Origin of the sequence: Oerskovia sp. NPDC060338 (assembly GCF_042726295.1) — a bacterium.
Lineage (GTDB): Bacteria > Actinomycetota > Actinomycetes > Actinomycetales > Cellulomonadaceae > Oerskovia > Oerskovia merdavium.
In genome coordinates this window covers 21,747-78,221 of sequence record NZ_JBHXCQ010000001.1, presented here as the reverse complement: position 1 = coordinate 78,221, position 56,475 = coordinate 21,747, and the positions used below count along the sequence as shown (strand labels likewise).

General features: G+C 72.7%; 51 protein-coding genes, 2 tRNA genes, 1 other RNA gene and 1 riboswitch (1 of these 55 cut by a window edge). Of the genes, 27 read left to right on the top strand and 27 right to left on the bottom strand.

What is annotated here, in order from left to right; all coding sequences use genetic code 11:
• On the bottom strand, positions 1-649 hold the 5' portion of the coding sequence (locus ACFWGN_RS00370) for an NAD-dependent protein deacetylase (protein ID WP_377615185.1). Its footprint begins 194 nt before the window's first position; only the first 649 of its 843 coding nucleotides appear in the window; it begins with the start codon at positions 647-649; the stop codon falls past the left edge of the window.
• Positions 650-871: 222 nt separating this feature from the next.
• On the opposite strand from ACFWGN_RS00370, the gene ACFWGN_RS00365 reads away from it, so the two are divergent.
• Positions 872-2,578: a glycosyl hydrolase family 18 protein gene (locus ACFWGN_RS00365; protein WP_377615184.1), complete on the top strand. Its 1,707-nt coding sequence runs from the start codon at positions 872-874 to the stop codon at positions 2,576-2,578.
• A 174-nt stretch (positions 2,579-2,752) separates the two neighbouring features.
• On the opposite strand, the gene ACFWGN_RS00360 is transcribed toward ACFWGN_RS00365, so the two are convergent.
• The 3 genes from ACFWGN_RS00360 to ACFWGN_RS00350 are packed head-to-tail and all read right to left on the bottom strand — an operon-like array spanning position 2,753 to position 6,365.
• Positions 2,753-4,873, bottom strand: coding sequence for a carbohydrate-binding domain-containing protein (locus tag ACFWGN_RS00360; RefSeq protein WP_377615183.1), 2,121 nt, complete (start codon positions 4,871-4,873; stop codon positions 2,753-2,755).
• Positions 4,873-5,730, bottom strand: coding sequence for a polyphosphate polymerase domain-containing protein (locus ACFWGN_RS00355; protein WP_377615182.1), 858 nt, complete (start codon positions 5,728-5,730; stop codon positions 4,873-4,875). The genes ACFWGN_RS00360 and ACFWGN_RS00355 overlap by 1 nt, the downstream gene beginning before the upstream one ends.
• Positions 5,727-6,365 (bottom strand): DUF4956 domain-containing protein, encoded by a 639-nt coding sequence (locus ACFWGN_RS00350; protein ID WP_377615181.1) that lies wholly within the window; start codon positions 6,363-6,365, stop codon positions 5,727-5,729. Before ACFWGN_RS00350 ends, ACFWGN_RS00355 begins: the two co-directional genes overlap by 4 nt.
• Before the next feature lie 251 nt (positions 6,366-6,616).
• Between ACFWGN_RS00350 and ACFWGN_RS00345 the strand changes: the two genes are divergently transcribed.
• The 4 genes from ACFWGN_RS00345 to ACFWGN_RS00330 all read left to right on the top strand — a co-directional run bounded on the left by ACFWGN_RS00345 (position 6,617) and on the right by ACFWGN_RS00330 (position 9,716).
• Positions 6,617-6,703 (top strand) — tRNA-Ser (locus ACFWGN_RS00345).
• Positions 6,704-7,116: 413 nt separating this feature from the next.
• The gene (gene lepB / locus ACFWGN_RS00340) at positions 7,117-7,950 is read left to right on the top strand and encodes a signal peptidase I (RefSeq protein ID WP_377615180.1); all 834 of its coding nucleotides are present in this window, start codon (positions 7,117-7,119) and stop codon (positions 7,948-7,950) included.
• Positions 7,951-8,032: 82 nt separating this feature from the next.
• Positions 8,033-9,238 carry a polysaccharide deacetylase gene (locus tag ACFWGN_RS00335; protein WP_377615179.1) on the top strand — a complete coding sequence of 402 codons (1,206 nt, stop codon included), beginning with the start codon at positions 8,033-8,035 and terminating at the stop codon, positions 9,236-9,238.
• A 10-nt stretch (positions 9,239-9,248) separates the two neighbouring features.
• On the top strand, positions 9,249-9,716 hold the full coding sequence (locus ACFWGN_RS00330; RefSeq protein WP_377615178.1) for an NUDIX domain-containing protein: 468 nt from the start codon (positions 9,249-9,251) through the stop codon (positions 9,714-9,716).
• A 21-nt stretch (positions 9,717-9,737) separates the two neighbouring features.
• On the opposite strand, the gene ACFWGN_RS00325 is transcribed toward ACFWGN_RS00330, so the two are convergent.
• The 3 genes from ACFWGN_RS00325 to ACFWGN_RS00315 all read right to left on the bottom strand — a co-directional run bounded on the left by ACFWGN_RS00325 (position 9,738) and on the right by ACFWGN_RS00315 (position 13,011).
• Complete coding sequence (locus ACFWGN_RS00325; protein WP_377615177.1) at positions 9,738-11,552, bottom strand: FUSC family protein; 1,815 nt, start codon at positions 11,550-11,552, stop codon at positions 9,738-9,740.
• A 181-nt stretch (positions 11,553-11,733) separates the two neighbouring features.
• Positions 11,734-12,366 (bottom strand): hypothetical protein, encoded by a 633-nt coding sequence (locus ACFWGN_RS00320; RefSeq protein WP_377615176.1) that lies wholly within the window; start codon positions 12,364-12,366, stop codon positions 11,734-11,736.
• Between the two features lie 156 nt (positions 12,367-12,522).
• A complete protein-coding gene (locus ACFWGN_RS00315; RefSeq protein WP_377615175.1) occupies positions 12,523-13,011 on the bottom strand; it encodes a hypothetical protein in 489 nt (162 codons plus the stop codon).
• 275 nt (positions 13,012-13,286) lie between these two features.
• On the opposite strand from ACFWGN_RS00315, the gene ACFWGN_RS00310 reads away from it, so the two are divergent.
• Positions 13,287-14,066 (top strand): hypothetical protein, encoded by a 780-nt coding sequence (locus ACFWGN_RS00310; protein ID WP_377615174.1) that lies wholly within the window; start codon positions 13,287-13,289, stop codon positions 14,064-14,066.
• Here ACFWGN_RS00310 and ACFWGN_RS00305 read toward each other — a convergent pair.
• From ACFWGN_RS00305 to ACFWGN_RS00280, 6 genes are all read right to left on the bottom strand, one after another.
• Positions 14,059-15,351, bottom strand: coding sequence for a glycosyltransferase 87 family protein (locus tag ACFWGN_RS00305; protein ID WP_377615173.1), 1,293 nt, complete (start codon positions 15,349-15,351; stop codon positions 14,059-14,061). The two genes, ACFWGN_RS00310 and ACFWGN_RS00305, sit on opposite strands and share 8 nt — an antisense overlap.
• Before the next feature lie 166 nt (positions 15,352-15,517).
• Positions 15,518-16,708, bottom strand: a complete 1,191-nt coding sequence (locus tag ACFWGN_RS00300) for an acetyl-CoA C-acyltransferase (protein WP_377615172.1) — start codon at positions 16,706-16,708, stop codon at positions 15,518-15,520.
• A gap of 147 nt (positions 16,709-16,855) precedes the next feature.
• The gene (locus ACFWGN_RS00295; protein ID WP_377615171.1) at positions 16,856-18,100 is read right to left on the bottom strand and encodes an acyl-CoA dehydrogenase family protein; all 1,245 of its coding nucleotides are present in this window, start codon (positions 18,098-18,100) and stop codon (positions 16,856-16,858) included.
• A gap of 163 nt (positions 18,101-18,263) precedes the next feature.
• Positions 18,264-18,689 carry a VOC family protein gene (locus tag ACFWGN_RS00290; protein WP_377615170.1) on the bottom strand — a complete coding sequence of 142 codons (426 nt, stop codon included), beginning with the start codon at positions 18,687-18,689 and terminating at the stop codon, positions 18,264-18,266.
• Between the two features lie 110 nt (positions 18,690-18,799).
• Positions 18,800-19,543, bottom strand: coding sequence for a nicotinamide riboside transporter PnuC (gene pnuC, locus ACFWGN_RS00285; RefSeq protein WP_377615169.1), 744 nt, complete (start codon positions 19,541-19,543; stop codon positions 18,800-18,802).
• Between the two features lie 172 nt (positions 19,544-19,715).
• Positions 19,716-19,841, bottom strand: a riboswitch (FMN riboswitch).
• Positions 19,842-19,960: 119 nt separating this feature from the next.
• Positions 19,961-20,770 (bottom strand): helix-turn-helix domain-containing protein, encoded by an 810-nt coding sequence (locus ACFWGN_RS00280; protein ID WP_377615168.1) that lies wholly within the window; start codon positions 20,768-20,770, stop codon positions 19,961-19,963.
• A gap of 237 nt (positions 20,771-21,007) precedes the next feature.
• Between ACFWGN_RS00280 and ACFWGN_RS00275 the strand changes: the two genes are divergently transcribed.
• A complete protein-coding gene (locus tag ACFWGN_RS00275; protein WP_191805327.1) occupies positions 21,008-21,610 on the top strand; it encodes a hypothetical protein in 603 nt (200 codons plus the stop codon).
• Between the two features lie 206 nt (positions 21,611-21,816).
• Here the strand turns inward: ACFWGN_RS00275 and ACFWGN_RS00270 are convergent, their stop codons facing one another.
• The 3 genes from ACFWGN_RS00270 to ACFWGN_RS00260 all read right to left on the bottom strand — a co-directional run bounded on the left by ACFWGN_RS00270 (position 21,817) and on the right by ACFWGN_RS00260 (position 24,099).
• Positions 21,817-22,464, bottom strand: coding sequence for a DUF1684 domain-containing protein (locus ACFWGN_RS00270; RefSeq protein ID WP_377615167.1), 648 nt, complete (start codon positions 22,462-22,464; stop codon positions 21,817-21,819).
• 58 nt (positions 22,465-22,522) lie between these two features.
• Positions 22,523-22,828, bottom strand: a complete 306-nt coding sequence (locus ACFWGN_RS00265) for a hypothetical protein (RefSeq protein WP_377615166.1) — start codon at positions 22,826-22,828, stop codon at positions 22,523-22,525.
• Between the two features lie 86 nt (positions 22,829-22,914).
• The gene (locus ACFWGN_RS00260) at positions 22,915-24,099 is read right to left on the bottom strand and encodes a class I SAM-dependent methyltransferase (protein WP_377615165.1); all 1,185 of its coding nucleotides are present in this window, start codon (positions 24,097-24,099) and stop codon (positions 22,915-22,917) included.
• A 108-nt stretch (positions 24,100-24,207) separates the two neighbouring features.
• Here ACFWGN_RS00260 and ACFWGN_RS00255 point away from each other — a divergent pair, with 108 nt between their 5' ends.
• Together ACFWGN_RS00255 and ACFWGN_RS00250 are read left to right on the top strand one after the other, a co-directional pair.
• Positions 24,208-25,716 (top strand): 3' terminal RNA ribose 2'-O-methyltransferase Hen1, encoded by a 1,509-nt coding sequence (locus ACFWGN_RS00255; protein ID WP_377615164.1) that lies wholly within the window; start codon positions 24,208-24,210, stop codon positions 25,714-25,716.
• Complete coding sequence (locus tag ACFWGN_RS00250; RefSeq protein WP_377615163.1) at positions 25,713-28,421, top strand: polynucleotide kinase-phosphatase; 2,709 nt, start codon at positions 25,713-25,715, stop codon at positions 28,419-28,421. The genes ACFWGN_RS00255 and ACFWGN_RS00250 overlap by 4 nt, the downstream gene beginning before the upstream one ends.
• Before the next feature lie 94 nt (positions 28,422-28,515).
• Here ACFWGN_RS00250 and ACFWGN_RS00245 read toward each other — a convergent pair whose 3' ends face one another.
• The 3 genes from ACFWGN_RS00245 to ACFWGN_RS00235 form a co-directional block, all read right to left on the bottom strand.
• A complete protein-coding gene (locus tag ACFWGN_RS00245; protein WP_377615162.1) occupies positions 28,516-28,788 on the bottom strand; it encodes a hypothetical protein in 273 nt (90 codons plus the stop codon).
• 236 nt (positions 28,789-29,024) lie between these two features.
• Positions 29,025-29,213, bottom strand: a complete 189-nt coding sequence (locus tag ACFWGN_RS00240; RefSeq protein WP_056645005.1) for a hypothetical protein — start codon at positions 29,211-29,213, stop codon at positions 29,025-29,027.
• A gap of 44 nt (positions 29,214-29,257) precedes the next feature.
• The gene (locus ACFWGN_RS00235; RefSeq protein WP_377615161.1) at positions 29,258-29,917 is read right to left on the bottom strand and encodes a TetR/AcrR family transcriptional regulator; all 660 of its coding nucleotides are present in this window, start codon (positions 29,915-29,917) and stop codon (positions 29,258-29,260) included.
• A 336-nt stretch (positions 29,918-30,253) separates the two neighbouring features.
• Between ACFWGN_RS00235 and ACFWGN_RS00230 the strand changes: the two genes are divergently transcribed.
• Entirely contained in the window at positions 30,254-31,954 is a 1,701-nt protein-coding gene (locus ACFWGN_RS00230; protein WP_377615160.1) for an ABC transporter ATP-binding protein, read from the top strand.
• Between the two features lie 57 nt (positions 31,955-32,011).
• Here ACFWGN_RS00230 and ACFWGN_RS00225 read toward each other — a convergent pair whose 3' ends face one another.
• A complete protein-coding gene (locus ACFWGN_RS00225) occupies positions 32,012-32,899 on the bottom strand; it encodes an LLM class flavin-dependent oxidoreductase (RefSeq protein WP_377615159.1) in 888 nt (295 codons plus the stop codon).
• Between the two features lie 103 nt (positions 32,900-33,002).
• Between ACFWGN_RS00225 and ACFWGN_RS00220 the strand changes: the two genes are divergently transcribed.
• From ACFWGN_RS00220 to ACFWGN_RS00210, 3 genes are all read left to right on the top strand, one after another.
• Positions 33,003-33,593 carry a hypothetical protein gene (locus ACFWGN_RS00220; RefSeq protein WP_377615158.1) on the top strand — a complete coding sequence of 197 codons (591 nt, stop codon included), beginning with the start codon at positions 33,003-33,005 and terminating at the stop codon, positions 33,591-33,593.
• A 64-nt stretch (positions 33,594-33,657) separates the two neighbouring features.
• Complete coding sequence (locus ACFWGN_RS00215) at positions 33,658-34,581, top strand: LLM class F420-dependent oxidoreductase (protein WP_377615447.1); 924 nt, start codon at positions 33,658-33,660, stop codon at positions 34,579-34,581.
• A gap of 199 nt (positions 34,582-34,780) precedes the next feature.
• On the top strand, positions 34,781-36,094 hold the full coding sequence (locus ACFWGN_RS00210) for a uracil-xanthine permease family protein (RefSeq protein WP_377615157.1): 1,314 nt from the start codon (positions 34,781-34,783) through the stop codon (positions 36,092-36,094).
• Between the two features lie 181 nt (positions 36,095-36,275).
• Here the strand turns inward: ACFWGN_RS00210 and ACFWGN_RS00205 are convergent, their stop codons facing one another.
• The 6 genes from ACFWGN_RS00205 to ACFWGN_RS00180 form a co-directional block, all read right to left on the bottom strand.
• Complete coding sequence (locus ACFWGN_RS00205) at positions 36,276-36,884, bottom strand: GNAT family N-acetyltransferase (protein WP_377615156.1); 609 nt, start codon at positions 36,882-36,884, stop codon at positions 36,276-36,278.
• A gap of 109 nt (positions 36,885-36,993) precedes the next feature.
• Positions 36,994-37,692 (bottom strand): LytR C-terminal domain-containing protein, encoded by a 699-nt coding sequence (locus ACFWGN_RS00200; protein ID WP_377615155.1) that lies wholly within the window; start codon positions 37,690-37,692, stop codon positions 36,994-36,996.
• A 9-nt stretch (positions 37,693-37,701) separates the two neighbouring features.
• Complete coding sequence (locus tag ACFWGN_RS00195; RefSeq protein ID WP_056645031.1) at positions 37,702-38,013, bottom strand: type II toxin-antitoxin system VapB family antitoxin; 312 nt, start codon at positions 38,011-38,013, stop codon at positions 37,702-37,704.
• 109 nt (positions 38,014-38,122) lie between these two features.
• The gene (locus ACFWGN_RS00190) at positions 38,123-39,784 is read right to left on the bottom strand and encodes an ABC transporter permease (RefSeq protein ID WP_377615154.1); all 1,662 of its coding nucleotides are present in this window, start codon (positions 39,782-39,784) and stop codon (positions 38,123-38,125) included.
• Positions 39,781-40,749: an ATP-binding cassette domain-containing protein gene (locus ACFWGN_RS00185; protein ID WP_377615153.1), complete on the bottom strand. Its 969-nt coding sequence runs from the start codon at positions 40,747-40,749 to the stop codon at positions 39,781-39,783. Before ACFWGN_RS00185 ends, ACFWGN_RS00190 begins: the two co-directional genes overlap by 4 nt.
• Positions 40,750-40,893: 144 nt before the next feature.
• Complete coding sequence (locus tag ACFWGN_RS00180) at positions 40,894-41,622, bottom strand: TetR family transcriptional regulator (RefSeq protein WP_377615152.1); 729 nt, start codon at positions 41,620-41,622, stop codon at positions 40,894-40,896.
• A 188-nt stretch (positions 41,623-41,810) separates the two neighbouring features.
• Here ACFWGN_RS00180 and ACFWGN_RS00175 point away from each other — a divergent pair, with 188 nt between their 5' ends.
• Both ACFWGN_RS00175 and ACFWGN_RS00170 read left to right on the top strand, forming a co-directional pair.
• Positions 41,811-41,999 carry a PspC domain-containing protein gene (locus ACFWGN_RS00175; protein WP_056645039.1) on the top strand — a complete coding sequence of 63 codons (189 nt, stop codon included), beginning with the start codon at positions 41,811-41,813 and terminating at the stop codon, positions 41,997-41,999.
• Positions 42,000-42,093: 94 nt separating this feature from the next.
• A complete protein-coding gene (locus tag ACFWGN_RS00170) occupies positions 42,094-42,663 on the top strand; it encodes a hypothetical protein (RefSeq protein ID WP_377615151.1) in 570 nt (189 codons plus the stop codon).
• A gap of 103 nt (positions 42,664-42,766) precedes the next feature.
• Here the strand turns inward: ACFWGN_RS00170 and ACFWGN_RS00165 are convergent.
• Positions 42,767-42,852 (bottom strand) — tRNA-Ser (locus ACFWGN_RS00165).
• A 196-nt stretch (positions 42,853-43,048) separates the two neighbouring features.
• Between ACFWGN_RS00165 and ffs the strand changes: the two genes are divergently transcribed.
• The 12 genes from ffs (at position 43,049) to ACFWGN_RS00105 (ending at position 56,372) form a co-directional block, all read left to right on the top strand.
• An RNA gene (ffs, locus tag ACFWGN_RS00160) (signal recognition particle sRNA small type) lies at positions 43,049-43,145 on the top strand.
• Between the two features lie 573 nt (positions 43,146-43,718).
• A complete protein-coding gene (locus tag ACFWGN_RS00155) occupies positions 43,719-44,612 on the top strand; it encodes a MetQ/NlpA family ABC transporter substrate-binding protein (RefSeq protein ID WP_377615150.1) in 894 nt (297 codons plus the stop codon).
• 240 nt (positions 44,613-44,852) lie between these two features.
• Positions 44,853-46,136 (top strand): methionine ABC transporter ATP-binding protein, encoded by a 1,284-nt coding sequence (locus ACFWGN_RS00150; RefSeq protein WP_377615149.1) that lies wholly within the window; start codon positions 44,853-44,855, stop codon positions 46,134-46,136.
• Positions 46,133-46,795: a methionine ABC transporter permease gene (locus ACFWGN_RS00145; protein ID WP_377615148.1), complete on the top strand. Its 663-nt coding sequence runs from the start codon at positions 46,133-46,135 to the stop codon at positions 46,793-46,795. Before ACFWGN_RS00150 ends, ACFWGN_RS00145 begins: the two co-directional genes overlap by 4 nt.
• Positions 46,796-46,909: 114 nt before the next feature.
• Complete coding sequence (locus tag ACFWGN_RS00140) at positions 46,910-49,795, top strand: DNA polymerase III subunit gamma and tau (RefSeq protein ID WP_377615147.1); 2,886 nt, start codon at positions 46,910-46,912, stop codon at positions 49,793-49,795.
• A gap of 1 nt (position 49,796) precedes the next feature.
• On the top strand, positions 49,797-50,198 hold the full coding sequence (locus tag ACFWGN_RS00135) for a VOC family protein (RefSeq protein ID WP_191805285.1): 402 nt from the start codon (positions 49,797-49,799) through the stop codon (positions 50,196-50,198).
• Positions 50,199-50,276: 78 nt separating this feature from the next.
• A complete protein-coding gene (recR, locus tag ACFWGN_RS00130; RefSeq protein WP_191805283.1) occupies positions 50,277-50,876 on the top strand; it encodes a recombination mediator RecR in 600 nt (199 codons plus the stop codon).
• On the top strand, positions 50,869-51,444 hold the full coding sequence (locus tag ACFWGN_RS00125; protein ID WP_191805281.1) for a DUF5063 domain-containing protein: 576 nt from the start codon (positions 50,869-50,871) through the stop codon (positions 51,442-51,444). The genes recR and ACFWGN_RS00125 overlap by 8 nt, the downstream gene beginning before the upstream one ends.
• A 134-nt stretch (positions 51,445-51,578) precedes the next feature.
• Positions 51,579-52,376, top strand: coding sequence for a TSUP family transporter (locus ACFWGN_RS00120; RefSeq protein ID WP_377615446.1), 798 nt, complete (start codon positions 51,579-51,581; stop codon positions 52,374-52,376).
• Between the two features lie 270 nt (positions 52,377-52,646).
• The gene (locus ACFWGN_RS00115; RefSeq protein ID WP_191805275.1) at positions 52,647-53,966 is read left to right on the top strand and encodes an aspartate kinase; all 1,320 of its coding nucleotides are present in this window, start codon (positions 52,647-52,649) and stop codon (positions 53,964-53,966) included.
• Between the two features lie 14 nt (positions 53,967-53,980).
• A complete protein-coding gene (locus tag ACFWGN_RS00110) occupies positions 53,981-55,060 on the top strand; it encodes an aspartate-semialdehyde dehydrogenase (protein WP_191805273.1) in 1,080 nt (359 codons plus the stop codon).
• A 292-nt stretch (positions 55,061-55,352) separates the two neighbouring features.
• A complete protein-coding gene (locus tag ACFWGN_RS00105; protein ID WP_377615146.1) occupies positions 55,353-56,372 on the top strand; it encodes a Dyp-type peroxidase in 1,020 nt (339 codons plus the stop codon).
• The last annotated feature ends 103 nt before the right edge of the window (positions 56,373-56,475 follow it).

Sequence of the window (56,475 nt, the reverse complement as noted above, 5' to 3'; positions counted from 1 at the left end):
CGTCGACCATGGCGTAGGCCCGCTCGACCCGCTCGCGCGGCACGTTCTCACCGAAGTACACGATCTCCGGCTTGAGCATGCCGCCGCAGAACTCGCACGCGGCAGGCACGAAGTGCGCGGTCGACTCGATGACCGCGTCCGCGTCGGGGGCGGTCTCGACGTCCTCGAGGTCGCCGATGCTCTCCAGGAAGTGGGGGTTGAGCTCGGTGAGGCGTTCGGCCAGGTGCTCGCGCGAGACGACGCGCGAGCACGACAGGCAGATCACGCGGTCGTAGCGCCCGTGCAGGTCGATCACGTTGCGCGAGCCCGCGTCCTCGTGGAGCAGGTCGACGTTCTGCGTGATGATCCCCTCGAGGATGCCGCGCTCCTCGAGCCGGACGAGGGCCTTGTGCCCGCCGTTGGGGTGCGTTCGGTGCACGCGCTGCCAGCCGACGTGGTTCCGCGCCCAGTAGTGACGGCGGAACGCCTCGTCCCCGACGAACTGCTGGTACGTCATGGGGTTGCGCGGGGGAGAGTCGGGGCCGCGGTAGTCGGGGATGCCCGAGTCGGTCGAGATGCCCGCGCCGGTCAGGGCGGTCAGCCGCTTGCCGCGCAGAAGGCGCAGGACGTCGTCGGTCGTCGGGGTCGTGTCAGGGGTCTCCGATAGCACCGTTCGAGCGTACGACGTGCGCCCGGAGACCGGGTGAATCTCCCGGACGGGCCTCGGTGGCGCGGAGTGTCACACACCTGTTCATAGGGCAAAAAGGACATCTGCGGGACCGATAGGAAACTTATTGGTTAAGAGTCTTGGCAAAGGTTCTCAGCACAGCTACTGTGCGAGGCGTCCGAACAAAGTTCCGGGCGTGCCCGGAGGAGAGCAACGAGGCCCTTCATGCAAGACACACCCACGCGCCGGCTCGCGCCGGTGGCGATCGCCGCAGCAGCGGTGCTCGCGGCATCCGTCCTGGTGGCCCCCGCTGCCCAGGCGGTCGCGCCCCAGTCCGTCGCTTCTGCCAAGCCCGCTGCGACGTCCGCGGGCCCCGACGACATCAACGGCTACCGCAGCGTCGGCTACCTCATGGCCGACAGCCCCGTCACGCGCGACTTCCACGTCGCGAACCTCGTGTCCTCGGGCGCGATCAAGGACCTGACCCACCTCAACTACGCGTTCGGCAACGTCACGACCGACCTCGTGTGCGACATCACGCAGGAGCCCGGCGAGGGCGACGCGCAGAACGACTTCCTGCGGCTCGTCCCCGCCAAGAACTCCGTCGACGGCAAGGCCGACAAGCCCGGCCAGGCGCTCGCGGGCAACTTCAACCAGCTCCGCAAGCTCAAGGCGGTCAGCCCCGACACCAAGATCCTCGTGTCGCTGGGTGGTTGGACCTGGTCGGACAACTTCTCCGAGGCGGCCTCGACGGCCGAGGGGCGCACCAGGCTCGTGAACTCGTGCCTCGACATCTACATCAAGGGCAACCTGCCCCAGATCGGTGACAAGGGCGGCCCGGGCGCCGCGGCCGGCATCTTCGACGGCATCGACATCGACTGGGAGTGGCCCGTCACGGGTGGCGAGACCGCGAACGCACGCCCCGAGGACAAGGAGAACTTCCTGCTCCTCATGGAGGAGTTCCGCTCCTCGCTCGACGCGCTGGGCGACCAGGACGGCGAGGACTACCTGCTCACGGCGTTCGCGCCGGCCGGCGGCTGGAACGCGGGCCAGGGCGGCTGGCTCGACAAGCGCTTCTTCGCGTCGGTCGACTTCCTCAACGTCCAGGGCTACGACTTCCACGGCGGCTGGGTCCCGAACAAGACCGGGCACCAGGGCAACCTGCACCCCGACGGCACCGAGAACTGGGGCCTGGGCCTCGACGGTGCCATGGGCATGTACGTCAACGCCGGGGCGGACCCCCAGCAGCTCAACGCGGGTCTCGCGGCGTACGGCCACGGCTGGTACGGCGTCGAGGACGGCAGCGCGGGCTGGAAGCCGGCCGAGGGCTACGTCGGCACCAAGACGTACGCCGAGCTGCGCACGTTCGGCAAGGCGTTCTTCGACCCGACGATCGGTGCGTCGTGGCGCTACGACGGCGACCAGTGGTGGAGCTTCGACGACCCGGCCTCGGTCAACGCGAAGGCCGAGTGGCTCGCGGTCGAGGGGTACGGCGGGGCCATGTGGTGGGACCTCAGCGGTGACCACAAGAACGAACTCGGTGGGACGCTCGGCTCGACCCTGCGCGCCTCGACGCCCGGACCCGGGGTCGACGCGCAGTGCGCCGCGCCGTGGTTCGCCTCGGGCGTCTACACCTCGGGCGACGTGGTCTCGCACGACGGCGCCGAGTACAAGGCCAGGTGGTGGACCCGCGGCACGGCTCCGGCCGCGACCTCGGGCAGCCCGTGGCAGAAGATCGGCCCGTGCGGCACGGCCCCCGTGGTCGAGGTCGTCACGTGCGCACCGGCGTTCTCGCTCGAGGCGACCTACACAGGCGGCGCAGTCGTGTCCCGTGCGGGCGTCAACCACACCGCCCAGTGGTGGACCCGTGGCGAGGTGCCCGGGAGCAACGTCTGGGGTGCGTGGGACGCGGGTCAGCCCTGCTCGGCATGACCTGCGTGACGGCGGTCTGACCGCCGCGCTGCACCGCAGCACCGTGCCGCGGGCCGTTCCGTGACACGGGAGAGGGGTGCCGCACCTTCGGGTGCGGCACCCCTCTCGCGTCCTGTCGTCCGGCGACCCGGACGTCGTGCGTCTACGGCTCACGGCCGCGCACGCCCGACGGCGTCACGTACCGCTCGTCGTCGCCTCGCCCGTGGTGTCGGTCGAGCCGGTGGCACCGGGCCGGCGGCCTCCGCCACCCATCCCTCCCATGCCGCCGCCCGCGAACTCGCCCGCGGTGGCCGTCGCGACCTGCGTGGCACCGTCGGCGCTGCCGTCCGACGAGAGGCCCGTCGCGTCGGCCGAGCCGAGCGTGCCGCCGGCCTGGAAGACGTACGTCGCGCCCGTCGTGATCTCGGGCGACGAGTAGACGATGTTCTCGGTGTCCTTGGTGACCTCGTAGGACACGAGGGTCGCGCCGTCGTCGGACAGGAGGTGGACAACGGTGCCGGCCGCAGCCGTCTGGTCGAGGTTCGCCGCGACCCAGCCCTGCGACGAGTCGGTGTCCGGGGCGACCGCCATGCCCGAGCTGCCCGCCGCGAGCAGCGTGCCGCCCGAGATCGTGAACGCCCCGGCGGTGTCGAGCGCGCCGTTGCCGGCGTTCGTCGGGCCCTGGACCACGGTCGTGCCGCCTGTGATCTCGATCGTCCCGTTGCTGTCCAGGCCGTCTCCGCCCGCGTCGACCACGAGGGTCCCGCCCGTGATCTTGAGCCAGTAGTCACCGGTGTCGGCGCTCTCGCCTCCGGGGCCACCGCCCTGGCCACCCGCCTGCCCGCCGGGGGCGGTGCCGTCGGGCATCTCGCCGTCGGGCATCGCCGGCGGCTCGCCCGCCGTGCCGTCGCCCGGCGCGGCGCCGTCGGGCATGGCCGGCATCTCGCCGTCGGCCGGGGGAGTGAAGTCGTCGGGCATCTCGCCGTCGCCCGCGGGCGCCCCCTGGGGAGCGGTGCCCTCCTGCGTGGTGCCCGCGGTGTCCGACGTGGTGCTCGTCCCGCCCGCGGCGTTGACGCCGTCGTCGGACGACGTGATGTCGATGTCACCGCCCGCGAGCGTGATGGTCGCCCCTTCGAGGCCCTCGACCGACTCGGTGACCGTGAGCGTGCCGTCCGAGACCGTGAGGTCGCCGTCGGCGTGGACACCGTCGTCGCCCGAGGCGAGCGTGATCTCGCCGCCCGAGACCGACACCGCACCGTTCGAGTGCAGGCCGTCGTCCGCGGCGTCGACGCTCACGTCGGCACTGCTGCCGACCACGACACCCACGTCGCCCTTGATGCCCTTGGCCGAGGCGTCCTCGGCGACCTCGGCGCCCGCGCCCCCGGCGGCGGCGATGGTCACGGACGCGTCGGCGACGATCGCGTCGGTCTCGGCCTGGATGCCGTCGTCGCCCGACGTGATGTCGACCGTCCCGCCGAGGACCGCGACGTAGCCCATGGTCTCGTCGTCGGCGTTGGTCGACTTGAGGCCGTCGGCGACCGCCGTGACCGTGATCGACGCGTCGTCCGTCACGACCAGGTAGTCCTTGCCGCGGATTCCGTCGTCGCCCGCGTCGACCGTGAGGGTCCCGCCGGCGACCACCAGGCCGTCCTTGCTGACGATCCCGTCGGTCGAGGCGCTGACCACGTCGAGCGAACCCGAGCCGCCGATCGTCAGGTCTGCGGTGGAGAACAGGGCGCCGTCGGGCTCGTCGGTGCTGCCGTCACCGTCCGCGTCGGCAGCCGCGCCCGTGGCCTCGAGGTGGTTCGTCGAGCCGTCGGCCAGGACGACGACGGCGCTCGCCGCGTCGTCCACGACCAGGGCCGAGGTCGTCGAGCTCGTGACGCTCGCACCGTCGAGCACGAGGCGCACCACGCCGTCGCCCGACGAGGCCACGACGACCTGCCCGTCGGTCAGCTCGCCCGTCACGCGGTAGGTGCCGGCCTGGGTGATCGTGACGGTCGAGCCGTCCACGGTCACACCGTCGCCGTCGGCCTGGGCCGAGTCACCCTCGAGGGCGATCGCGACCTCCTCGGACTCGTCCCAGGTGAGGTCCTCGTCGTCGGCTCCCGAGGCGTGCGGCTCGGCGTTCGCCGCCATGGCCTCCTCGGGGGTCAGGCCCGCGACGGCGGACGACGCGGTGGTGGCCGACGCGGCGTCGCTCGTGGTGGCGCTCGTGCTCTCGCCGGCGTCGGCCGAGCAGCCGACGAGCGCGGTGGCGGTGAGCGTGGCGGTCAGGACCGCGGTGGTGACGGTGGTCGGTCTGCGAAGTCGCATCAGATGCTCCTGTCGTCGAAGGTGGTGAGGGAGGGCTCGACGTAGCGGCGGATGACGCGCCGCCACGGCGTGGCCGGCAGGTCGGGGCGGAGGACCGCCAGACCCGTGCCGTACTTGGAGATGCGCTGCGGCCGGTGGCCGCTGCGCCAGAGCAGGTGGTCGAGGCACGACGGCGTCGACCCGGTCTTGGTCTCGACGACCACGAGGTCGGGGACCGCCGCGCTGCGACCCGCGGGCGTGCCCTCGTCGAGCAGCCACGTGAGGTCGGTGTCGAGAGTCGCGCGGGCGGCCGGTGCACCCGGTGCGTTCCCGGGGAGGAACAGCGTGGTCCGTCGGTAGCGGGTCACGAGCCCGGCCGAGAGCGGCAGGTCCGCCGCCGCGGGGATCGCGGCGTCGTCGAGCGTCGCGGACACGAAGCGCCGACCGTCGCCGAGCGCGCACCGGGCGTCGGGCTCGTGCTCGACGCGGTCCTTGACGGTCGACCCGCGTGCTGCACGTGTCTTGACCTCGAGCCACGCCTCGCCCGAGTCCAGGTAGGTGCGGGTCCGGACCTTGAACCGGCGCCGGCGCCGGTGCGCCGCCAGGTGGTAGCTCGTGAGGTCGGGGGTGTCGAAGTACACCGACTCGTAGGCGAAGTCGCGACGCCCGTCGATGTCGAGGACCCGCACGCCCGGCTCCCTCACGACCAGGTCGGCGAGCACCGTGCGCGCCTCGGCCCGGTGCAGGACGTACTTGCGGTCGATCCGTGTCTGGAGCGAGGCCGACTCGACGAGCTCGTCGAGCGAGATGGGGGAGAACCCCGCGTGGGGTGCGGCGAGGGTGTCGGGCGTGGCGCCGTCGGGCAGGTACGTGGTCATGCCGACACCTGCCCCGTGCCCGTGGCGCCCGGGAGCGCTGCGGCGACCGGCGCGCCGCCGCTGCTCGCGATGACGCCTCCGCCCGGCGCGACCTCGTAGCGGACGTCGACCAGGGTCGTGTCGTTGACCAGGTCGAGGCGCTGGACCGAGGCCGAGTGGACGTGCGCGCCCAGGAGCTGCTCGAGGTAGGCGACGAGGCCGGCCTCGTCGGGGAACGCGCGGTCGAGCATGATGACCTGGCTGCGGTGGCGGCGCAAGAGGCGCGGGTGGTCCGCGGCTGCCATGACCACCAGGATCAGGGCGCTGCCCGCGACGCCGAGCCAGCCAGCGCTCGCGCCGAGCCCGCCGAGGAGACCCAGGGCGAGGGCGGCGAAGTAGTAGGCGACCTCGTGCTGCGACAGCTCGGTCGAGCGCAGGCGGATGATCGACAGGACACCGAAGAGGCCGAGCCCCAGGCCCGCGCCGACCGTGCTCCTCGCGAGCGTCGCCGCGACCGCCAGGACTCCCACGTTGACGCCCAGGTAGGCGACGACCAGGTCGCGGCGCCGGTGACGCGGGAAGTAGAGGCCGAACGTCAGGACGAGCACGGCGACGAGGTCGACGAGGTACAGCACGAGCTGTGGGGGCTGGGTCACGGGTGACCTCCAGGTGACGGGGAAGTGAACTCCTCCAGTGAGCCGTCCGAACCTGTGAGGTCCCTATGACCCGGGGTAGCCGGGGATATGAGTTCGGGGACGTGGGGCGTCGGCGGCCGCTGAGTGCGGAGTTCTTGCGGGACACGCCCGGCAAGTCGCGCAAGAACTCCGCACTCAGCGAGGCCGCCGCTGCCCGATTCGGTCCTCACGCTCTGAGCGGGTATCCTTCTGCAGCCGGGAGTTCTCGGCTGGGTAGCGTGTCCGAGTGGCCTAAGGAGCACGCCTCGAAAGCGTGTGTGGGTGAAAGTCCACCGTGAGTTCGAATCTCACCGCTACCGCGTTCAGCACGAAGGGTCCCGACCAGTGGTCGGGGCCCTTCGTCGTTGCTCCCCCGCTGGGGCGCTCCCGGCGGTGGAGCGGATCATGCCGCTGGCGTGGCCCGCGATCTCGCGCCAACCGCCTCGGGTTTCGCCTTCGTGCGGGACGCTCGCGCCCTGTCCGTCTCCCGGGGGAGGTTGTGTTGTTCGTGCAGTCACCACAATTGTGGTGACTGCACGAACAACACACCCCCCCCGGCCACCGCCCGGACTCACCCCGTAGGGCGCTCGTCCGGACTCACCCCGGCGGAGCCCGTCTGGACCCGGCGAGTCGTGCGCACCATGCCATCGGGTCGAGGTCCGTCACCGTCCGCGGCGCTGGCCCCGCCGAGACCCGACCGGCCCCCCAGCCCCATTGGTGAAAGAGTGTCCCCGTGACTTCGAACGACGCCGAGCGCCCAGACGACCAGCCGAGACCGTCGGGCGCCTTCCCCGGCGCGCCCGATGTCGAGTCGGTCTTCCCTGAGGGGCAGGTGCCCAGCGGCGAGCCCGGCGACGGCTCGGCGGGAGCCCCGGCGCCCGGCGCAGCCGTGAGGTCCAGGCGGCGCTGGTCGTTCGCGCGCGAGGTCGGCGTGATCGTCGTCGCGGCCCTCGTCATCTCGTTCCTCATCAAGACGTTCGTGGTCCAGCCGTTCGTCATCCCGAGCGAGTCGATGGAGAACACCCTCATCAAGGACGACAGGGTCTTGGCCTCGCGGTTCGTCCCTCGCTTCCTCGACATCCATCGCGGCGACGTCGTGGTCTTCAAGGACCCGGGCGGCTGGCTCGCGAGCCAGCCGCAGCAGGAGTCGACGGGCCTGGTCAAGGCCGGTGAGACGTTCCTGACGTTCATCGGCATCCGTCCGGTGGACGCGGGCGAGCACCTCATCAAGCGGGTCATCGGGCTGCCCGGGGACCACGTGACGTGCTGCGACGCGCAGGGTCGCGTCTCGGTCAACGGGGTCGCGATCGACGAGACCTACATCAAGCCCGGCTCGATCCCCAGCGAGCTCGAGTTCGACGTGGTCGTGCCCGAGGACTCGCTGTTCGTCCTGGGGGACAACCGGCAGAACTCGGGCGACTCGCGCTACAACACGGACAAGCCCGGGGAGGGCTTCGTACCGATCGACAACGTCGTCGGTACTGCGGTCGCCAAGGTGTGGCCGCTCGACCGCGCGTCGCTCATGCGCAACCCGGGGAGCGTCTTCGAGGACGTCCCGGAGCCCTGAGCAGACTCACCCGCTCAGGCCGAGCGCTGCGGCACGTCCTCCCCTAGCGTGGTGGGACGGCCCACGCTCGGAAGGACTCTTCGTGTCACTGCGTTCTGCTCGTCCTGTCGGAACGGTGCGCCGGGCGGCGCTCGGCGCCGGGGCGGTGCTCGCGGCACTTGCGCTGGTCGCCGGGTGCACGGGATCACCGGGGCCCACGGAACCAGGCCCGACGGCGGAGCGCCCCACCGGCGACACGTCACCGTCCGAGGAGCCCACCCCGGAGAAGCCGACCCCCACGCCCACACCCACGCCGACGCGCGCGGCGTCGAACGTCCCGCTGACGAAGCTCGCACCCGGGGAGAACCCGCCGCAGTTCATCATCTTCTCGTTCGACGGTGCGGGGTGGCACGACCGCTGGACCGAGTTCCGTGAGGCGGCGGCACAGGTCGATGCCCGGTTCACGGGCTTCCTCACGGGCATCTACCTGCTCACGGACGAGCACCGCGACGCCTACACGGGACCGGGGCACGCGCAGGGCAAGGCGTCGGTGGGCTTCGGCGGGGACGCGGCCACGGTCACGACGCTCGTGGGCGACCTCAACGCGGCCTACCTCGAGGGGCACGAGATCGGGACGCACTACAACGGGCACTTCTGCGCGGACAACCCGCCCGGTGGCGGGGACTGGACCACGGCCGACTGGAACAGCGAGCTCGACCAGTTCTTCGGGTTCTGGAACGACTGGCAGGAGATCAACGGCCTCCAGGCCTCGCCCCCGCTCGAGATCCCGGCGTCCGAGGTCACGGGCGGTCGGACGCCGTGCCTCGAGGGCAACTGGGACCAGATCGCCCCGGCGTGGGCCGCGCACGGGCAGACGTACGACTCCTCGATCCCGGGCAGCGGCATCGCGTGGCCCAAGCAGGAGTACGGCGTGTGGGAGTTCCGGATGCAGACGACGAACTCTCCGACGCTCGGCAACGTCATGGCCATGGACTACAACTTCTGGTACAAGTTCAACAAGGCGCAGAACCAGCCCGAGCGGGCCCCGGAGATCCGCGCCGCGGTGCTCGAGACGTACCGGCACATGTACGACGTCGCCTTCAACGGCAACCGTGCGCCGGTCCTGGTGGCGAACCACTTCAACCAGTGGAGCGGCAACGCGTTCAACCCGGCGGCCAAGGACTTCATGCTCGAGGCGTGCGGCAAGCCCGAGACCATCTGCGCCACGTACCAGGACGTCATCGAGTGGATGAACGTCCAGGACCCGGCGGTCCTGGCCGAGCTCCAGGCGCGTCCCCCGGTCTCGTAGGGCGTGGGTCGTGGTGAGCAGCGCGGGGCTCCTCCTGCACCGGGTCGGTGACGGGGGAGAGGTCGAGGTGCTCGTCGGGCACATGGGCGGTCCGCTGTGGGCGCGCAAGGACGAGCGCGCCTGGACCATCCCCAAGGGTGAGCACGATCCCGACGAGGACCCGCACGCCGCGGCGGTCCGTGAGTTCACCGAGGAGCTCGGGTCCGCACCGCCCGACGGGCCGGAGATCGACCTGGGACAGATCAGGCAGCGCGCGGGCAAGACCGTGCGTGCCTGGGCGCGCCGCGCCGACTTCGACGCGAGCACCGCGACGAGCAACACGTTCGAGATGGAGTGGCCGCCACGCTCCGGTCGGACGGCGACCTTCCCGGAGCTCGACCGGGTCGCGTGGGTGCCGCTCACGCGAGCGCGCGAGCTCCTGGTCGCGGGACAGGTGGAGCTGCTCGACCGCCTCGCGGATGCGCTCGCCCGGTCCTGAGGCGAGACCGTGCGAGCCGGCTCAGGCGTGGACCGGCAGCGTTCGCAGCAGGTACCGCTCGGCCGAGCCGGCTTGCTGGGCCAGGTCCCACAGGGTCGAGGACGGTGCGTCCGAGTCCTCGGGGGCCGTGCCGTCGGGCTCGTTCCCGCCCGTCGGGTCGTCGGGGCTCAAGGCCTGGAGGACCTGGTCGAGCTCACCGGGGTTCAGCTGCGCCGCGTCGGCCAGGACGGTCAGGTCGCGCAACCCGTTGCGCAGCGCGTCGAGCTCGGCGAGCTGCCTGTCGTCGAGCTGGTCGCGGTCGGGCACCAGCTCGTCCTGCAGGCGCACGGCGTCTCGGAGCAGGGCGACCTCCTCCGGCTGCTGTGGACCGGTCCTTCCCGACGAGGCACGGAGCGCGGTCGCGGTGGCCTGGGTCGCGGTCTCGATACGTCGTCGCAGAGGTGGGGGCCGGAAGCCCGGGATCACGACGAAGCCGAGGACCACCCCGACCAGCACCGCGCTCAGGGTGAGCCACACGTACTGCGCCAGGAGGTCGACCGCGTTCAGGTCACGGGTCACGGAGTTGAAGCCGACGCTGACGACGACCATGAAGGCGCCGCCCAGCGCCGGCCGGGTGACGATGTACCACAGCCCCAGGCACAGGGCGACGACTGCGACCAGCGTGAGGTAGCGCGACGGGACGACCAGCAGGACCACCGCGACCGTGAGCGAGCCGGAGACCAGACCGATGATCTTGTTCCTCGTCTTGGTCACGGTGCCGCTCCAGCTGGCCTGGAGGATGCTGAAGGTGGTCAGGAGCGCGGTGGAGACCAAGGGGTCGCCCCGTTCCAGGCCGGACGTGATCAGCAGCATCAGCAGCACGGCGAGCGCGGTGCGGAACGCGTGCCGGACCTGGATGGACTGCAGCCGGGCCGCGGGGTGCAGCACCGCGTCCTGGAGCTGGTGGCGCCGGTCCCGATCGAGCGTGACCGTGGTGGTGTCGCGCTCCTGGATCGCCTGCTCGACGGAGTCCAGGGCGCGCGAGGCCTCGGTGAAGGGGGCCTCGGTGACCGCCGGCGCCGGCAGCGGTGCCTTGACGGTCTCGTCCCGCCGGGGCTTGGCCTTCATCGCCTCGGCCAGCCCGTGAGCCCGGTCGCGGAGTGCCGGGTCGTCGGGGCTGCCTGCCGCCAGGAGGTCTGCCGTGTGCAGGGCCAGGCGGAAGCGCGAGGCCCCCTCGAGCGCGTCCGCGAGCCAGCGCTGCCTGCCGTCGCTGAGCCAGGTGCTGAACGCGGTGGCTGTGGCGGCGCTCGGATCGTCGGCGACGAGCACCGCGGCGACCTGCTCGCGGGTCTGCTTGGAAGGGTCCGAGATCCCCATCAGGATGCGCAGGACGAGTGCCACGGCGACCCCCGCGACGGCCGCCGCGATCACCTGCCGATGATCGGCCCCACCCATCGGTGCGTAGCCGTAGCCGAACACCGTGGTCATCCCGAGCCCCATCCCCGCGTTGCCGAAGCGTGGGCCGAGCAGGGGGAGGAGCGCGGCCACGAACACGAGCACCACGACGAGAGCGATCGCCGCGGGGCGCGAGGTCTCGGCCACCAGTCGTGGGACGGCTGCGGCGAAGATCAGCAGCGGGCCCATCACGGCAGCGATGCGAAGGTCGGCACGGAGCGGACCGCCCATGAAGGCCACCAGTGCGAACATGCCCGTCAGGCCGCCGATGATCCCCACCGGTCCGGCCCCCCAGGCGTCGGCGAGCAGCACGGAGGGGAGGACCACGATGATCATCAGCACGATCAGCATCGGGCTGCCCGGGGGGCGCTTGGGCGCCTCGGCCTTGCCTGAGCTCTTCACGGGCACTCCTCGACGGTCGGCTGGGTCGGGCATGCCTCGACGGTACGGCCGAAGGGCAGGGGGTGCCACGCATGGAGGTTCTCGCTCGCCCCGGAGATGCCCGACGGCGCAGCGCGCCCCGGGCGACCGCCTCGCGAGGTGAGGTGGTCGCCCGGGGCGCGTGACGCCGTCGGGCAGGAGATCACTCGGGGAGGCCCGAGACTCCCGTCAGCTCGTTGGGGACCACGTCGAGCGCGGCGCTCGCGTAGACCTCGCCCGACTCGATGTCGACCGCGTGCACGGCCTTCGTGGCGGGGTCGGTCACGTAGGCCGTGTGGTCGAGCACGAACAGCGTGGGGCGCGGGGCCTGCCAGTCGTCGGGCTCGGTCCACGCGTCGATCACGGCGATCGTGCTGGTGATCGCCCCCGAGGCGGGGTCGATGACGCGCAGCGACCCGTCCGTCCCCAGGACGAGGGCCTCGCCGTGCGGGCCGCGGCCGAGCGAGCGGAACGTGTAGCTCGCGCCCGTGTCGACCAGGGTGATCTGCTTGCTCGCGGTGTCGACGAGCGAGATGCGGGTGGGGCGCTCGAGCTCGGCGTCGGGGTCGGACTTGTAGTCGCCCAGGACCACGGGGGACTCGTCGGAGCCGGCCTGGTTGCCGATGCGGCCGTAGGCGTCGGGCGACGCGACCTTGGTCAGCTCGCCGCCCGCGTAGACGACCACGCCGTCCTCGCAGCCCACGACCACGGCCTCGTCGGCCGCGACTGCCTCGCCGTGCACGCCCGGGCACGCGTCGGTGCGGGCGATCTCGTGGCGGGCGCTGTCGAGGACCACGACGCTCGACCGCGAGTCCTCGGTGCCGTCGGTGACCAGCAGGTCGCCGTTCTCGAGCTCGACCGCGACGCCGTGGTGCGGCGAGGGGGTCGTGTACGTCGTGGTCTCGGGCGCGCCGTCCGCGAGGTCGTGCGGGTCGAACGACTCGACGAGTCCTTAGCCGTCGTTGAACAGGACCGTGCGGCCCGCGTGGCGGACCACGTGCCCGGGGTGGTTCGCTGCGAACTCGGTCTTCGTGAAGGCCGGGTCGGACGTGTAGAAGTGCGAGTGGTTGCCGTGCGGCTCGCCCCACGTGCCGAGGTCGAGGACCCGGAACGCGTCGCCCGCGGAGACGATCACGTGGCGCTCGTCCCCGGCGGGGTTGAGGCGCGTGAAGCCGTCGAGCGGGAGGTCGGCGACCTGCTCGAGGCTCGTGCCGTCGAGGACGACGATCCCGCCGTCGTAGGTCAGGGCGATGCGCGGGGTGTCGGTCGCGGCCTCGGTGCCGTGGCCGCCCTCCTCGTGCTCGTCGTGGTCGTGGTCGTGCTCGGACGCGTCGGAGGACGCGGCGGGGGAGGCCTCGCCCGTGGCGCAGCCGGCGAGCACGGCGGCGGGCAGGGCGAGGGCGATCCCCAGGGCGAGGTGGCGGTGTCTGGTGCTGGTCATGGCGTCACGGGACCCCGGCGGGTCCCACCGTCCTTCCGGTAGGTGCGATGCAGCCCGGCGCAGGGAGCACCGAGCTCGCACACCGTAGCAGAGAATGAGAACCGCTCTCATTATCAAGTGGGCCGCCTATGTCGGTGGCAGCCACCTGCCGCAGACGCAGCAGGTGCCCCGGGCGGGTCTGGTCCTCGCGAGCGACGCGCGCGACCGGAGGCCCGCGCACGCTGGAGACGGAAGGCGCCACGGGAGCGCAGGAGCACGGGAGCACAGGAGGAACGATGGGACGCGGAACGAGCGGGGAGGGCGCCGTCGAGCGCCGGACCAGGGCCGACAAGGTGGCGATCGACCTCGTCGAGGCCGCCACGAAGGGGCACCTCGAGTTCATGATCAGCTGGAACCAGGTGCTGCCCCGCGACCGGCCGGCCGTCGTGGACGCCCTCTCGACGAGGGTCGCGGTCGACGCGCTGGTCAACGGCTTCGCCGGAGCGCCCACGTCCCTGCGGTCGCAGGACCTCGGTGCGCAGGCGGCGCGTGCAGCGTTCCAGCTCGCGAGCTCGCTGGTCGCCGCTGCGATCCGACGCGAAGACCCTCACCTCGTGGCCGCCCGGCTGCGCGAGCTGCGCGCCGCGGCCCGGAGCGCCCCGGAGATCCATCGATACGCCTGGCAGATGACGTGCGAACCCGAGGCCCGACAGGTGGGGGCGGCGGTCGCCGCGGCGGCCCGTGACGGTCGGGACGACGACGCGACCTACCTCGTGCGCACCACGAGCGACGACCTCGTCGAGGCCGTGCTGCACGTGACGATCGACCTGCTGGCGAACCTGATGGTCCGCGCCGGGCTCGAGGTCGAGTCCGGGTCCGCCTCGCCTGCCCTGCGTGCCGAGATGTCGATGCTCCGGCCGGACCTCTGGCCTGAGGGCGGAGGGACGCGGACCGCTCGACGGGAGGACGTGCTCGTGGTGGCCGCCTTGTTCGCGGGCGCCTCGCGTCGGGCCCCGCGGGAAGCCGACGCGGTGCTCCGTCGTGTCCGACGGGCCGCGCTGCGTGACGTCAGGTGACGGGCTGTGCGCGGCCGGGCGCTGGATGCCGCGCCCCCCGGCCCAGCCGCACGAGCTGGACCACGGCCCCGACCAGCAGGACCACGAGCGCGAGGTTCCGCACGGCCGCGACCAGGACGATCCAGGGCTCCCCGACCATGAACTCGTCGTACGCGACCGGGTAGAGGAGCTGGGTCAGACCAGCGGTGCCCAGGACCGCGAGAGCCGGCGCCGACCAGACCGAGCGGGCGCCCCGCCCGGCGAGCGCGATCGCGACCGCCACGGGAGGGCCGATCCACGCGACGAACTGCGGCGAACCGACCTTGTTGAAGACGATGAGGCTCAGCAGCAGGGCCGTCACGGACAGGAGGAACGCGTCGGTGCGGACCTCGGGCCGCCGCCGGACGGCCCACCAGGAGAGGGCCGCGATCGCGAGGACGGCGACGGGCAGCAGCACGTCGAGCAGCCGTCCCGTCACCGCGGTGCCGGGGCCGTAGATCTCGAGCGTGCGGATGTCCTGGTTCATCCAGACCCGGAACCGGGGGTCGAACAGCCGCAGGACGCTGAACGGGGTCGCGAACACCGACTCCGACTGGAGGCCGCGCGCGTCCTGGGTCCCGAACACCCCGAGCACCCGCGTGCCCGCTCCGCCCGCGAGAGCGAGCGCGACGACGACCGCGCTGACCGCCGCACCCGGGAGGACGACGGTCCGCCACGGACGTCGGGCGGTCGTGAGAAGCGCCACGACCACGGCCCCGGGGGCGATCTTGACCCAGGCGCCGAACGTCGCGATCGCGGTCGCCACGGCCGGGCGACGCACCGCGACCGCGAGCGTGATCACCAGGAGGGCCGCTGCGACGCCGTCGAGCCGGCCGAGGAAGATGGGGCCGAGCGCGACGAGGAAGGCGAGCCACCACCAGGCAGCGACGCGGCCGCGGCCGGGCAGCCGCGCGAGGAACCACAGCGCGAGCGCGTTGAGCGCGACGATCAGCACGAGGAACTGCGCGTAGTACGCCCCGAACGACGAACCGAAGAATGCGGGGGCGGAGACGGGCACCAACGCTCCGACCGGGTAGACCCAGTCGTAGTCGAGCACCGGCCAGATCCCGCGGTCCCATCCTGCGCGGGCCCAGACCCGGTACAGCTGCACGTCGCCCGAGATCCGGTACCCCCAGGTCAGGGCGTCGAAGACGAGCCAGGCGTGCACGAGCACGAAGCCCGCGACCAGGGCCCACGGCGAGCGCAGCGCCCACGCGAGGAAACGGCGTCCGGTCGAGGAGGGCCGGGCGGCGGAGGTCTCGGGCACGGGCTCATCGTCGCACGACGGCGCCGCTCGCCCGGGCGGCGCGACACGCCCTGGACGCCGCACGCCGTCGGGCACGAAGAAGCGGCCCGGCCGGAGGCGAAGGGGACCTCCGGGCGGGCCGCAGGTCGCGCGGTGAGGCAGCACCGCGCGACGCGAGGGGAAGGGCTCAGGCGCGCAAGATCAGCGCGTCCCCCTGCCCGCCGCCGCCGCACAGCGCAGCGGCGCCCACGCCGCCCCCGCGGCGCTGGAGGGCGAGGGCCAGGTGCAGGGCCAGGCGCGCGCCCGAGGCGCCGACCGGGTGGCCCAGGGCGATCGCGCCGCCGTCGGTGTTGACGAGCCCGGGGTCGATCCCGAGGTCCTCGACCGACTGGAGCGCGACGGCCGCGAAGGCCTCGTTGATCTCGACCAGGTCGAGCTCGTCGGCCTTCATGCCCTCGCGCTCGAGCGCGTGGGTGATCGCGCGGGCGGGCTGGGAGTGCAGCGAGCTGTCGGGGCCGGCGACCTGGCCGGCCGACCGGATCTCGGCCAACCAGGTGAGGCCGTGGGAGAGTGCGAAGGCCTTGCTGACGACCACGACCGCCGCGGCGCCGTCGGACAGCGGTGACGACGAGCCGGCCGTGATGGTGCCGTCCTCGACGAACGCGGGGCGCAGGCGGGCGAGCGCCTCGACCGTGGTGCCGGGACGGATGCCCTCGTCGTCCGCGACGACGACCGGGTCGCCCTTGCGCTGCGGGACGGTGACGGGCGCGATCTCCTCGGCCAGCCGCCCCTCCTCGCGGGCCGCTGCCGCGAGGGTGTGCGAGCGGGCCGCGTACTCGTCCTGCTCCTCGCGGCCGATGCCGCGCGTCGCGCAGCCGCGGTCGGTGGCCTCGCCCATGATCTGACCGTCGAACGGGTCGCGCAGGCCGTCGTGGGTGAGCGAGTCCGCCATGGTCACGTCGCCGAACGGGAAGCCCTTGCGCGAGCCGAGCACGAGGTGCGGCGCGTTCGTCATGGACTCCTGGCCGCCCGCGACGACGACCGAGGCCTCGCCCGTGCGGATCAGGCGTGCGGCGTCGATGATCGCGGTCAGGCCCGACAGGCACAGCTTGTTGATCGTGACAGTCGGGACGTCCCAGCCGATCCCGGCCGCGATCGCTGCCCGGCGCGCCGGGCCCTGGCCACCGCCCGCCTGGATGACCTGGCCCATGATCACGGCGTCGACGTCGGTGGCGGCGACGCCCGCGGCGTCGAGCGCGCCGCGGATCGCGTGCGCGCCCAGCTCGTGCGCCGGCAGCGACGCGAGCGCGCCCTGGAAGCGCGTGAACGGCGTGCGCGCGCCGTGCAGGAGGACGGGGACGTGGGCGTCGTTGCTCATGGGGTGCTCCATCGGAAAGGGCCCGGCGCGGATCGGGGTGTCAGGTGAACGGAGGTCCGCGCCGGGTGGTCTGGGGTGGGGGCGGCCCCGTGGGGCCGCTCGCGTGGGTGCGGCGCTCCCGGTACGGGGGAGCGCCGCCGGTGGGGGCTACACGAACGCCGAGACGCCCGTGATGTCGCGGCCCACGATGAGGGCCTGGACGCTCTCGGTGCCCTCGTAGGTGTGCAGGGCCTCGACGTCCGCGAAGTGCCGCGCGACGCGGTTCGCGAGGAGGATGCCGTTGCCGCCCAGCATGTCGCGCGCGCTCGCCGCGATCTCGCGGGCGCCGCGCGTGCACGTGTACTTGGCGATCGAGGCCTGCGGGCCGGAGAGCTGCCCGGCCTCGTCGAGGCGGGTCATCTGCGCGACCAGGAGCTGCATCTGGGTCAGGGTCGAGAGCATGCGGGTCAGCCGCTCCTGGACCATCTGGTTGGCCGCGAGCGGGCGGCCGAACTGGACGCGCTGCTTGGCGTAGGCGACGGCCGTCTCGTAGCAGGCGGTCGCGTGCCCGACGGCGGACCACGCCACCCCGAGGCGCGTCGCCTGGAGCACGCGGCCCGTGTCCTTGAACGACCGCCCGCCCGGGAGCATGGCCGAGGCCGGGACGAACACGTCGGTCAGGACGATGTGGGCCTGCCAGATCGCGCGGAGCGAGACCTTGCCCTCGATGGTCGTGGCCGCGTAGCCCGGGGTGTCCTGGGGCACGAGGAACCCGTGCACCTGGTTGTCGCCGTCCTCGCCGACCAGTCGCGCCCACAGCACCGTGATGTCGCCGCACGACCCGAAGCCGATCCACTTCTTCTCGCCGTCGATCACGAAGCCCTCGACGCCGTCGCGGGTCTCGCGGCGGGCCGTGGTCTCGAGCGAGACCGAGTCCGAGCCGTGCGTGGGCTCGGTCAGGGCGAACGCGCCGAGCTTCTCGCCGCGTGCGAGCGGGCCGAGCCACTCGGCCTTCTGCTCGTCCGAGCCGAGGAGCTGGATCGAGCGCAGCGCGAGGCCGCCCTGGACGCCGCAGATCGTCGCGACCGAGCCGTCGCCGCGCGACATCTCCATCTCGGCGAGACCGGCGCCCATGAGGCTGATCCGGGGAGAGCCGGGGACGTCGACGCCGTCGCGCAGGAAGTCGAGCTCACCCATGCGCTTGGCGAGGCCGAACGGCACCTCGGCGCGCTCCCAGTACCCGTCGATCACGGGCAGGACCTCGTCCTGGACGAACGTGCGGACCCGCTGCTGCAGGTCGCGGTCGGCGTCGGTCGCGTCCGAGAACGCGCCGGCGTAGTCGATGCCGAGCGGCTGCGAGAGGTCGTAGTCCGGCTCGGTCACGTTCTGGCGGACGGGGTTCTCGATCGTCATGGGGGATGCTCCCGGTGTCGGGCCGGACGTCGGTGTCGGGCGATACACCTCATGGTGCGTGATATCGCGTCTCAGGTCAAGAGACGCGGTATCAGCGGCGATCGCGGAGCCCCGCCCGGGGTGCGCACGACCCCGGGCGACGGGTCTCCCGGTCAGGCCCGGGTCAGGGTTGGGCGGGCCCGGCGATGTTCACGAGCCAGCTCACGCCGAACCCGTCGACGCACATGCCGAACGCGTCGCCCCACGGCGCGACCTCGAGCGGCACGGTCACGCTCCCGCTCGACGACAGCTTGTCCCAGTAGCCGCGCAGCTCGGCGTCGTCCGCCTGCTCGCCGCTCAGCGAGATCGAGAATCCCGCGCCGGTCGGGACCTCCATCGAGCTCGGGGTGTCCGCGGCCATGAGGACCAGTCCGTGGGGGGACTCGAGCTGGGAGTGCATGACCTTGTCGGCGTCGGCCGGGTCCTCGGAGGCCTGGAAGTCGGCGAACGTGCTGATCGTCAGCTCGCCCCCGAACACGTCGCGGTAGAACTCGATCGCCTGTCGTGCGTCGTCGCGGAAGTTCAGGTAGGGGTTGAGTCGCGTGGCCATGGTGGTGCCGCCTTTCCCGTCGCGTCGTCGAGCCGGATGCGGGGGCGCTGCGCGAGCGGCGCACCCTTTCCGAGTATCCGCCCGGGGCGGGGCGAACGGCAGGGGGAGGGTCAGTCCCGTCCGACGACGGCCGCCCCCGCGCTTGCGTCGGGGTGCGAGCCCGCGAGCCGCAGGGCCTTGGCGCGTCGGTCGACGCGCCACCACACGAAGAACCCGACGAGCGTGAACGCCCCGTAGAACACGTACATGAACGCGGACGCGTAGAAGCCGGCGTCGACCAGCAGGGGCACGCCCACGATGTCGACCGCGACCCAGATCAGCCAGAACTCGACCCAGCCCTTGGCCATGCCGTACGTCGCGAGCAGCGAGCCCATGAAGATCCAGGCGTCGGCCCACACGGGCTCGTAGGACTCGAGCATCCGGAAGATCGGGGTCAGGACGAGCGTCCCGCCCACGAGCGCCACGACGAGGAAGAGGCGTTGCCGCCACGTGGCCCACCGCGGTTCGACCGACACCCCGTGGCTGTCCGCGTCGAGGTTCGCCGCGTCCTGGCCGAGGCGCGCGCGGGTGCGCCGCCACTGGACCCAGCCGTACACCGACACGACGACGAACATGACCTGGCGTCCGGCCTGGCCGAGCAGGTTGACGGGGTTGGGCGTCGCGAACACCGCGCCCAGGAACACCGTGAGGAGCAGCAGGTTGCCGACGATCCCCACGGGCCACGCCCAGATCTTGCGGCGCATGCCTCCGAGCGCGGACGCCAGGCCGAACCCGTTGCCGACGATCTCCCGCCACAGCAGGTGCTGGCCGCCGATCGTCAGCTGCGCGTCGAAGAGCGCGTGGATCAGGTCCATCGATGTTCCCTCGTCCTGGGCACGGCGGCTCCGGGGTGAGGGCGGGCGCCTGGTCGGGGATGCCCTGTCCGGGCTGCCCGACGGCGGCGCTCACCACGGCGAGACCGGTCCCGAAGGTCGTGGGCGGGCTCGACGGATCGTCGTGCCCGACCCGGCCGGGGACGGCCGTGCCGCACGTGCTTCCTCCCATCCGGACTTTCACCGTCGGTCCTGGAGTTCCACCAGGTCAACCGCGCGTGGGCGCGGGTCGCGGACTGTCACCGCCGGCTCGGAATTGCACCGACCCCGGAGCACGTTCGTGCGTACTGCTTGTTGTAGTGCTGCAACCGCCGATGGTACCGGTGCATTCCCGGGGCTCGTCGGTGCTGTGCCGAGTGCGTGGTTCGGCTGCGACACGCCCGGCGAGCCGCAGCCGAATCACGCACTCAACGCGTCGCGCACGGCCCGGGCCACCTCGTCGGGGTCGACGTCGCCGTCGAGCACGGTCACGACGACGCGGCGGGTCGGCACGGTACCGACGGTGGTTTCGGCAGCGGGGCCCGCCGTCGGACCGTCGCCCGCCTCGCCCCCGGTGCGCCCGGGTGACGTGGACGACTGGGGTGGCTCCGTCGTCGGGCCTGCGGGGTTGCGGGCCGCGCGGCGCAGGTCCGCGAACGCCTCCTCGAGCTCAGGACGCAGGTCCTGGTCGGGGTCGCGCAACCAGCGGCGCAGGATCGCGTTGTGCACCGCGACGACCGACGCCGCGAACGCGACCGACGCGGTCGAGTTCCGGGTGTCGGCGGGCAGGGTGTCGCGCAGGTAGGACGTGAACGCGCGCTCGTAGCGGTGCGTGGTCACGAGCTCGCGGTCGCGCAGCGCGGGCACGTCCTGCAGGAGGCGGTGCCGCGCGACCGACGTCTCGCGCTGGCCCACGTGGTGGTCGAACACGAGCCGGGCCGCCTTGCACACCTCGACGTACGGGTCGACGTTCTCGAGCTCCTCGGGGGTGACGCCCCGCGCGGCGGGACGGGTCTCGCCGAGGAGGACCACGACGGCGTCCAGGAGCAGCTCGTGGTCCGCGAAGACCACGTCCTCCTTGGAGCGGAACCGTCGGAAGAACGTGGCCCGGCTGATCTGTGCGGCGTCGGCGATGTCCTCGACGGTCGTCTGCTCGTAGCCCTTCCGGGTGAACAGCTCGATCGCCGCGTCGACCGCCTGCGCGTGGGTGTTGCTTCGTGCGGCACTCATGAACGGGACGGTACACCGCGTCCTGCGGGCGGGGCATGCCGCGGTGAGGGCGTGGGCGGGGGCTGCTCGGCAGATGGTCCGTGCGCGGGCGCCGCATGGAGCGCCGTCGGGTCGGCGGCTGGTCGCCGCGCGGGGTGCAGGCAGGTTGGCGGCTGGTCGCCGCGCGCCGTGCCCGACGGCGTCGCTACAGTGACGAGAGAGGCGGCGACAAGCCGACGCGACCCGGAGGCGACGCGGATGACTGACGGTGACGAGACGCGGGCGGCCGGCTCCGACGGGGGAGCCGAGGGCGGCGCGGGCGAGGGGGAGCAGGCGGCGCGCTCCTGGAAGCATGTCGACCACCACGCCCAGCGCGACAGCCTGAGCGACCGGTTCGCGCGGGGAGGCCCTGCCGACTTCCTGTACGGGGCCGTGGTCTCGGGGTTCATGCTCGCGGTCTCGAGCACGCACGACGCGTCGAGCGACTTCGTGATGCTCGCGGTGGCCGGGGTGCTCGTGGGGTACTGGGCGGCGCACGTGTACGTGTCGGCGATCGGCGGGCGGTTCCGCGACGCCGAGCACACCATCACCGAGCGGCTGCGGCTCGCGTCCTCGGACGAGGTGTGGGTGCTGATCGGCGGGGTGCCCGCGCTCGGGGTCTTCCTCGTGGGGCGGGTGCTCGGGCTGGACGTCGTGGATGCCGCGCTGATCGCGCTGTGGTTCACGGTGCTGATGCTCGCGGTCGTCGGCCACCTCGCGGCGCACCGGGCCGGCGTGCGCGGGTGGGCGCTGACCGCAGAGACCGTGGTCGCTGGGGCGTTCGGCCTGCTCATCATCGGGCTGAAGACGTTGCTGCACTGACGGCGGTCGCGCGACCGGTCGTGCACCCGGTTGCCTGGAGGTTTTCACCGGGCCGAGGGGTGACCGAGCCGCTGTCCTCCGGAGGTCGTCGTCCGCACAGCCACCACAATTGTTGTGGCGGCAGAGAAAACACACCCGGGGGTAGGGCCGGGCGTGCCCGACACACCTGCTCGGCGCACCTGCTCGGCGCACCTGCCCGGCGCACGCTACGCCTTGGCCCGCACCAGCTCACCGCACGTCAGCTCGACCGCGAGCGTGTTCCCCGCCGGGGCGAGCGGGCACGCCCACGCCGGGTCGTAGGCGCACGACGGGTTGTACGCGAAGTTGAGGTCGACGACCAGGGGCGCGTCGCCGTCGGGCAGCGGACGGGAGCGTGCGGACCCCAGGTCCGCGCCCTTGATCGTGTCCAGCAGGTACCGCCCGCCGCCGTACGTCGCACGCGACCGGTCCTTGACCGGCACGAACAGACCGCCGCCGTACGAGCGCAGCGCCCACACGTCGAGCGACCCCAGCCCGGGCAGGTCGAGGCTCCCGACGCGCTCGAACGGCACCACACCGTCCGTGCCCGTGGGGACGTCGAGCCGTGCCGCTGCGGGGGTACCACGCGCCGGGTCCGGTACGAGGGGCACCTCGAAACGCATCGCGGCGTCGTACGGACCGACCGGGACCCCGGTGAACGCGGCCCGGTCCTCGGACAGGAGCGGCGAGGCCGGGTGCTCGGCCAGGAGGTCGTCGCGCGACGCGACCCAGTACTCGTGCGCGGCCGCAGGGTCCTCGACGGCCACGTCGCGGACGTGCGCGTACAGGTGCTGGACGCGGCGGCGCCAGTCGACGACGTGCAGCTCGGTGATCATCTGGCCAGCGTGTCAGCCCGGACGCGCACCGGCACCTCGGTCTGACCGCTCGGCGGGTCTAGAAGGTCGGCAAGACCCTCAACCACCCGAACGCGTACCGGAACGGCGAGCTTGCTCCGGCCCACAGCACTCCCCACGCCCCTTCTCGACCGCGGACGGCGCTGACCACGTCGAAGACCGTCGAGGTCACCAGACCCAGGACGAACAGGCCGGCGAACGTCCACACGACTGCGTCCGGGAGATCGAGGAAGAGCGCCACGACGAGCACGACCGCGGTCGGCAGGCCGACCAGCATCCCCACGAAGGACGACGCAGATCCCAGCTTCTCCGTCTCGGTCGGTTCCCGACGGGGCGTCCTGGCCATGGCGTCCTCCCCCTGGCCCCGGGGTGGCGCCGCGGAGCACAGCCTAGGGGGAGCAGCTGCTCCCGGGGGCAGCGCCGGGTGGGTGCTCAGTGGTGCAGCCGGTAGAACCGGAAGAGGCTGAACCCCTCGATCGGCAGGACCTCGACGCGCTCGAACCCGGCGTCGAGCGCGTACCGTTCGAGCGTCGCGGGCCGCATGACCGTCCCCGTACCGACCGACGGCGACGACGACAACCCGTCCGGCAGGCACACGAACTGGCTGAACCCGTACATGAGCCGGTCCACCTCGTCGCCCGGGGCCGTGAACGTCTCGGCGACGGCCTCGTCCATGACGACCACGGCGCCGTCGGGCACCACGGCCCGACGCACCGCGGACAGCACCTCGACCGGGCGCGGCATGTCGTGCGTGCACTCGAACGCGAAGGCCGCGTCGAGCGCGATCGAGTCGGTGAGCGTCGCCGCGTCCGCGACCCGGAACGTCACACGGTCCGCGACCCCCGCGGCCTCGGCGTTCGCACGGGCCATGTCGACCGACGGGGCGTCCACGTCGTACCCGTCGAACCGGGCCTGCGGGTACGCGCGCGCGAGCGCGACGGTCGACCACCCGGCGCCGCAGCCCACGTCCGCGACGCGCGCCGCCGGGCGCGACAGGATCGCGTGCAGGTCCGGTACCTGACCGAGCGCACCCGCGAGCTCGTGCTCGAACCACGGCCTGTTCAGGTCCGCCTGGGCCTCGCGCGCGTCCGCACCGAGGCGACCCCACGAGACCCCGCCGCCGTCGCGGTACGCGTCGAGCAGCTCGTCGAACGTGCGCCCCACGGCCGCGAACAACCGGGGCAGAGGTCCCAGGTACGCGAGGCTGTGCTCGTCGGTCAGGACCTCGGCCGGGCCGGGCGGCAGGGCGTAGCGGCGCGCCGAGGCGTCGTCCCCCGGCACGCCGGACGGCACGCGCCCAGGAACGACAGCGAGGATCCCCGCGACCGCCTGCCCCTCGAGCCACTCGCGCGCATAGCGCTCCTGCGTGCCCGTCCGCGCGGCCAGCTCGGACGACGTCGCAGGACCGTCCGTCGCGAGCGACCGGTACCAGCCCAGCCGGTCCCCGAGATACACCCCGAAGACCTCGATCGCGCCGAGGGACGACGCGAACAGCCGCTCGGCGAACTCGTCGACCCCCGGGCCGGAGTCCGCAGGGGCGGGGGAGGGGAGCGAGCCGGGCGGTCCTCCGGGTCGTCCGTCGGGGACGCCGACCGGGACCTGCGGTGTCGTGGACATGACTGCTCCGTCCGTCGAGGACACGGCGTCCACGGTCGTCGTCGACGCGCGGACGCACGGACCACCTCCAGCGTAAATCCGTTGCGCACCCGTGGGAGCATGCACAGCATGCTGGTCACCCTCACGACGACCGCCGGCGCGCCGGCCGGCTCCGTCGAGCACGGAGCCCCACCGGACGCGACCGACCTCGGATACCTGTTGCACAAGCATCCCGCACGGGCCCAGTCGTTCGACCTGCCCGTCGGCACGGCGCACGTCTTCTACCCCGAGGCCGAGCCCGCGCGCTGCACGGTCGCGCTGCTCCTCGAGGTCGACCCCGTGGGGATCGTGCGCAACAAGCGGTTCGGTGGCCGCGACGCGTTCTCGCTCGCCCAGTACGTCAACGACCGGCCCTACGCCGCCTCGTCGATGCTCGCGGTCGCGCTCGGCGCGGTGTTCCGCACCGCGATGACGGGCCGCTGCGACGCGCGGCAGGCGCTCGCGGACTCCCCGATCCCGCTCGAGATCCACGTCCCCGCGCTGCCCTGCCGCGGAGGTGCGCGGCTCGCCGAGCGCCTGTTCGAGCCCCTGGGCTGGACCGTCGACGCCACGCCCGAGCCGCTCGACCCGACCGTGCCCGAGTGGGGCGACTCGCGCTACGTCGACCTGCGCCTGACCGGGACCGTGCGCCTCGCCGACGCCCTCCACCACCTGTACGTCCTGCTGCCCGTGCTCGACGACGCCAAGCACTACTGGGTCACGGGCGACGAGGTCGACAAGCTGCTGCGCGCGGGCGAGGGGTGGCTCGCCGAGCACCCGGAGCGCGACCAGATCATGCACCGCTACCTCGCGCACCAGCGCCGGTACGTCGAGGACGCGACCGACCGCCTCGTGACGCTCGACGGCGGCCCGCTGCCCGCGGACGTCGACCTCGCGTCCAGTGCGGAAGGGACCTCGACGGAAGGTGACGTGCCCGCTGCCGGGAGCCCCGCCGTCGGGCAGGAGAAGGCACCCACGCTCGCCCGGCAGCGCGCCGAGGCCGTGATCGCGGCCCTGCACGAGGTCGGCGCGCGCAGCGTCGTCGACCTCGGGTGCGGCGAGGGCGCCCTCCTGCGTCTCCTCGCCGCCGACCGCCGCTTCACGCGGCTGCTCGGCACCGACGTGGCCGCGCGCGAGCTCGAACGGGCCGCGACGCGCCTCCGTCTCGAGGACGCGAGCGACGCCGAGCGGGAGCGCGTGCAGCTCGTGCAGTCCTCGCTCACGTACCGCGACGAGCGGATCGCGGGCTTCGACGCCGCGGTGCTCATGGAGGTGATCGAGCACGTCGACCCGCCGCGCCTGGGCGCGCTCGAACGGGTCGTGTTCGCCGAGGCCCGGCCGGCGACGGTCGTTGTGACGACGCCCAACGTCGAGTACAACGCGCTGTACCCGACGCTCGAGGAGCACGGCCACCGCCACACGGACCACAGGTTCGAGTGGACGCGCGCCGAGCTCCAGGCGTGGGCCGACGGCGTCGCGCACCGTCACGGGTACGCGGTGACCTTCCGCGACGTCGGACCCGAGGACGTGGGGCCGCGCGGGCTGGGGTCGCCGACGCAGATGGCGCTGTTCGTACGATCGACGGAGGCAGGAGCATGACCGAGGAGCAGCGCGTGACCGACGTGGGCCCCCGCGTCCTGACCGTGCCCGAGCTCTCGCTCGTGGTCCTCGTCGGGGTGTCCGGGTCCGGGAAGTCGACGTTCGCACGCGAACGGTTCGGGCCCTTCGAGGCCGTCTCCTCGGACTTCTGCCGCGGCCTCGTCTCGGGCGACGTCAACGACCAGTCGGCCACGGCCGCGGCGTTCGAGGTGCTCGGCACGATCGTGAGCAAGCGGCTCGAGGCGGGGCACCTGACGGTCGTCGACGCGACGAACGTGCAGTCCGCAGCGCGCAAGAACCTCGTGGCGCTCGCGCGGGCGCACGACGTCCTGCCCGTCGCGATCGTGCTCGACGTGCCCGAGACCGTCGCGATCGAGCGCAACCGCTCCCGCCCCGACCGCGACTTCGGCGACCACGTCGTCAAGCGTCAGCGCCAGGCGCTGCGCTCGTCGCTCAAGTCCCTGAACCGAGAGGGCTTCCGCAAGGTCCACGTGTTGCGCGGCGTCGACGAGATCGCGTCCGCCACGATCTCCCGCGAGCCGCTGCTGAACGACCTCCGCGACCAGACCGGGCCGTTCGACGCGATCGGTGACGTGCACGGCTGCCGCGCCGAGCTCGAGGCCCTGCTGACCACGCTCGGATACGTGATCGAGCGCGACGAGGCCGGCCGTGCGGTCGACGCCGCCCACCCCGAAGGCCGCCGCGCGGTGTTCCTGGGCGACCTCGTCGACCGCGGACCGGACTCGCCGGGCGTCCTGCGCCTCGTCATGGGCATGGTCCGGGCGGGGCACGCGCTCGCCGTACCCGGCAACCACGAGCACAAGCTCGTGCGCGCGCTCTCGGGGCGCAACGTGACCGTCAGCCACGGGCTGGAGACGACGCTCGCGCAGCTCGCCGAGGAGCCCGACGAGTTCCGCAAGGAAGTCGAGACCTTCTGCCGTGACCTGGTCTCGCACCTCGTGCTCGACGGCGGGCGGCTCGTGGTCGCGCACGCGGGGCTCAAGGAGTCGTACCACGGGCGCGCGTCGGGGCGGGTGCGCAGCTTCGCGCTCTACGGCGACACCACGGGCGAGACCGACGAGTTCGGGCTGCCCGTGCGCTACCCCTGGGCGAACGAGTACCGCGGCCGGGCCATGGTGCTCTACGGGCACACGCCCACGCCCGAGGCCGAGTGGGTCAACAACACGATGTGCCTCGACACGGGCTGCGTGTTCGGCGGGAAGCTCTCGGCGCTGCGCTACCCCGAGAAGGAGCTCGTCTCGGTGCCCGCGGCCGAGGTCTACTACGAGCCCGCGCGCCCGTTCCTGCCGGACGCCGGTACCGACGCGGCGGGCGCGGAAGGGGCACAGCCGCAGCGCGATCCCGACGTGCTCGACGTGACCGACGTGCTCGGCCGGCGCTCGGTCGTCACGGGCACGCGGGGCAGGATCACGATCCCCGAGGAGAACGCCGCGGGCGCGCTCGAGGTCATGAGCCGGTTCGCGGTCGACCCGCGGGCGCTGCTGTACCTGCCGCCGACCATGAGCCCGGTCGCGACGTCACGGCTCCCCGGCTACCTCGAGCACCCCGACGGCGCGTTCGCCGCGTACGTGGGCGACGGCGTCGGGCAGGTCGTGTGCGAGGAGAAGCACATGGGTTCGCGCGCCGTGGTGCTGGTGTGCCGCGAGGCGTACGGGGCCTCGGCGTGGCGCTTCGGCGTGGACGTCCAGCCGGGAGGGCGCGGGGTCGCGCACACGCGGACGGGACGTCCGCTCTTCTCCGGCCCGACGGCGGAGGCCCTCCTCGAGCGCGTCGCGAAGGCCCTCGACGGGGCCGGGGTGTGGGACGAGCTGGGGGCCGACTGGGTCCTGCTCGACGCCGAGATCCTGCCCTGGTCCGCGAAGGCCGACCAACTCATCCGCGACCAGTACGCGAGCGTCGGGGCCGCAGCGCGCGCGGTCATGCCGCCCGCGCTCGCGGCGCTCGACGCGGCCGTCGCGCGCGGTGTCGACGTCGAGGGGCTGCGGGCGCGGACGGCGTCGCGCGCCGACGACGCCGAGAGGTACACCGAGGCGTACCGCCGCTACCGGTGGCCCATCGACGGGCTCGACGGCGTGCAGCTCGCCCCCTTCCAGGTGCTCGCGAGCGGGACGAGCGGTTCCGGCGAACCGGTTCGTGACGGCGACGCCGCTCCGCTCCCCGGCTCGGTGGCGGACGGCGCGTCCGGCCCCGGGGGCCCGACCGGCGCCACCTACGCGACGCGCGACCACCTGTGGCACCTGGGCATCGCCGACCGCCTGGTCGAGGCCGACCCGGTGCTCTTCCGGCCCACGCGCCGTCTCGTGGTCGACCTCGCGGACGACGCCTCGCGCGCCGAGGGGGTCCGCTGGTGGGAGGAGATGACCGAGGCGGGCGGCGAGGGGATGGTCGTCAAGCCGCTCGCGAACCTCGTGCGCGGGCCCAAGGGGCTCGTCCAGCCGGGGCTCAAGGTCCGCGGCCGCGAGTACCTGCGGATCATCTACGGACCCGAGTACACCCAGGAGCACCACCTGGAGCGGCTCCGGGTCCGGTCGCTGGGCCGCAAGCAGTCGCTCGCGCTGCGCGAGTACGCGCTGGGGCTCGAGGCGGTCGAGCGCGTGGTCGCGGGCGAGCCGCTGTGGCGCGTGCACGAGGCCGTCTTCGCGGTCCTGGCGCTCGAGTCGGAGCCTGTCGACCCGCGGCTCTGACGAGTGCGGACGGGCCGTGACATGGCGGGACCCGCGTGACCTCGAGGTCGCGCGGGTCCTCACGGGTCAGGGGGAGTCGTGACAGGCCGGCCGGTCAGCCCAGCGTCGCGAACGAGCTGAGCGCGAGCGCGGAGAACAGCGCGATGGCCACGAGGACCGAGCCGGCCACGAGCCAGCCGTTCGCGCGGTCGGACGGGTCGCTCGCCGCGGCCGGGCGACGTGACTGCGGGGCAGACGCGTCGTCGTCGGGCAGGGAGGTGGGGCGCGAGCCGTCCGGACGCAGCGACGAGCGCGCACGGCGCGCGGTCGAGTCGTGGCCGCGGAGTGCGACGCGGATCGGCGTCGAGGTCGTGACCTGCGTGGTCATGCTTCCTCCCCAGGGAAAGTTGGCCGCCCTCGCTGTCGCGGGGCGTGCTACCAGTCTCTGCGGGGCGGGGGTGCGGGCGCATCGGTCCTCCGAACCATCCTCGGAGAGGGCCCCGTCCTCCCGGAGGATGACGGGCGCCCGTCGGATGGGGGACTTCCCCTCCGGGACGCCCCTGAGGGGGTGGGCCCGGGGTGCGCAGCCGGCCGGTGCGCGCCGGTCGGGGGCAGGTGCCGAGACTACCGCGGGGCGTTGCGCTGGTGGTCGATCCGCTGGAGGTAGCGGATCTCGCGGAACCCCACTGCGACCGCGACGAGCAGCGGGAACCACGCCCACGTGCGGCCTCTGAGCAGCGAGAACAGGCTCACGAGCCCCACCACGGCGCACCCGAGCACGGTCAGGACGCTCGCCCAGCGGATGTTCTTCATGCGGTCGTCCTCGGTTCGCTCGTGCGGGTCGTCGGTGCGGGCGGTCAGGCCGGGGGAGCGCTGCGCACCGCGAGGACCACGCCCTCGACGCTGCGGACCGCCATGCGCAGCGCGTCGCTGCGCGACGCGCCGTCCTCGGTCATGACCGACCAGGCGTTGAACAGTGTCCACCACACGGTGCGCTGGTTCCAGGAGATGGTCAGTGTCGGGTCGAACGTGCCGTCGTCCTGGCCTCGTGCGAACAGCGCGCGCACGGGGGCCTCGGCCGCGTCGCTCTCGGCCCAGAACGCCTCGTCCTCGGCGAGCGAGGCCTCGTGGAACAGCAGCATGTACCAAGGCCCCAGGTCGAAGTACTCGATCACGAGCCGGCGCAGGGCCGCGGCCGGGTCGCCGTCCTCGAGCCGGGCCGCGCGGATCGCGGCGCGCGTGCGGTCGAGGGCCTCGGCCCCGACGGCTCGGATGAGGTCCGCGCGCTCGGGGAAGTAGCGGTGCAGGGTGCTGCGGCCGACCTGCGCGGCCTGGGCGACCTCACCGAGCGAGGCCGAGGCGTTGGTGCTGAACACCTCGACGGCCGCGTCGAGGATCGCGCGCCGGGTGCGGGCGCGGGCTCCGGTCGCGGGGGCCCCGGGGACCGCAGGCGTCGCGGCGGGAGGAGCGTCGGCGCTCGCCTCGCGCGGCACGGCGGCGGTGTCGCTGGCTGTCACGTGCTCAGCGTATCCGCGAAGCGACGGGACGTCTCTTGTCTGAAATGGGACATGCGTGTTCCACTGGTCGGATGGCCGCCACCGCCCCCACGTCGACCGACCCGAACCTCGAGACCTCCGGGCCGACCGAGCCCAAGGGGCCGCTCCTCCCACGCCTCAAGGTCCTGTGGACCTTCGTCAAGCCCCACCGACGCACGCTCGCGCTCGGCCTGGTCCTCGGGCTCGGCACCACGGCCGCGAGCCTCGCGACCCCCATGGTCACCAAGCGCGTCCTCGACACGCTCGGCACCGGGGCCTCGCTCGCGCCGGCCTCGGCTGCTGGTCGGCCTCCTGCTCGTGGGGCTCGTCCTGGGACTGTGGCAGTGGATCCTGCTGGGCACGCTCGCGGAGCGCGTGGTGCTCGACGCCCGCACCTCGATGGTCCGCCGCTTCTTCCGCGCCAAGGTCGGGGCGCTCGGGTCGCGGCCCACCGGAGAGCTCGTCACGCGCGTCACCTCGGACACCGTGCTGCTGCGCGAGGCCGCGTCGTCGAGCATCGTCAACCTCGTCAACGCGGTCGTCGGGCTGGTGGGGACGATCGTCCTCATGGCCGTGCTCGACACGGTCCTGCTCGGCACGACGCTCCTCGCGATCGTCGTCATCGGCGTGCTCGTGGGGTCGCTCATGCCGCGCATCGCCAAGGCCCAGGAGCAGGCCCAGGAGTCGCTCGGACGGCTCGGCGGCGTGCTCGAGGGCGGGCTGCGCGCGCTGCGGACCATCAAGGCGAGCCGCGCCGAGCAGCGCCAGATCGACCGCGTGGTCGACGACGCGCGCGACGCGGCCCGGCACAGCGTCCGGTCGGTGCGCACCGAGGCCGTCGCCTGGACCATCGCGGGCGGCGGCATCCAGCTCGCGATCATCGTGATCCTCGCGCTCGGCGCGTGGCGCGTCGACCAGGGCCTGCTCGCGGTCTCGAGCCTGGTCGCGTTCCTGCTGTACGCGTTCCAGATCGTCGACCCCGTCACGAGCCTCACGCAGAACGTCAGCCAGCTCCAGGCCGGGATCGCGGCCGCGGGCCGCATCCGCGAGGTCGAGGCCATCGAGATCGAGGAGCCCGGGCGGGCCGGCGCCCCTGCCGGGGACGCACCCGGGCGAGGTGCGGCGGGACGGGGCGTGCCGTCGTCGGGCCGGGGGAGCGCCCTGCCCGACGACGCCGCGCACCCACCGCGTCTCGCCCACCCCTCCCCGGGCGAGGTGGGCGAGACGCCCGTGCTCGCGTTCCGGGACGTGACCGCGCGCTACCTGCCCGGCGGCGAGCCCGTGGTCCGCGACCTCACGTTCGAGGTGCCCCGGCGCGGTCAGGTCGCGATCGTCGGCCCGTCGGGAGCCGGCAAGACCACCACGTTCTCGCTGCTCCTGCGCTTCCTCCAGCCCGAGTCCGGCACGCTGCTGCTCGACGGTCGGCCCTACGACGGCTACACGTTCGACGAGGTGCGCTCGCGCATCGCGTACGTCGAGCAGGAGACGCCCGTCGTGCCCGGCACGATCCGCGAGAACCTGCGCCTGTCCGACCCCGACGCGACCGAGGACGCCATGTGGGACGCGCTTGCCAAGGTCCGCCTCGACGCCAAGGTCCGCTCGCTCGAGGACGGGCTCGACACCTCGCTCGTCGGGACCACGGTCTCGGGCGGAGAACGCCAGCGCGTGGCCCTCGCCCGGGCCGTGCTGCACGCGCCCGAGGTGCTGCTGCTCGACGAGGCCACCGCACAGGTCGACGGCCTCACCGAGGCCGCGGTCCACGCCGTGATCGAGGACCTGTCGCGCGACCGAGCCGTCGTGACGATCGCGCACCGGCTCTCGACCGTGATCGACGCCGACCAGATCCTCGTCATGGAGGACGGCCGCGTGCGGGCGCGCGGGACGCACGCCGAGCTGCTCGCCGCCGACGAGCTGTACCGCGACCTCGTGGCCGCGCTGCGGATCTCGACCGAGACGCGGAGCGAGGAGCGGGGGACGCCCCGGGTCGAGGCGGGGGCCGGAGGGGGCACCGAGGCCTGAGGGCGACCGACGCTGCCGGGAGGAACCGCGCGGACGGACCCACCCCGGCGCCGGGCCTCAGCCGAGCTGGGCGAGCCCCTCGGTCGCGATCTTCTCGAACGTCACCTGGTCGGCCGCGAACTGCGAGTCCGCGATGGGCCAGTGCAGCACGATCTCCGTGATGCCCTGGTCGCGGTAGGCCGCCGCGGTCTCGACGAACGCGTCGACCGAGTCGAGCGGCCGGTCGGGCGTGAACCCCGTCAGGAGGATGCGCTCGATGCTGCCCGGGTCGCGCCCCGCCTCGGTGCACGTGGCCTCGAGCCGGGACACCTGGGCGCCGACGGCCGCGCGTGACGCGGCCGCCGTGCCGTCCGTGCCGACGCGGTCGTCGCCCGTCGTGACCCACGCCTGGCCGTACCGCGCCGCGAGGCGCAGGCCGCGAGGACCGGTCGCGGCGATCGCGAACGGGATGCGCGGCTCCTGGACGGGACCCGGGATCGTCCGGGCCTCGTGCGCGCGGTAGTGCCCCTCGTCGTGCGTCACGGCGGGCTCGGTCAGGAGCCGGTCGAGCAGCGCGGTGAAGTCCCGCAGCCGGTCCGCGCGCTCGCGGGCCGACCAGCCCTCGCCCCCCAGGACCGTGGCGTCGAACCCCGTGGTCCCCGCACCGAGACCGAGCGTGACCCGCCCGCCCGAGAGGTCGTCGAGGGTCATGAGGTCCTTGGCGAGCGTCACGGGCTCGCGGAAGTTCGGCGACGTCACGAGGGTCCCGAGGCGGATCCGCTCGGTGACCCCGGCCGCCGCGGCGAGCGTGGGCAGCGCGTCGAACCACGGGCCGTCGCGGAAGTTGCGCCACGACAGGTGGTCGTACGTGTAGGCCGCGTGGAACCCCAGGTCCTCGGCGCGGCGCCACACGTCGCGTCCCTCGGCCCAGCGGTAGATCGGCAGGATCACGGTGCTCAGTCGCATGCCCCGACCCTACGGTGCCGCGGGCGGCCCGCGCGGTGCGGGGAAGACCGCCGAGGTGTGGTCTGCTGTCCTGAGTCCGATCCACGCATCACCGGAGGTTTCCATGGCCGTCGTCGTCAACGTCTCCCACCGCTACCCGCGCGCCGGGTCGCGCGACGAGCAGCTCGCGGTGGTCCGCGGCGACTGGCCCGTGCCCGAGGTCGACACCCCCGAGGCCTTCGCGGAGTCCGACGACGCCCAGGAGCTCCTCGACGCCGCCGACGTCCTGGTCGCCGCCGCGAGCAACGAGATCGTCGACGTCCAGCGCATCACGGGGCTCCAGGTCGACGAGGGCGGGCACGTCCGCTTCGAGACCGCCGACGAGCCCGCGCTCGTCGGGCTCGTCGGTCGGCGCCTGCGCGCCGGGGCGGCCTGGGAGCCGGGCGAGAGCTGGCCCGTGAAGCTGGTCGAGGTGTCGCGCGATGTCACGGAGTACCTCGACCTCGCGGCGCCGGCCGAGCCGGGCACCGAGGGCGCTGCCGGTGAGGCGTCGCCCGCGGCCTCCGCCGCGCTGTCCGGTGCGTCCGACCCGACGCCCGCCGGCGTGTCCCGCGACCTCGGCGGCTTCCACCTCTCGCTGACCGACGACGGCGACCTCGTGGTCACCGCTCCGCCGGGCCGCTCGGTGACCGTGGTCGCCGCGCAGATGGGCTGAGTCGCGGCGGGCCCGGGCCCGCCCTCGGCACCCTCGGTGACGTGGCAAGGTGGAGGACATGACGATCGACCTCCGCATCTTCACCGAGCCCCAGCAGGGCGCCACCTACGACGACATCCTCGCGGTCGCACGCGCCTCGGAGGAGCTCGACTTCGACGCGTTCTTCCGTTCCGACCACTACCTCGTCATGGGGGACGGCGACGGGCTCCCGGGCCCGACCGACGCCTGGACCACGCTCGCGGGCCTGGCGCGCGAGACCAGCCGCATCCGCCTGGGCACGCTCGTCACCTCGGCGACCTTCCGCCACCCGGGCGTGCTCGCGATCCAGGTCGCGCAGGTCGACCAGATGTCGGGCGGGCGCATCGAGCTGGGCCTGGGGGCGGGCTGGTTCCCGCAGGAGCACACCGCGTACGGCATCCCGTTCCCGGCCAAGCGGTTCGGGATCCTCGAGGAGCAGCTCGCGGTCATCACGGGGCTGTGGGAGACACCGGTGGGGGAGAAGTTCAGCTTCGCGGGCGAGCACTACACGCTCACGGACTCGCCGGCGCTGCCCAAGCCCGTCCAGAGCCGCGTCCCGGTGATCGTCGGTGGGCACGGCCCGCGCAGGACCCCGGCGCTCGCGGCGCGCTACGCGACCGAGTTCAACGTCGCGTTCCCCGACCCGGGTGTGCTGGGCGACCGCATCGAGAACGTGCGCGTGGTCTGCCAGGACGCGGGCCGCGACCCCGACGACCTGATCTACTCGGCGGCGTTCGTGGTGTGCGTGGGCAAGGACGAGGCGGAGTTCCGTCGTCGCGCCGCGGCGATCGGTCGTGACCCGGAGGAGCTGCGGACCAACGGCATCGCGGGCACCGTGGCCGAGGCCGCGGACAAGCTCGCGGCCACGAGCGAGGACGGCGCGACCCGCTTCTACCTGCAGGTCCTGGACCTCGCGGACCTCGACCACCTCGAGCTCATCGCGCGGGAGGTCAGGCCGCAGCTGAGCTGAGCGCCAACCTGCCCGACGGCGGAGCGCACCTTCTCCGGGAAGGTGCGCTCCGCCGTCGGGCGTCCTGGGTGGTCGGTGACGCGAGCGAGGGGTGGTGGGACGGGGCTGTCCACGGCGTACCGGCCGTTCACGGAGCGTGCGTACCGGGCAGTACCCTTCCCTTCGGCACTTCACCAAAACTTCACGAACGGAGCCCCCCATGGCAGCACTCGGCTGGAAGATCCACGGAGACGGGAAGCGCGTCGAACCCGGCGCCGTGGTCAGCACCGACGAGCGCCTGAGCTGGCCTCGCACGATCGGGATCGGCATGCAGCACGTCGTCGCGATGTTCGGCGCGACGTTCCTGGTCCCGCTCCTGACGGGCTTCTCTCCGGCGACCACGCTGTTCTTCTCGGCGATCGGGACCATCGGGTTCCTGCTCATCACGCGCAACCGGCTCCCCAGCTACCTCGGGTCGAGCTTCGCCTTCATCGCCCCCATCACCGCGGCAACCGCGTCGGGCGGCCAGTCCGTCGCGGTCGGCGGGATCCTCGTCACGGGTCTGGTGCTCGCGCTCATCGGCGTCGTGGTGCACTTCGCGGGCCCGCGCTGGATCGACGTGACCATGCCGCCCATCGTGACCGGCACGATCGTCGCGCTCATCGGCCTCAACCTGGCACCCGCCGCCTGGAACAACTTCAAGGTGTTCCCCGTGACGGCGTTCATCACCCTCGCCTCGATCATCCTCATCACGGTGCTCTTCAAGGGCATCATCGGTCGTCTCGCGATCCTGCTCGGCGTGATCATCGGCTACGTCGTCGCGACGATCCGCGGCGAGGTCGACTTCGCCCCGGTGTCCGACGCCACGTGGTTCGGTCTGCCCGAGTTCGTGACCCCGACGTTCGACGTCGCGGTCCTGGGGCTGTTCGTCCCGGTCGTGCTGGTGCTCGTGGCGGAGAACGTGGGCCACGTGAAGTCGGTCGCGGCCATGACGGGCAAGAACCTCGACGACCTCACGGGCCGTGCGCTCTTCGCCGACGGTCTCGCGACGACGTTCGCAGGGATCGGCGGCGGTTCGGGCACCACGACGTACGCCGAGAACATCGGGGTCATGGCCGCGACGCGCGTCTACTCGACCGCGGCCTACTGGGTCGCGGGCGCGACGGCCCTGGTCCTGAGCATGTCGCCCAAGTTCGGTGCGCTCATCGCGACCATCCCCGCGGGGGTCCTGGGCGGGGCGACGACCATGCTCTACGGCATGATCGGCATCCTGGGTGCGCGCATCTGGGTGCAGAACAAGGTCGACTTCTCCGACCCGGTCAACCTCACGACCGCGGCCGTCCCGCTGATCGTCGGCATCGCGAACTTCACCTGGGTCATCGGCGACGTGACGTTCGAGGGCATCGCCCTCGGTACGGCGTCGGCCCTCGTGATCTATCACGTGATGCGCAACATCGCGCGGTGGCGCGGGACGTCGCAGGAGCCCGCGAGCCCGGCCTCGGTGCCGGGCGGCGAGGAGATGGCGGACCGCTGACCGGCCGCTGACTGACCGCTGGGCGCCGCCGCTCGCGGTGGACCTGGTGCGCACGCGGGTGACCCGCCCGCGAGATGCGGCTGACGGGGGTCCGGGAGAGTTTCCGACCCCCGTCAGCCGCATCTCGCGCACTGCAGGTCGGGGCGGTCGCGGAGCCGGGTCCCCGCGACCGGAGCCCGGGCTAGAGCTTGAGCCCCAGCACGTAGCCCTGCGGCACCACCAGGCGCTCGAAGCCGAGGTGCTCGTAGAACCCGATCGCCGACGCGTTGGTCTCCGAGACCCCCAGGTGCACGCCCTGGACACCGCGCTCTCGCAGCGCGTCGAACAAGGTCTCGAGGAGTCGTCTGCCGTTGCCCCCTCCCTGCGCCTGCGGGAGGAGGTCCACGTGGAGGTGGGCCGGGTACAGGTCCACCACGTCCTGCTCCGCGGCCCCGGGCGAGTGGATCTGCGCGACGAGGCTGCTGTCCAGGGACTCGGCCGGGAAGGAGTCGAGCGGGTACCGCTCGCGAAGGGCCGACCACCACTCGCGCTCGCAGCGTGCCTCGAACTCGCGGGTGTCGGCGGCACCGATCACGTACCCGACCGCTCCCGTGCCGTCGTCGACCACGAACGCCAGGTCCGGCTCGAGCTTCAGGTACGCACCGAGGTAGACCTCACCGAGCAGCCGGGGGTCGCGATACCTCGCGGTCGCGTCGCCGCCGTCGGCCCCCGTCCGCAGGCAGATCTCGTACAAGCGGTCGACCTCGGCGGGGTCGGTGACGCGAGCGGGGCGCAGGGGGAGCGAGGCCATCGTGGGAGCGACCGTTCAGGAGCAGGGACGAATCAAGACCGGGCCAGACAGTAGCGCCGAACCCTGTGCGGGACCAGCGCATTCCCGGAGGAACGGACCGGGGCCCGCGTCAGCCTTCTGCCGGGGCTTCCTCGGCAGGGACCTCTTCGGCAGGGACGTCGGCTGCGGGTACCGGCGGGACGTAGGCGGCCCGCGGGGTGAGGGTCTCGACCGCCACGCAGTCCTTGCGGCTCTCGAGCGGGACGGCCCCGTCGAGGCCGACGAGCTCCTCGTCGACCAGGTTCTCGAAGTTCTTGCCGAGCACCACGTCGACCGTGGCGTCTGCGCGGTCGTCGAGGACCAGCACGGGCGAGGGATAGTGCGCCGCGAGCGTGTAGGCCTGCGCCACCCCGGTCAGGCCGTAGGAGATCTGCGTGACGTTCTGCGTGATGTTCTTGCCGGTGGCGTCCTCGAGGTCTCCCAGCAGGACGACCGTGAAGCCGCGGTTGGTGAGGATCTCCTGGTTCGCGGCGCCCAGGCCGCCCTTCCCGGTGCCGTTGAAGACGCGTACCTGGACGTCGGCGTACGCGACGGGCAGCGTGCCCTCGGGCAGGCAGGGGGACTTGACGTCGGCGAGCTCGCCGTCGACCTGGATGGTGGTGAAGCCCTTGTTGAAGGGGGCGTCGACGGCGCCCGTGTACACGGCCAGCGCACCGATGCCGGTGATGACCAGGAAGGCGACGAGCAACCCGAAGATCACGGCCTGGCGCTCGTGCATGCGCCGTCGTCGGACGGTACGGGAGTGGTCGGGGCCGGGCTGCGTGGTCACGCCAGCAACTTACCCGACCGCAGGGGCGTTGAGCATGAGCACACGGGCGTGCAGGATGGCACGTTGCTGAAGAGCCGCCCTCACGGCACGGTGCAGCCCGTCCTCGAGGTAGAGGACACCCTGGTACTCGACGACGTGCGCGAAGAGGTCACCGTAGAACGTCGAGTCCTCCGAGAGGAGGGTCTCCAGGTTCAGGGTGCCCTTGGTCGTGACGAGCTCGTCGAGCCGTACCTGCCGCGGCGGGACGCTCGACCAGTCCTTGGGCGTCACCAACCCGTGATCGGGGTACGGGCGCCCTTCGCCGACGGCCTTGAAGATCATGCGGGTCAGTCTAGGGCGGGCGCCGGGCGCGAAGGGCTGGATGTCACCCGGTGCTCGACAACTCCACGGGCCCCGCACATCCGCTCCAGGGCCGGGCGGTGCGCCGCGCTCACGCGCCGCTCACGTCCCGACGCCTGAACCCGACGTATGCCAGAGCGACGAGCGCAGCCGCCACTGCGGTGAGGGCGAGCACCGGGCCGAGGGCGAACGGGTCGAGCGGGACCTGGGGCACGTGGGTGAAGGGCGACAGGTCGCGGACCCACTGCGGAAGGCCCAGCAGCTCGCCGAGCTGCCCGACGACGAGCACGAGCGTCACGATCCCCCAGCCCAGCGCGACCAGACGCGGCCACCAGCCGTAGAGGGCGAGCACGAGGCCCGCGACGACGAGGGCCGCAGGCACCTGCACGAGCCCCGCGCCGACGGCGTCGCCGAACGCCGCGCCCCACCCGCCCGACACGAGAGCGTGCCCCAGGCCCATCATGAGCCCCGACCACAGCGGGACGGCGACCACGCCGACGACGGTCAGGACGACCGAGGCCGACAGGTAGCGATTCCGTGAGACCCCGGTCGCGAGGACCAGCTCGGCCCGCCCGGACGTCTCCTCGGCGTGCAGCCGGGAGACCGAGGTCACCGCGAAGGCCGCGGCCGCGATCCCGACGAACCCCATGATCGCGACCTGGAAGACCTGGGCGAGCGCACCTGCCCCGCCGAGCTGCTCGATGATCTGCTGCATCTGCGGCGACGACCCCGCGATGTCGTCGACCGAGTCCAGGAGGAACCCGACGAGCAGGCAGTAGGCGCCCACGCCCAGCGCCCACGAGGCGACGCCCGGGAGCTGGATCCTGCGCGCGATCGCGAGAGGGCTGGTCAGCGAGGACGACCCGGCGGGGCCGGGGCGAGGCTGGACGAGCCCTGCCCCGAGGTCGCGGCCGAGCGACGTGCGCGCCGCGACCGCCACGCACACGACGAACAGCGCGAGGCACAGCAGCGCGGGTCCGACGGCGTTCGCGCCGAACGGGTCGATCTCCTGGACCCAGCCGACGGGCGAGACCCAGTGCAGCCAGTCGGCAGACGGCTCGATGTCGGCGACGCCGCGCAGCGCGTACCCCGCGACGAGCAGCAGCACGCCGATCGTGTTCGCGGTCCGCGAGGACGTCGCGACCTGCGCACAGACCGCCCCGATCCCCGTCCCTGCCAGGCCGAGCGCCGCGAACTGCAGGCCGAACGCGACGGACGAGGCGCCGTCGGCTCCTTGGGCCACGAACATCGCGGCCATGAGCGCGCCCGTGAGGACCGACATCCCGGCCGCGACGAGGACACCCGTCGCGAGCGGTGCGAGCGACCCCACGTGCGCCGCGCGCACGAGCTCGAGCCGTCCGGTCTCCTCCTCCTTGCGCGTGTGGCGCACCACGGTGAGCACCGCGAGCACGCCCAGGACGAGGATCATGAAGAGCCCCACGCGCCAGGCCGTCGTCGAGGCGACCGACCCGGTGTGCTCGAGAGGGCCCAGCAGCGCCAGGAACGCGCTGTTGGTGCCCATGCTCGCGGCGAGCTCGTCGCGCTCGGCCTGCGTGCCGTAGACGGTCGCGACCGACGAGTACGTCACGGCGACCATGAGCAGCACGACGACGACGTACACGGGCAGGAGGACCCGGTCGCGCCGCAGCGCGAGCCGCACGAGCGACCCCGTCCCGGCGAGCGCGCGGTGCAGCGACAGGGGCGGGGCGGCGGTGCGGGCCGGGGCGGTCGACGGGGACGCGAGCGCGGTCATCGCTCGGCCTCGCCCTCGAGCAGGGCGAGCTCGTCGCCGTACTGCCGCAGGAACAGCTCCTCGAGCGAGGGCGGCTCGATCGTCAGGCCGTGCGGCTCGAGGTCCGCGAGGGCGCGCGTGACCTGGGGGAGCGCGTCGTCGTCGACGTGGAAGGTCAGGTGCGACCCGTCGACGGTGAGGTCGTGCACGCCGTCGAGCGCATCGAGCGCGGCGGTCGAGGTGGCTCCCGGACCGACGGTCACGACGACCTTGGAGCGCGTGAGGTGGCGCAGCTCGCGCAGCGTCCCGGACTGCACGGCCCGGCCGCTGCGGATGATCGTGACGGTGTCGCACAGCGCCTCGACCTCGGCCAGGATGTGGCTCGACAGCAGGACCGACGTGCCGCGCGCGGTCGCCTCGCGCACGCAGTCCTGGAAGACGGCCTCCATGATCGGGTCGAGGCCCGACGTCGGCTCGTCGAGCACGAGCAGCTCCGCGTCGGCGCTCAGCGCCGCGACCAGCGCGACCTTCTGCCGGTTGCCCTTGGAGTAGGTCCCGGTCTTCTTGGTCGGGTCGAGCTCGAACCGCTCGAGCATGCGGGCCTTGCGGCGTTCGTCGACCGCCGCGCCGCGCAGGCGCAGCAGCAGGTCGATCGTCTCGCCGCCCGAGAGCTGGGGCCACAGCGTGACGTCGCCCGGGACGTAGGCGAGGCGTCGGTGCAGGGAGACGGCGTCACGGAACGGGTCGCCGCCCAGCAGGGTCGCGGTGCCCGAGTCGGGGCGCAGGAGGCCGAGCAGGACGCGGAGGGTCGTGGACTTCCCGGCGCCGTTGGGTCCCAGGAAGCCTGCGACCTCTCCGGCGCGGACGGTCAGGTCCAGGCCGTCGAGCGCCTGGGTGGTGCCGAAGGACTTGCGCAGGTCGTGGATCTCGACGGCCGGTCCGCGGGTCGTGGCGGGGTCGGAGGTCGTGCGTGCTGTCGTGGTCATGGTTCCTCGTCGGGGAGGCGTGGGCTGGGAGGGAGAGCCGGTGCGGGCCGTCGTCGAGCGGGGGACGTTCGTGCCCGACGGCGTCGCTCGCCTCGGCGAGCGGGCGGCGGTCTCGTCGACCGGGGCGGCGGACGACCGCTCGGGCTACGGGGCCGGTGCTGCGGAGGCCTGCTCGTCGGGGGGCGGCTCGGCGTACCGGAGGTACGCGTCGAGGAGCGTGCGGTCGGTCAGGAAGCCCTCGGTGAAGAGCTCGATCGAGGGCAGGCCCATGCGGTCGACATAGGCACGGACGATCGCGCCCGTGTCGGTGGGGTCCTCGGGCGGGTGCAGCGTGAGGTCGAGGAGGATCGTCCCGAGGGACTGCGTGACGAGGTACTGCGCTCGCGCGGTCTCGTCGAGCGAGGACCTGATGGTGCCGGCGGCGACGCCGTCGGCGATGTACGCGGCGGCGTCCTCGACCATGCTCTCGACGAACGAGCGGGCGAGGTCGCCGCCCTCCTGGAGGCTGCGCAGCACGTAGCCGAGGACCGGGCCGTACTCCTCGACCGACGAGAGCTGTGCGAGGACGTCCATGGGGCTGCCTCGGGAGCCCGTCTCGTCGCCCAGGACGTTGCGCTTGTTCTCCCGGATCAGGACGAGGACGTGCTCGTCGCACGCTCGCCGCAGGCCGTCCTTCGAGCCGAAGTGATGGATGACGAGGCCCGCGCTGACCCCGGCGTCGGCGGCGAGCGTGCGCAGCGGGACGCGGAAGCCCTCGCTCGCGAAGCGGGCCAGGGCCGCGTCGCGGATGCGCGCGCGAGCCGTGAGGTCCGAGGGGTCGGCCGCGGGCTCTGCCGCGTCGACCGCGGGGGTGCGTGATGGTGCTGAACGCATGTTCAACACGCTAAACACCTGTTCAGCCCGGCACAAGAGGGACCGGCGTCAAGGAGTCGTCAAGGTCGACAGGGATGCGGGTCCGTCGCAGGGATGACGACCGAGCCCTTGCGTCAGGGGTACGAATCAGGGACGGACCAGGGGAGCCCCCGATGTGCGGGCCTCAGCCCCCGGCGTACCGTCGAAACATGAGCCACATCCTCGCCAGACCGCGCCGCGGCGCCGTGATCGCCGGTGTCTGTGCCGGCCTCGCCCGACGCTTCGACATCAGCCCGACGCTGGTCCGCGTGCTCGCGGTCGCGTCCTGCATCCTGCCCGGACCGCAGATCCTGCTGTACATCGTGCTGTGGATCGTCCTGCCCCGGGACCCGGAGTGAACCCCGCCTGAGGAACACCGGCGGCCGACACGTCCGCTGTGACCGTGCTCGGTGGGTTTTGTCCAGCGCCGCAGCATCGTGGCACCATCCGAGGGTGCGCTCCCACCCGACCCGAACCGCCCTGCTGCCCCTTGCCCTCGGCCTCGTCGCCGCGGCGCTCGCGGGTTGCGCCTCGTCGGCCTCGCCCGTCGCCACCGCGGCCGAGACCCCGGCAGCCCCGGCCACCGGACCGGCTCCGACGTTCGACGGCGCGACGACCGAGGGAGCATTGCTGCTGGCCGCGGCATCGGAGCTCGACGAGGCGATCCTGCCCGCGGGCTTCCGCTACGTCGAGACCGTCGACATCGATCTCTCGGGGTCCACGAGCTCGATCTACGTCCAGGGCCAGCCCGAGGAGCAAGGGCCCGGCCTGTACGTCTACGCGGTCCCCGAGGGCGTCGACGTCGAGTATCTGGGCGACGACTGGGCGCCCGAGCCGGTCCCCGAGCTCTCGGGCGACCTGGCCGTGACCGTGGTGTCCGACCCGGAGGGGCAGGATCGCTCGGTCGTGTCGATCGAGGCACCCCCTGCCGGGACGGTACGGCTCATCGGCGACGGCCTGGTCCGTGACGAGCTGATCGGGATGGCGGGGCGGCTGCTCGACAGCCTCGGCGACGCGGGCTGACGTCTCGACCGCCCTGGCCCCAGAGCTGGCGACTCGCGCCCCGCTCGCTGGCACAGGTGAACGACGAAGGGCCCGCAGCGCACGCTGCGGGCCCTTCGGTCTGCGGAGGATGGGGGATTCGAACCCCCGAGGGCTTTTAACCCAACACGCTTTCCAAGCGTGCGCCATAGGCCACTAGGCGAATCCTCCGTGCTGCAGCGTCGACCCACGCGGGGCGTCAGGCAGCGTGTCGAGAATACCGGACGGACGCCCAGCGACCGAATCGGGCCGCCGGCGCCCGGACCCGGGCCGTTCCGGGGTCGTCCGCCAGCCCGGTCGGGTGCGGCGGGGAGGGGTGCGCCGGGGGCCGGTTTCGGACGACCGCCCGTCCTGGGCTAGGCTGGGTCCAGACCCCTCGTGCGGCACTATCTCACTGAACTCCCCCAGGGCCGGAAGGCAGCAAGGGCAGGTGGGCTCTGGTGGGTGCACGGGGGGTCCTTGCATGCCCGGACCCGGCCGAGGTCCGCTCCGGGCCGAGGTTCGAGCGTGCCCGACGACGTCGCTCGCCTCGCACGGACAGGTGTGGCCTGCGCCACATCGCCTGGGTGGAAAAGCCGCAAAATATCCCAAACCTCTGCCTGTGGACCAGGATGCGGACGAAAATCCGTCCAGCATCTGGAATATCGACCGATGCGGTGGTTTTGGAACGCCGAGCGTGCGCATCATGGAGCCATGACCCGCCCCACGAGCACCGAGCTCACGACGCACCGCGCAGCCTCCTGCTGCCGAATGTCGTGTCGCTCCGTCCTGCGTGGCGCCGGTCGAATGTGCTGTCAGCGCTGACCTGACCCAAGCACCGCACCACCAGCCACGAGTGCAGCCCGGAGACGACCGGAGCCCGCGCCGAAGCGCCCCGCACCTCCCTTCCTGACCACCGACCACCGGTGACGTGTCTTCGCGACCCGTGACCCGCCGTCGGGCAGGAGGACGTTCCACCCGTCACCCCCGTCACCACCACGACGCCCCCCACGGACGCCCTGCGACAACAGCCGGCGCCGTCACCGGAAGGACAGACCATGCTCCGCAAGAACTTCACCCTCGCTGCGATCGCGGCCACCGCAGCCCTCACGCTCGGAGCGTGCGCCACGACCCCCACCGACAGCGGTGCCTCGGCAGGCAGCACCGACGACGTCGTCAAGATCGGCGTCGTCGGCGCGGCCGACGACAAGTGGGCCGTGTTCGAGAAGGTCGCCGAGGAAGAGGGCCTGAACATCGAGATCGTCGACTTCGGCGACTACCAGCAGGCCAACCCGGCGCTCTCGCAGGACCAGATCGACCTCAACCAGTTCCAGCACCTGCAGTTCCTCGCGGGCTACAACGTCGAGGCCGGCGACGACCTCCAGCCCATCGGCGCCACCGCGGTCTACCCGCTCGCGCTCTACTCGTCCAAGCACACGGCGCTCGAGGACATCCCGGCCGGCGGCGAGATCGCGGTCCCGAACGACGCGACCAACCTCGCCCGCGCGCTCCTCGTCCTCCAGGAGGCGGGGCTCATCGAGCTCAAGGACGGCGGCAGCTCGCTGTCGACCGAGGCCGACGTGCTCCCGTCCTCGAAGGTCAAGGTCACCCCGGTCGACGCCGCGCAGACCGCGATCTCGCTCCAGTCCGTCGACGGCGCGATCATCAACAACGACTTCCTCGAGGACGCCGGCCTGGCCCCTGAGGACGCACTGTTCCAGGACGACCCCGACTCCGCGGCCTCCGAGCCCTACATCAACGTGTGGGTCGCCCGCGCCGAGGACAAGGACGACGAGACCCTCCTGAAGATCGCCGCCCTCTCGCAGAACGAAGAGGTCATCGCCGCAGAGAAGAAGGCCTCGGGCGGCACCGCGGTCATCAAGGACAACTCGCCGGCGGAGCTCCAGGAGATCCTCGCGGGGATCGAGGAGAACTACCGCGCCCAGGGCTGACCCTTCGGCGCGAGCCACCGGTGCCCGACGACGTCACTCACCTGACGTCGTCGGGCACCGGCGCGCTCCCTCCCGGGCGATGCGCACGCTGCTCTCGCCCGGGCGGCCCGGTGCCTGTTGGATAGGAGCTGTCCGCACGCGTCGGCAGCACGGCCACCAGACCGCAGCCCCACCGCACCACGTCGGCCCACGGCTCTCACGAGGAGCCCGGCCGCCCCACCCCGCACGAGAGGTTCCTCCGTGAGCACCACCTCGGACACGATGGTCCGATTCCGCGACGTGACGAAGGTCTTCGGGACCGGTCCGTCCGCCGTGGCGGCCGTCGACGGCGTCACCCTGGACATCGAGGCGGGTGAGATCTTCGGCGTCATCGGCTACTCGGGCGCGGGCAAGAGCACGCTCGTCCGGCTCATCAACGCGCTCGAGCCCGTCACGTCGGGCAGCGTCGTGGTCGACGGGGACGAGGTGAGCACACTCTCCGAGCGCGAGCTGCGCCCCGTGCGCGCGAGCATCGGCATGATCTTCCAGCAGTTCAACCTGCTGTCCTCGCGGACCGTCGCCGGGAACGTGGCCTACGCGCTCAAGGTCGCGGGCTGGGACAAGCCGCGGCGCGAGGCGCGCGTCGCCGAGCTCCTCGAGTTCGTGGGGCTCTCCGACAAGGCCGGGGCGTACCCGTCGCAGCTCTCGGGCGGGCAGAAGCAGCGCGTCGGCATCGCGCGCGCGCTCGCCACCTCGCCCAAGCTCCTGCTCGCGGACGAGGCGACGAGCGCGCTCGACCCCGAGACGACGCGCGACGTCCTCGCGCTCCTGCGCCGCGTCAACGCCGAGCTCGGCGTGACGATCGTCGTCATCACGCACGAGATGGACGTCGTGCGCTCGACCTGCCACCGCGTCGCGGTCATGGAGCACGGCAAGGTCGTCGAGGTCGGCGAGGTCTACGACGTGTTCTCCTCGCCCCAGGCCACCGCGACCAAGAAGTTCGTCGGGACGGCGCTGCGCGACCGTCCCGGCCCCGAGGCGCTCGAACGCCTGCGTCGCCGGCACCCCGGACGCCTCGTGACGGTCGGCGTCCACGAGGACGGGACCTCGGGCGCGAGCCTGACCCGGCTCCTGCGCGAGCACGGGCTCGACGGCTCCGTGGTGTTCGGCGGGATCTCCGAGATCGGGGAGCGGCCCTTCGGGTCGCTCACGCTCGAGCTCGCGGGCGACGACGCCACGATCGCGGCGTTCCTCACCGAGCTCGCGACGACCACCGACGTCGTCGACCTCGGGACCGCCGCCGACCCGCGCGACGACCCGCGCGTCGTGGCCGGGGCGAGCGACGAGTCGGGCGAGGGGGACGGCACGACCGGTGCTCCGCCGTCGGGCCGGGTCGACGAACCCGACCCGCGCGACGCCTGGCAGAGCGAGAGATGGCCCGGGACGGGCAGCACCGGGACCTCGGGGCTCGGTCGTCCCGGCACGCAGGGCACCCAGCCCGGTGACTTCGGCACCGAGCCCGGCACGTTCGGAGGCGCGCGATGAACCGCGACTGGTCCACCCTGTGGCCGATCCTGCTGTCCTCGCTCGGCGAGACGCTCTACATGGTCTCGATCGCGCTCCTCGCGGGCGGGCTCGGCGGCCTGGTCCTGGGGCTCGCGCTCTACTGCACGCGCAAGGGCAACCTGCTGGCGAACACCGTGGTGTTCAACGTCCTCAACGTGCTCGTCAACATCGTGCGACCCATCCCGTTCATCATCTTCCTGACGATGATCTACCCCGTGACGCTCGCGGTCGTCGGGACGACGATCGGCACCGAGGCGTTCATCCTGCCGCTGTCGGTCATGACGGCTTTCGGGACCTCGCGCATCGTCGAGCAGAACCTCGTGAGCATCGACCCGGGCGTGGTCGAGGCCGCGCGCGCCATGGGTGCCTCGCCCTGGCGGATCATCCGGACCGTGCTCATCCCCGAGGCGCTCGCGCCGCTCATCCTGGGCTACACGTTCATCTTCGTGGCCGTGATCGACATGTCGGCCATGGCCGGCTACATCGGCGGCGGCGGCCTGGGTGACTTCGCGATCCGCTACGGCTACCAGCGCTACAACTGGGCCGTGACGGCCGTGACGGTCGTGGTCATCATCGTGATCGTGCAGGTCGTGCAGTTCTTCGGCAACTGGCTCGCGCGCAAGGTCCTGCGGCGCTGACGCACCACCCGAGGTGGGTCGGCTCCCCGCCGACGGACCGACTGCGGGTCCCCGGGCAGCACGCCCGGGGACCCGCTGTGCGGGCTGTCAGCCACGCCGTCTAGAGTTGCCGGGGTGAGCACCGCCCTGTACCGCCGCTACCGGCCAGAGACCTTCGCCGAGGTCATCGGGCAGGACCACGTCACCGGACCCCTGCGGCAGGCACTGCGCAGCGGACGCGTGAACCACGCCTACCTCTTCTCGGGCCCTCGCGGCTGCGGCAAGACGACCTCGGCGCGCATCCTCGCCCGCACGCTGAACTGCGCGCGCAACACCGAGGAGACGCCCATCGACACCCCCTGCGGGGAGTGCTCGTCCTGCATCGAGCTCGCACGCGGCGGCTCGGGCAGCCTCGACGTCATCGAGATCGACGCGGCCTCGCACAACGGTGTCGACGACGCCCGTGAGCTCCGCGAGCGCGCGACCTTCGCGCCCGCCCGGGACCGGTACAAGATCTTCATCCTCGACGAGGCCCACATGGTCACGCCGCAGGGGTTCAACGCGCTCCTCAAGCTGGTCGAGGAGCCGCCGCCCCACGTGAAGTTCATCTTCGCGACGACCGAGCCGGACAAGGTCATCGGGACCATCCGGTCGCGCACGCACCACTACCCGTTCCGGCTGGTCCCGCCGGACGTCCTGGGTCCGTACCTCGAGCAGCTCTGCGCCGCGGAGGGCGTGACGATCGGGACCGGCGTCGTGCCGCTCGTCGTGCGCTCGGGCGGCGGCTCGGTGCGTGACTCGCTGTCCGTCATGGACCAGCTCATCGCAGGTGCGGAGGCCGGGAACGTCGACTACGAGCGCGCCGTGGACCTCCTGGGCTTCACGCACGCCTCGCTGCTCGACGACGTGGTGGAGGCCCTCGCGGCCCGCGACGGCGCGAGCATCTTCCGGGTCGTCGAGCAGATCATCACCACGGGGCACGAGCCGCGCCGCTTCGTCGAGGACCTGCTCGAGCGCCTGCGCGACCTGATCGTCATCTCGGTCTCGGGCGGTGCCGCGGACGCGGTGCTGCGCGACGTCCCGTCCGACCAGCTCGAGCGCATGAAGGCCCAGGCCCAGCACCTCGGGGCGGCCGAGCTGTCGCGCGCAGCAGACCTGGTCAACGCGGCGCTCACCGAGATGAGCGGCGCCACGTCCCCGCGCCTGCACCTCGAGCTCCTGTGCGCCCGCCTCCTGCTCCCCGGGGTGGACGACGGCGCGGCGGGGCTCGCGGCGCGCATCGACCGGTTGGAGCGGGGCGGCCTGGGCACCGGCGGCCTCGCGCCCGTCGCATCCGCACCGCGGTCCGGCGGCCCCGAGGGGCTCGTCGCTGCACCGCCGCGGGGCGCGCGGGTCGAGGAGGACGTCACCCCCGTCGCGCCCGCCAACGGGCTGAGCGGGGCCGCGGCCGCACGCGCCGCGCTCCAGGCGCGCAAGAGCGGGGAGGGGGCTGCAGCTCCTGCCGTGCCTGCTGCTGCGCCCGTTCCTGCTGTGCCTGCTGTGCCTGCTGTGGCGGCGCCGACCGCTCCTGTGGTCGCGGCGCCGTCCGTACCTGTGGTCGCGGTGCCGGCCGAGGCCGCCCCTCAGGCGGACGAGCCCGCCCGCTCGAGCGAGGCGGTCGCCCCGGCGACCGACGACCGGCCGGTCGTGGTACCCGTCGGCGACGCGCACGCCGAGCCGGCGGAGTCGGTGCGAGTCGGTGCAGAGAGCCCCGTGGACCACGCGGCACCGGTCGCCGAGCACGCTTCCGGCCTCGTCGAGCCCGCAGGTGATGCGGCGCCTGCGGCTGCCCTCGGCGCGGAATCCGCCGCTGCGGAGCCCGTCGACGCTGGGCCCGAGCGGGGTGCGCCCCGCGCAGCCGCTGCTGCTGCACCGGTCGTCGAGCCCGTCTCGCCCGCCGGGGAGGCTCCTGCCCAGCCCGAGGTCACAGCGCCTTCGCCCGGTGCCGGACAGGCCTCGAACCACGCCGACGCGCTCAGCACCGACGCGCTGCGTCGTCGCTGGCCCGAGGTCCTCCAGACCCTCAGCACGAGCCGCGTCACGTGGTCCCTCGTGAGCGCCAACGCGCAGGTCGGCGAGCTCACGTCGGACACGCTGTACCTCGCGTTCCAGACGCCGGCTCTCGCGCGGACCTTCTCCACCTCCCGGCACACGGGGGCGGTCCAGGAGGCCGTCTACCAGACGCTCGGGTTCCAGGTCCGGGTCGAGGCCCGCCTCGACGAGGGCGGCGGCCCGGCGCCGAGCGTGCCGGCGCCTGCCGCACCCCCGGCTCCACGTCACGACGACCCGTCGGTCGCAGGACCGTCGGCCCCGGCCGACGTGTCCGCGCACGAGATCTCGGGCGGGTCCGGCGCGTCGGGCTCGGGCGGGAACGGGTCCGCCGGGGCGCCGTCACCGACCTCCGACCCCGTGGGCACCATCGCTGCGCCGACGACCGCGAGTGGCCCCGGTGTCCCGCACCACACGGGCGAAGCCGCCTTGCAGCACGAGCAGCGGAGCAGCGTCGCGGTCCAGGAACGCCCGGCTCCCGTGACCGCTCCTCCCGTACCTGCTCCCGAGGCACCCGTGGTCGAGCCCCCGGTCGTCAACGCGGCCGACGAGGCCTGGCTCGCGGGAGCCTCCATGACCGAGCCGCCCGCGGACTTCGACGAGGGCCCGGAACCGCCGCCCGTGGACGTGAGGCGAGCGGCGCCGTCGGGCAACCGGCAGACGCTGCGCGCGCCCGCCGCGCCCAGCGCCCCGACCCCCGCCCCCGCGGGACCGCCGCCCGGCGTCCGCGAGTCACGTCGCCAGACGCTCGAGCGTCAGGCCGCCGAGCAGAAGGCTCGGCAGTCCTCGGCCCGCGTCACGACCTCGATCGAGGACGACTCGCCCTCGGACGACGACCCGGACCTGGCCTCGTCGGGCCTGGTCGGTGCGCCCCTCGTCGCGCAGCTCCTGGGCGGCGTCGTGATCGACGAGACCATCGACACCGGGCTCTGACGTGAGTCCCCGCGGTGAGCTCCACCACGTCGAGCTCTGGGTCGAGGACCTCGACACCGCGGAGAGCTCGTGGGCGTGGCTGCTCGACGAGCTCGGCTACACGCGCTTCCAGACGTGGGCCACGGGGCAGAGCTGGCTGCGCGGTGCGACGTACATCGTGCTCGAGGCGAGCCCCGCGGTCCGTGGCAAGGGGCACGACCGCATGCGCCCCGGGGTCAACCACCTGGCGTTCACGGGCGGCCGGCGCAGCGAGGTCGACGACCTCGTGACCCGCGCTGCCGAGCACGGGTGGAGCCTCATGTTCGCCGACGCCCACCCGTACGCGGGCGGGCCCGACCACTACGCGGCCTACCTCGAGAACGAGGACGGCTTCGAGGTCGAGATCGTCGCGGACGAGACCTGAGCGGACCCGCACGGACGACGGCCGCGCGCCGCCTCCGGGGCGGCCCCGAGCGTCGGCGGCGCCACGTAGGCTGGGGACGTGTATGAAGGCGCGGTCCAGGACCTGATCGACGAGCTCGGCCGACTCCCCGGGGTCGGCCCCAAGAGTGCCCAACGCATCGCGTTCCACCTCCTCGCGGCCGACGCCGCGGACGTGCGTCGGCTCACCGACGCGCTGACCGAGGTCAAGCTGCGCGTGCGCTTCTGCGAGGTCTGCGGCAACGTGGCTGAGGGCGAGCGGTGCCGCATCTGCCTCGACCCCCGGCGCTCGGCCGCAGTGATCTGCGTCGTCGAGGAGCCCAAGGACGTCGTCGCGATCGAGCGCACGCGTGAGTTCCGGGGCAAGTACCACGTGCTCGGCGGGGCCATCAACCCCATGGACAACGTGGGTCCCGACGACCTGCGCATCCGTGAGCTGCTCACGCGACTGGCCGACGGCGAGGTGCAGGAGGTCATCCTCGCGACCGACCCCAACGTCGAGGGCGAGGCCACGGCCACCTACCTCACGCGCATGCTGTCCCCGATGGGCCTGCGGGTCACCCGCCTCGCGTCCGGGCTGCCCGTGGGTGGAGACTTGGAGTACGCGGACGAGGTCACGCTGGGGCGGGCCTTCGAGGGACGGAGAGTCGTCAGTGGTTGAGATCAGCGAGGCACTGGGGTCCGACCTCCGGTCGGTCGCCGCGTCCGTGTCCGCCGAGGCCCGCACCTTCCTGACCACCACGGCGGAGGTCGCGTCGGGCGCAGCCCCCGAGGCCGCGATCCCGCTCCTGCTGCTCGCCACGTCGGACATGCTCGCGGCCGGGGCGCGCCTCGGCGCCATGATGGACGTCGTCCCGGACGAGCGCTTCGAGCCCGATGCCGGCCCCGAGACCGACCTCGACCCGCTGCGCGAGGCACTCGCGCAGCTCCTCGACGGTCTGGACGAGTACCCGGAGATCGTCGACCCCGTGCTGGGCGCCGTCGTCGGGCAGGCGTTCGTGTCCGGGGACATCGCGTGCATCGCCGAGGCGCTCGCCAAGGGGCTCCAGCACTACGACTCGGGCCAGGAGCTCGAGGCGCTGTGGTGGTGGCAGTTCTCCTACCTGTCCCTGTGGGGAGAGCGCGCGGCGAGCGCGCTGCGCGTCCTGCAGATGGTGCTCGCGCACCTGCGCCTCGACGTCGAGGACGACGTCGCGGCCGAGGCGGAGTACGACGCGCTGCAGTCCTGACCGGGTGAGCACCGGGGCGCCAGCACCCGGGTGACCTCTCCGCCGTCGTGCAAGACTGCCGTGTGACCTGGGACCTCGCCGCGACGCTTCCTCTCGTGGCGCACGCGCCGCTCGCCGCGGGCGACGGGATCGTGCTGCCCGGGTCGGGCGGTCTCGAGCTCGACCTCCTGACGATCTCCCTCCTGGTCCTCGCCGGCCTGACCGCCGGATGGATCGACACCGTGGTCGGTGGGGGAGGGCTCGTCCAGCTCCCCGCGCTGCTGCTCGTGCCGGGCATCAGCCCGGTCCAGGCCCTCGCGACCAACAAGCTCGCGAGCATCATGGGCACCTCGGTGAGCGCCACGACCTACTACCGGCGGGTGGGCCCCGACCTGCGGACCGCGGGGCCCATGGCGATCGCGGCCCTGTTCGGCGCGATCGGCGGCGCGGCGCTCGCGTCGAAGATCCCCGCCGAGCTGTTCAAGCCGATCATCCTCGTGGTCCTGATCGCGGTGGCCGTCTACACGATCGCCAAGCCCCGGCTCGGGCACACGACGAACCTGCGCTGGGAGGGCAACGGGCACCGGTGGGCCGCGGCCGGGATCGGGCTCGTGATCGGGTTCTACGACGGGCTGCTCGGTCCCGGGACGGGGACGTTCTTCGTCATCTCGCTCGTGAGCATCCTGGGGTACGCGTTCCTGCCCGCCTCGGCGCTCGCGAAGATCGCCAACTTCGCGACCAACGCGGGCGCGCTCATCTTCTTCGTCCCGTACGGGGCGGTGCTGTGGGGGTTGGGGCTCGCGATCGGGGCCGCGAACCTGCTGGGCGCGTACATCGGGGCGCGCATGGCAGTGGCCAAGGGCAGCGGGTTCGTGCGGGTCGTGTTCGTGGTCGTCGTGGGGGCGCTCATCTGCAAGCTCGGGTACGACGTCGTCACGAGCCTCGGGGAGTGACCTCGCCCGACGCCGGGTCGGGCCGGGTGCTTGCCGGCGGCTGCCGAGCACGAGGTTGCGGTCGTTCTCGGGCTCAGGACGACCACAACCTCGTGCTCGGCACCCGGTAGCCAGTATCCCCGCAGGTCAGCGACCGGCACGGGCCCGGACCGCCCGCATCCTGAGCCCCCTCCCGCCGCTCACGGGCCCCGGGCTATCATCGACCGACTCGTAAAACACCCGGCGGGCCGTTGAGAGAGACGGAGGCCGGCGACGTAACGGAGCAGGCTAGTGGCACTTGTCGTGCAGAAATATGGTGGCTCGTCGGTAGCTGATGCGGAGAGCATCAAGCGGGTGGCGAAGCGCATCGCAGAGACCAAGCGGGCCGGACATGACGTGGTCGTCGTGGTCTCGGCCATGGGTGACACGACGGACGAGCTCATCGATCTCGCCCAGCAGGTCACCCCCCTTCCCCCCCAGCGCGAGATGGACATCCTGCTCACGGCAGGTGAGCGCATCTCGATGTCGTTGCTGGCGATGGCGATCAACAACCTCGGCGTCAAGGCCAAGTCGTTCACGGGCCAGCAGGCCGGCGTGATCACGGACGCCGTGCACGGCAAGGCGCACATCGTCGACGTCGTGCCGCACCGCATCCGCGAGACGGTCGAGAAGGGCTCGGTCGCGATCGTCGCCGGGTTCCAGGGCGTCACGCAGAGCACCAACGACGTGACGACCCTCGGTCGCGGCGGCTCGGACACCACGGCGGTCGCGCTCGCGGCCGGCCTGGGCGCCGACGTGTGCGAGATCTACACCGACGTCGACGGCGTGTTCACCGCGGACCCGCGCATCGTGCCGACGGCCCGCAAGATCGACCGCATCTCCTACGAGGAGATGCTCGACATGGCGGCGAGCGGGGCCAAGGTCCTGGTGCTGCGCTGCGTCGAGTACGCGCGCCGCTACGGCGTGCCCATCCACGTCCGTTCGTCGTTCTCGACGAAGCCGGGGACCATCGTGTCGAACGACGCGCGCCCCGTGCCCAACGTCCCCCAGCAGGCTCCCGGCCACCCGGCCGACAACGAGGCAGAGGTCATCATGGAAGATCCGATCATCTCGGGCGTCGCGCACGACCGCAGCGAGGCCAAGATCACCGTCGTGGGCGTCCCGGACGTCCCGGGCACGGCCGCCCGCATCTTCGAGGTCGTGGCCGGTGCCGGCGCGAACATCGACATGATCGTCCAGAACGTCTCGGTCGCGGCCACGGGCCTGACCGACATCTCGTTCACGCTCCCCATGGACGACGGCGCGCTCGCGACCACGGCCCTGGACGCCGTGCGCGAGGAGATCGGTTTCGCGTCGCTCCAGTACGACGACCAGATCGGCAAGGTCTCGCTCATCGGTGCGGGCATGAAGTCGAGCCCGGGCGTGTCCGCGCGCCTGTTCGGTGCGCTGCGTGACGCGGGCATCAACATCGAGATGATCACGACGTCCGAGATCCGCATCTCGGTCGTCACGCGGGCCGACAGCCTCGACGACGCGGTGCGGGCCATCCACACCGCGTTCGAGCTGGACGGCGAGAGCGAAGCAGTCGTCTACGCCGGCACCGGCCGTTGAGCGAGGAGAGCACCATGAGCAACCAGAACTCTGCCGGCCTCGTCGTCGGCGTCGTCGGGGCGACCGGTCAGGTCGGCGCCGTCATGCGCCGTCTGCTCGAGGAGCGTGACTTCCCCGTCGCGCAGATCCGCTACTTCGCCTCGGCCCGCTCCGCGGGCAGCACGCTGCCCTGGAAGGGCGAGGACGTCGTGGTCGAGGACGCGGCCACGGCCGACGTGTCGGGTCTCGACATCGCCCTGTTCTCCGCGGGCGGTGCGACCGCCAAGGCGCAGGCCGAGCGCTATGCCGCCGCGGGCGTCGTCGTGATCGACAACTCCTCGGCGTGGCGCATGGACCCGGACGTCCCGCTCGTCGTGTCCGAGGTCAACCCGGAAGCGATCCACGAGGCGCGCAAGGGCATCATCGCGAACCCGAACTGCACCACGATGGCCGCGATGCCGGTCCTCAAGCCGCTCGCGGACGAGGCAGGCCTCGAGCGCCTGATCGTCGCGACGTACCAGGCGGTCTCGGGAGCGGGACTGGCCGGCGCGGCCGAGCTCCGTGACCAGGCGGTCGCAGGGGCCGAGCAGGACCTCACGGGTCTGGTGCACTCGGGCAGCGCGGTCACGTTCCCCGCACCGGACAAGTTCCCGCGCAACATCGCGTTCAACGTGGTGCCGCTCGCCGGGTCGATCGTCGACGACGGCGAGGAGGAGACCGACGAGGAGAAGAAGCTCCGCAACGAGTCGCGCAAGATCCTGGGCCTTCCCGACCTCCTGGTCGCGGGCACGTGCGTGCGCGTCCCGGTCTTCACGGGGCACTCGCTCGCGATCCACGCCGAGTTCGCTCAGGCCATCACCCCGGACCGCGCGCGCGAGCTGCTCGCGTCGGCCCCGGGCGTCGAGCTCTCGGACGTCCCCAACCCGCTCGAGGCCGCAGGTGCCGACCCGTCGTTCGTGGGCCGCATCCGCACCGACCAGAGCGTGCCGGGCGGTCGCGGCCTGGTGCTGTTCGTCTCGAACGACAACCTCCGCAAGGGTGCCGCGCTCAACGCGGTGCAGGTCGCGGAGCTGGTCGCGGCAGACCTCACGAGCAAGGCCGCTGCCTCGGCCTGACTCGTGCTGCCGGGAAGGGCAGGGGCTGTGGCTCCCGCCCGTCCCGCTGGTCCGGAGACGGACCAGGCATCACGGTGCCCGACGGCGCCCCTCACCTTCCGGTGGGCGGGCGCCGTCGGGCTGTGCGCACCTCGTCCGGCCCCTCGGAACGCCCTGCGACGGCCCGCGGCTCCCCTCACGGCAGCGTCGGCTCGCACGGGAGCCGTTGCGCGCGCCGAACCGCCGGACGCCCGACAGACTCGGGGGAGACCCGCGCCTCCCGTGCGCCGGGCACGACGCGGAGGTGTCTCCCGTGACCAACCCCCAGCTCCCGGCGCCTGTACCTGCACCGGACCCCGAGCCGCAGCCCGTGCTGTACCAGCTCACGACGTCGGCGGAGTTCCTCGTGGTGAGCTCCACGGGGAGCCCTGAGGCGGACGCGACGCTGCTCGGTGTCGCCTCCGACGTCAACGGTCTGGTGCGCTCGGTCGGGTTCCGGCAGGGGCGGGCCGAGCTGTCGTGCGTCGTGGGCCTCGGGTCGAGCTTCTGGGACCGCGTGCGTCCCGCAGGGGCGCCGCGTCCCGCGCACCTGCACCCGCTCAGGGCACTTGCCGGCGCACGCCACACGGCCCCGTCGACCCCGGGCGACGTGCTCTTCCACCTCCGCGCCGACCGGGCGGACCTGACGTTCGAGCTGGCCCGCCAGATCATGCGTGCGCTGGGGGACGCGGTGGTCGTCGAGGACTCGACCACGGGCTTCCGGTACTTCGACTCGCGCGACCTCCTGGGCTTCGTCGACGGGACGGAGAACCCGACGGGCCGGGCGGCCCCCGAGGCCGCTCTGGTCGTGGACGAGCCGGACTTCGTGGGCGGGAGCTACGTCGTGGTGCAGAAGTACGTGCACGACCTCGACGCGTGGAACGGGCTGAGCACCGAGGAGCAGGAGAAGGCGATCGGGCGGACCAAGCTCGACGACATCGAGCTCGACGACGACGTCAAGCCCAGCAACTCGCACGTCGCGCTCAACGTGATCGAGGACGAGAACGGCGAGGAGCTCGCGATCCTGCGCGACAACATGCCGTTCGGCGACGCGGGCGCGGGCGAGTTCGGGACGTACTACATCGCGTACGCGAAGGACCCCGGGGTGACCGAGCTCATGCTGCACCGCATGTTCATCGGCGAGCCGGAGGGCAACACCGACCGGATCCTCGAGGTGTCCACGGCCCTGACCGGGTCGTTGTTCTTCGTGCCGTCGCTCGACCTGCTCGAGAGCCTCGCGGACGACGAGGTCGAGCAGCAGCCCGGGAGCGGGGCGATGGCGGTCGGGTCGTGAGGGGGTGACCGATCGACGCCGAGAAGTGGGGGGTGGGGGCCGGGGGCCCCGCGCGCCGGGGGCGCCCGCGCAAGTGGGGGGGGGGGGCCCCCGGCGGGCCCGC

Bases quoted from the DNA above. Each gene is read 5' to 3' on its own strand.
- ACFWGN_RS00365 (WP_377615184.1), top strand. From the start codon at position 872: ATGCAAGACACACCCACGCGCCGGCTCGCGCCGGTGGCGATCGCCGCA.
- ACFWGN_RS00360 (WP_377615183.1), bottom strand. From the start codon at position 4,873: ATGCGACTTCGCAGACCGACCACCGTCACCACCGCGGTCCTGACCGCC.
- ACFWGN_RS00355 (WP_377615182.1), bottom strand. From the start codon at position 5,730: ATGACCACGTACCTGCCCGACGGCGCCACGCCCGACACCCTCGCCGCA.
- ACFWGN_RS00315 (WP_377615175.1), bottom strand. From the start codon at position 13,011: ATGACCAGCACCAGACACCGCCACCTCGCCCTGGGGATCGCCCTCGCC.
- ACFWGN_RS00310 (WP_377615174.1), top strand. From the start codon at position 13,287: ATGGGACGCGGAACGAGCGGGGAGGGCGCCGTCGAGCGCCGGACCAGG.
- ACFWGN_RS00300 (WP_377615172.1), bottom strand. From the start codon at position 16,708: ATGAGCAACGACGCCCACGTCCCCGTCCTCCTGCACGGCGCGCGCACG.
- ACFWGN_RS00295 (WP_377615171.1), bottom strand. From the start codon at position 18,100: ATGACGATCGAGAACCCCGTCCGCCAGAACGTGACCGAGCCGGACTAC.
- ACFWGN_RS00290 (WP_377615170.1), bottom strand. From the start codon at position 18,689: ATGGCCACGCGACTCAACCCCTACCTGAACTTCCGCGACGACGCACGA.
- pnuC (WP_377615169.1), bottom strand. From the start codon at position 19,543: ATGGACCTGATCCACGCGCTCTTCGACGCGCAGCTGACGATCGGCGGC.
- ACFWGN_RS00280 (WP_377615168.1), bottom strand. From the start codon at position 20,770: ATGAGTGCCGCACGAAGCAACACCCACGCGCAGGCGGTCGACGCGGCG.
- ACFWGN_RS00275 (WP_191805327.1), top strand. From the start codon at position 21,008: ATGACTGACGGTGACGAGACGCGGGCGGCCGGCTCCGACGGGGGAGCC.
- ACFWGN_RS00270 (WP_377615167.1), bottom strand. From the start codon at position 22,464: ATGATCACCGAGCTGCACGTCGTCGACTGGCGCCGCCGCGTCCAGCAC.
- ACFWGN_RS00265 (WP_377615166.1), bottom strand. From the start codon at position 22,828: ATGGCCAGGACGCCCCGTCGGGAACCGACCGAGACGGAGAAGCTGGGA.
- ACFWGN_RS00260 (WP_377615165.1), bottom strand. From the start codon at position 24,099: ATGTCCACGACACCGCAGGTCCCGGTCGGCGTCCCCGACGGACGACCC.
- ACFWGN_RS00255 (WP_377615164.1), top strand. From the start codon at position 24,208: ATGCTGGTCACCCTCACGACGACCGCCGGCGCGCCGGCCGGCTCCGTC.
- ACFWGN_RS00250 (WP_377615163.1), top strand. From the start codon at position 25,713: ATGACCGAGGAGCAGCGCGTGACCGACGTGGGCCCCCGCGTCCTGACC.
- ACFWGN_RS00245 (WP_377615162.1), bottom strand. From the start codon at position 28,788: ATGACCACGCAGGTCACGACCTCGACGCCGATCCGCGTCGCACTCCGC.
- ACFWGN_RS00240 (WP_056645005.1), bottom strand. From the start codon at position 29,213: ATGAAGAACATCCGCTGGGCGAGCGTCCTGACCGTGCTCGGGTGCGCC.
- ACFWGN_RS00225 (WP_377615159.1), bottom strand. From the start codon at position 32,899: ATGCGACTGAGCACCGTGATCCTGCCGATCTACCGCTGGGCCGAGGGA.
- ACFWGN_RS00220 (WP_377615158.1), top strand. From the start codon at position 33,003: ATGGCCGTCGTCGTCAACGTCTCCCACCGCTACCCGCGCGCCGGGTCG.
- ACFWGN_RS00210 (WP_377615157.1), top strand. From the start codon at position 34,781: ATGGCAGCACTCGGCTGGAAGATCCACGGAGACGGGAAGCGCGTCGAA.
- ACFWGN_RS00205 (WP_377615156.1), bottom strand. From the start codon at position 36,884: ATGGCCTCGCTCCCCCTGCGCCCCGCTCGCGTCACCGACCCCGCCGAG.
- ACFWGN_RS00195 (WP_056645031.1), bottom strand. From the start codon at position 38,013: ATGATCTTCAAGGCCGTCGGCGAAGGGCGCCCGTACCCCGATCACGGG.
- ACFWGN_RS00190 (WP_377615154.1), bottom strand. From the start codon at position 39,784: ATGACCGCGCTCGCGTCCCCGTCGACCGCCCCGGCCCGCACCGCCGCC.
- ACFWGN_RS00185 (WP_377615153.1), bottom strand. From the start codon at position 40,749: ATGACCACGACAGCACGCACGACCTCCGACCCCGCCACGACCCGCGGA.
- ACFWGN_RS00180 (WP_377615152.1), bottom strand. From the start codon at position 41,622: ATGCGTTCAGCACCATCACGCACCCCCGCGGTCGACGCGGCAGAGCCC.
- ACFWGN_RS00175 (WP_056645039.1), top strand. From the start codon at position 41,811: ATGAGCCACATCCTCGCCAGACCGCGCCGCGGCGCCGTGATCGCCGGT.
- ACFWGN_RS00155 (WP_377615150.1), top strand. From the start codon at position 43,719: ATGCTCCGCAAGAACTTCACCCTCGCTGCGATCGCGGCCACCGCAGCC.
- ACFWGN_RS00145 (WP_377615148.1), top strand. From the start codon at position 46,133: ATGAACCGCGACTGGTCCACCCTGTGGCCGATCCTGCTGTCCTCGCTC.
- ACFWGN_RS00110 (WP_191805273.1), top strand. From the start codon at position 53,981: ATGAGCAACCAGAACTCTGCCGGCCTCGTCGTCGGCGTCGTCGGGGCG.